Origin of the sequence: Pseudomonas sp. AF32 (assembly GCF_022342325.2) — a bacterium.
Taxonomy (GTDB): domain Bacteria; phylum Pseudomonadota; class Gammaproteobacteria; order Pseudomonadales; family Pseudomonadaceae; genus Aquipseudomonas; species Aquipseudomonas uvaldensis.
The window spans coordinates 114,677-172,347 of record NZ_RQJK02000004.1 but is presented as its reverse complement, the minus strand read 5'-3'; the positions used below and the strand labels follow the sequence as shown (position 1 = coordinate 172,347).

The 57,671-nt window shown below is 61.3% G+C and carries 46 protein-coding genes and 3 tRNA genes (2 of these 49 running past the window's edge); 31 read left to right on the top strand and 18 right to left on the bottom strand.

Annotated features, from left to right (window positions below):
• Positions 1-1,249, bottom strand: partial view of a VRR-NUC domain-containing protein gene (locus EGM97_RS05740; protein WP_238962991.1) — the 5' portion only. It extends 404 nt beyond the left edge of the window; the window shows 1,249 of its 1,653 coding nt (coding positions 1-1,249); it begins with the start codon at positions 1,247-1,249; the stop codon falls past the left edge of the window.
• Between the two features lie 216 nt (positions 1,250-1,465).
• On the opposite strand from EGM97_RS05740, the gene EGM97_RS05735 reads away from it, so the two are divergent.
• On the top strand, positions 1,466-1,690 hold the full coding sequence (locus tag EGM97_RS05735) for a YgdI/YgdR family lipoprotein (RefSeq protein WP_238962990.1): 225 nt from the start codon (positions 1,466-1,468) through the stop codon (positions 1,688-1,690).
• Between the two features lie 158 nt (positions 1,691-1,848).
• On the opposite strand, the gene EGM97_RS05730 is transcribed toward EGM97_RS05735, so the two are convergent.
• The 8 genes from EGM97_RS05730 to EGM97_RS05695 all read right to left on the bottom strand — a co-directional run bounded on the left by EGM97_RS05730 (position 1,849) and on the right by EGM97_RS05695 (position 14,758).
• Positions 1,849-3,702 carry a polyurethane esterase gene (locus EGM97_RS05730; protein WP_238962989.1) on the bottom strand — a complete coding sequence of 618 codons (1,854 nt, stop codon included), beginning with the start codon at positions 3,700-3,702 and terminating at the stop codon, positions 1,849-1,851.
• A gap of 81 nt (positions 3,703-3,783) precedes the next feature.
• A complete protein-coding gene (locus EGM97_RS05725) occupies positions 3,784-6,843 on the bottom strand; it encodes an autotransporter domain-containing protein (RefSeq protein WP_477788788.1) in 3,060 nt (1,019 codons plus the stop codon).
• Between the two features lie 78 nt (positions 6,844-6,921).
• On the bottom strand, positions 6,922-8,265 hold the full coding sequence (locus EGM97_RS05720) for a TolC family outer membrane protein (protein ID WP_238962988.1): 1,344 nt from the start codon (positions 8,263-8,265) through the stop codon (positions 6,922-6,924).
• 14 nt (positions 8,266-8,279) lie between these two features.
• Positions 8,280-9,608 (bottom strand): HlyD family type I secretion periplasmic adaptor subunit, encoded by a 1,329-nt coding sequence (locus tag EGM97_RS05715; protein ID WP_238962987.1) that lies wholly within the window; start codon positions 9,606-9,608, stop codon positions 8,280-8,282.
• A 14-nt stretch (positions 9,609-9,622) separates the two neighbouring features.
• Positions 9,623-11,398, bottom strand: coding sequence for a type I secretion system permease/ATPase (locus tag EGM97_RS05710; RefSeq protein WP_238962986.1), 1,776 nt, complete (start codon positions 11,396-11,398; stop codon positions 9,623-9,625).
• 134 nt (positions 11,399-11,532) lie between these two features.
• Positions 11,533-11,970 carry an AprI/Inh family metalloprotease inhibitor gene (locus EGM97_RS05705; RefSeq protein WP_238962985.1) on the bottom strand — a complete coding sequence of 146 codons (438 nt, stop codon included), beginning with the start codon at positions 11,968-11,970 and terminating at the stop codon, positions 11,533-11,535.
• 87 nt (positions 11,971-12,057) lie between these two features.
• Positions 12,058-13,515 carry a serralysin family metalloprotease gene (locus EGM97_RS05700; protein ID WP_238962984.1) on the bottom strand — a complete coding sequence of 486 codons (1,458 nt, stop codon included), beginning with the start codon at positions 13,513-13,515 and terminating at the stop codon, positions 12,058-12,060.
• Between the two features lie 319 nt (positions 13,516-13,834).
• The gene (locus EGM97_RS05695; RefSeq protein WP_238962983.1) at positions 13,835-14,758 is read right to left on the bottom strand and encodes a LysR family transcriptional regulator; all 924 of its coding nucleotides are present in this window, start codon (positions 14,756-14,758) and stop codon (positions 13,835-13,837) included.
• Between the two features lie 131 nt (positions 14,759-14,889).
• On the opposite strand from EGM97_RS05695, the gene EGM97_RS05690 reads away from it, so the two are divergent.
• Together EGM97_RS05690 and EGM97_RS05685 are read left to right on the top strand one after the other, a co-directional pair.
• Positions 14,890-16,353 (top strand): MFS transporter, encoded by a 1,464-nt coding sequence (locus EGM97_RS05690; RefSeq protein ID WP_477788781.1) that lies wholly within the window; start codon positions 14,890-14,892, stop codon positions 16,351-16,353.
• Positions 16,354-16,545: 192 nt separating this feature from the next.
• The gene (locus EGM97_RS05685; protein WP_053151069.1) at positions 16,546-16,824 is read left to right on the top strand and encodes a DUF1652 domain-containing protein; all 279 of its coding nucleotides are present in this window, start codon (positions 16,546-16,548) and stop codon (positions 16,822-16,824) included.
• 63 nt (positions 16,825-16,887) lie between these two features.
• Here the strand turns inward: EGM97_RS05685 and EGM97_RS05680 are convergent, their stop codons facing one another.
• Positions 16,888-19,308 (bottom strand): UvrD-helicase domain-containing protein, encoded by a 2,421-nt coding sequence (locus tag EGM97_RS05680; RefSeq protein WP_275300660.1) that lies wholly within the window; start codon positions 19,306-19,308, stop codon positions 16,888-16,890.
• A gap of 331 nt (positions 19,309-19,639) precedes the next feature.
• Between EGM97_RS05680 and EGM97_RS05675 the strand changes: the two genes are divergently transcribed.
• The 19 genes from EGM97_RS05675 (at position 19,640) to EGM97_RS05585 (ending at position 46,767) form a co-directional block, all read left to right on the top strand.
• Positions 19,640-20,656 carry a GlxA family transcriptional regulator gene (locus tag EGM97_RS05675; protein WP_238962980.1) on the top strand — a complete coding sequence of 339 codons (1,017 nt, stop codon included), beginning with the start codon at positions 19,640-19,642 and terminating at the stop codon, positions 20,654-20,656.
• 221 nt (positions 20,657-20,877) lie between these two features.
• On the top strand, positions 20,878-22,302 hold the full coding sequence (locus tag EGM97_RS05670) for a sensor histidine kinase (RefSeq protein WP_477788787.1): 1,425 nt from the start codon (positions 20,878-20,880) through the stop codon (positions 22,300-22,302).
• Between the two features lie 23 nt (positions 22,303-22,325).
• Positions 22,326-22,976, top strand: coding sequence for a response regulator transcription factor (locus tag EGM97_RS05665; RefSeq protein ID WP_238962978.1), 651 nt, complete (start codon positions 22,326-22,328; stop codon positions 22,974-22,976).
• Positions 22,977-23,076: 100 nt separating this feature from the next.
• Entirely contained in the window at positions 23,077-23,451 is a 375-nt protein-coding gene (locus tag EGM97_RS05660) for a response regulator transcription factor (protein WP_238962977.1), read from the top strand.
• Between the two features lie 228 nt (positions 23,452-23,679).
• Positions 23,680-24,882 carry an NAD(P)/FAD-dependent oxidoreductase gene (locus EGM97_RS05655; RefSeq protein WP_238962976.1) on the top strand — a complete coding sequence of 401 codons (1,203 nt, stop codon included), beginning with the start codon at positions 23,680-23,682 and terminating at the stop codon, positions 24,880-24,882.
• A gap of 222 nt (positions 24,883-25,104) precedes the next feature.
• Entirely contained in the window at positions 25,105-25,551 is a 447-nt protein-coding gene (locus EGM97_RS05650) for a DUF411 domain-containing protein (protein WP_238962975.1), read from the top strand.
• Positions 25,552-25,653: 102 nt separating this feature from the next.
• Positions 25,654-26,685: an alpha/beta fold hydrolase gene (locus tag EGM97_RS05645; protein ID WP_238962974.1), complete on the top strand. Its 1,032-nt coding sequence runs from the start codon at positions 25,654-25,656 to the stop codon at positions 26,683-26,685.
• 11 nt (positions 26,686-26,696) lie between these two features.
• Positions 26,697-27,659 carry a D-2-hydroxyacid dehydrogenase family protein gene (locus tag EGM97_RS05640; RefSeq protein ID WP_238962973.1) on the top strand — a complete coding sequence of 321 codons (963 nt, stop codon included), beginning with the start codon at positions 26,697-26,699 and terminating at the stop codon, positions 27,657-27,659.
• A 545-nt stretch (positions 27,660-28,204) separates the two neighbouring features.
• Positions 28,205-29,776 (top strand): glycogen synthase GlgA, encoded by a 1,572-nt coding sequence (gene glgA, locus EGM97_RS05635; RefSeq protein ID WP_238962972.1) that lies wholly within the window; start codon positions 28,205-28,207, stop codon positions 29,774-29,776.
• A gap of 8 nt (positions 29,777-29,784) precedes the next feature.
• Positions 29,785-31,587 (top strand): malto-oligosyltrehalose trehalohydrolase, encoded by a 1,803-nt coding sequence (gene treZ / locus EGM97_RS05630; RefSeq protein ID WP_238962971.1) that lies wholly within the window; start codon positions 29,785-29,787, stop codon positions 31,585-31,587.
• Positions 31,584-33,662, top strand: coding sequence for a 4-alpha-glucanotransferase (gene malQ, locus EGM97_RS05625; protein ID WP_238962970.1), 2,079 nt, complete (start codon positions 31,584-31,586; stop codon positions 33,660-33,662). The genes treZ and malQ overlap by 4 nt, the downstream gene beginning before the upstream one ends.
• A complete protein-coding gene (locus tag EGM97_RS05620) occupies positions 33,659-36,457 on the top strand; it encodes a malto-oligosyltrehalose synthase (protein ID WP_238962969.1) in 2,799 nt (932 codons plus the stop codon). The genes malQ and EGM97_RS05620 overlap by 4 nt, the downstream gene beginning before the upstream one ends.
• On the top strand, positions 36,454-36,801 hold the full coding sequence (locus EGM97_RS05615; protein WP_238962968.1) for a DUF2934 domain-containing protein: 348 nt from the start codon (positions 36,454-36,456) through the stop codon (positions 36,799-36,801). The genes EGM97_RS05620 and EGM97_RS05615 overlap by 4 nt, the downstream gene beginning before the upstream one ends.
• Positions 36,802-37,082: 281 nt before the next feature.
• Complete coding sequence (glgX, locus tag EGM97_RS05610) at positions 37,083-39,239, top strand: glycogen debranching protein GlgX (RefSeq protein WP_238962967.1); 2,157 nt, start codon at positions 37,083-37,085, stop codon at positions 39,237-39,239.
• Between the two features lie 260 nt (positions 39,240-39,499).
• On the top strand, positions 39,500-40,264 hold the full coding sequence (locus tag EGM97_RS05605) for a PIG-L deacetylase family protein (protein ID WP_238962966.1): 765 nt from the start codon (positions 39,500-39,502) through the stop codon (positions 40,262-40,264).
• 77 nt (positions 40,265-40,341) lie between these two features.
• Complete coding sequence (locus EGM97_RS05600) at positions 40,342-41,142, top strand: endonuclease/exonuclease/phosphatase family protein (RefSeq protein WP_238962965.1); 801 nt, start codon at positions 40,342-40,344, stop codon at positions 41,140-41,142.
• A 178-nt stretch (positions 41,143-41,320) separates the two neighbouring features.
• Positions 41,321-43,744, top strand: coding sequence for an autotransporter family protein (locus tag EGM97_RS05595; protein ID WP_238962964.1), 2,424 nt, complete (start codon positions 41,321-41,323; stop codon positions 43,742-43,744).
• A 328-nt stretch (positions 43,745-44,072) separates the two neighbouring features.
• Complete coding sequence (locus EGM97_RS05590) at positions 44,073-44,987, top strand: autotransporter domain-containing protein (RefSeq protein WP_238962963.1); 915 nt, start codon at positions 44,073-44,075, stop codon at positions 44,985-44,987.
• Positions 44,988-45,141: 154 nt separating this feature from the next.
• Entirely contained in the window at positions 45,142-46,767 is a 1,626-nt protein-coding gene (locus tag EGM97_RS05585; protein ID WP_238962962.1) for an NADP-dependent glyceraldehyde-3-phosphate dehydrogenase, read from the top strand.
• Here the strand turns inward: EGM97_RS05585 and EGM97_RS05580 are convergent.
• Positions 46,755-47,678: a DMT family transporter gene (locus tag EGM97_RS05580; RefSeq protein ID WP_238962961.1), complete on the bottom strand. Its 924-nt coding sequence runs from the start codon at positions 47,676-47,678 to the stop codon at positions 46,755-46,757. The genes EGM97_RS05585 and EGM97_RS05580 overlap by 13 nt on opposite strands.
• Positions 47,679-47,812: 134 nt before the next feature.
• Here EGM97_RS05580 and EGM97_RS05575 point away from each other — a divergent pair, with 134 nt between their 5' ends.
• Positions 47,813-48,250, top strand: a complete 438-nt coding sequence (locus EGM97_RS05575; RefSeq protein ID WP_238962960.1) for an Lrp/AsnC family transcriptional regulator — start codon at positions 47,813-47,815, stop codon at positions 48,248-48,250.
• Positions 48,251-48,319: 69 nt separating this feature from the next.
• Here the strand turns inward: EGM97_RS05575 and EGM97_RS05570 are convergent, their stop codons facing one another.
• Complete coding sequence (locus EGM97_RS05570; RefSeq protein WP_238962959.1) at positions 48,320-48,991, bottom strand: Bax inhibitor-1/YccA family protein; 672 nt, start codon at positions 48,989-48,991, stop codon at positions 48,320-48,322.
• Between the two features lie 124 nt (positions 48,992-49,115).
• Between EGM97_RS05570 and EGM97_RS05565 the strand changes: the two genes are divergently transcribed.
• The 3 genes from EGM97_RS05565 to EGM97_RS05555 all read left to right on the top strand — a co-directional run bounded on the left by EGM97_RS05565 (position 49,116) and on the right by EGM97_RS05555 (position 52,219).
• A tRNA-Ser gene (locus tag EGM97_RS05565) sits at positions 49,116-49,203 on the top strand.
• A 96-nt stretch (positions 49,204-49,299) separates the two neighbouring features.
• The gene (locus EGM97_RS05560; protein ID WP_238962958.1) at positions 49,300-50,166 is read left to right on the top strand and encodes an SPFH domain-containing protein; all 867 of its coding nucleotides are present in this window, start codon (positions 49,300-49,302) and stop codon (positions 50,164-50,166) included.
• A gap of 256 nt (positions 50,167-50,422) precedes the next feature.
• Positions 50,423-52,219 carry a DAHL domain-containing protein gene (locus tag EGM97_RS05555; RefSeq protein WP_238962957.1) on the top strand — a complete coding sequence of 599 codons (1,797 nt, stop codon included), beginning with the start codon at positions 50,423-50,425 and terminating at the stop codon, positions 52,217-52,219.
• Positions 52,220-52,317: 98 nt separating this feature from the next.
• Here the strand turns inward: EGM97_RS05555 and EGM97_RS05550 are convergent, their stop codons facing one another.
• Together EGM97_RS05550 and EGM97_RS05545 are read right to left on the bottom strand one after the other, a co-directional pair.
• A complete protein-coding gene (locus tag EGM97_RS05550) occupies positions 52,318-52,509 on the bottom strand; it encodes a hypothetical protein (RefSeq protein WP_053151000.1) in 192 nt (63 codons plus the stop codon).
• Positions 52,510-52,622: 113 nt separating this feature from the next.
• Positions 52,623-53,522, bottom strand: a complete 900-nt coding sequence (locus tag EGM97_RS05545; RefSeq protein ID WP_238962956.1) for a polysaccharide deacetylase family protein — start codon at positions 53,520-53,522, stop codon at positions 52,623-52,625.
• Between the two features lie 240 nt (positions 53,523-53,762).
• On the opposite strand from EGM97_RS05545, the gene EGM97_RS05540 reads away from it, so the two are divergent.
• The 3 genes from EGM97_RS05540 to EGM97_RS05530 all read left to right on the top strand — a co-directional run bounded on the left by EGM97_RS05540 (position 53,763) and on the right by EGM97_RS05530 (position 54,946).
• On the top strand, positions 53,763-54,017 hold the full coding sequence (locus EGM97_RS05540; RefSeq protein WP_041022040.1) for a DUF6555 family protein: 255 nt from the start codon (positions 53,763-53,765) through the stop codon (positions 54,015-54,017).
• A 152-nt stretch (positions 54,018-54,169) separates the two neighbouring features.
• Positions 54,170-54,400 carry a hypothetical protein gene (locus EGM97_RS05535; protein ID WP_238962955.1) on the top strand — a complete coding sequence of 77 codons (231 nt, stop codon included), beginning with the start codon at positions 54,170-54,172 and terminating at the stop codon, positions 54,398-54,400.
• 117 nt (positions 54,401-54,517) lie between these two features.
• Positions 54,518-54,946 (top strand): hypothetical protein, encoded by a 429-nt coding sequence (locus EGM97_RS05530; protein ID WP_238962954.1) that lies wholly within the window; start codon positions 54,518-54,520, stop codon positions 54,944-54,946.
• Positions 54,947-54,956: 10 nt separating this feature from the next.
• Here EGM97_RS05530 and EGM97_RS05525 read toward each other — a convergent pair whose 3' ends face one another.
• Both EGM97_RS05525 and EGM97_RS05520 read right to left on the bottom strand, forming a co-directional pair.
• Entirely contained in the window at positions 54,957-55,184 is a 228-nt protein-coding gene (locus tag EGM97_RS05525; RefSeq protein WP_047698619.1) for a PLD nuclease N-terminal domain-containing protein, read from the bottom strand.
• Between the two features lie 84 nt (positions 55,185-55,268).
• The gene (locus EGM97_RS05520) at positions 55,269-55,457 is read right to left on the bottom strand and encodes a hypothetical protein (protein WP_238962953.1); all 189 of its coding nucleotides are present in this window, start codon (positions 55,455-55,457) and stop codon (positions 55,269-55,271) included.
• 286 nt (positions 55,458-55,743) lie between these two features.
• On the opposite strand from EGM97_RS05520, the gene EGM97_RS05515 reads away from it, so the two are divergent.
• Positions 55,744-56,106, top strand: a complete 363-nt coding sequence (locus EGM97_RS05515) for an NUDIX hydrolase (protein ID WP_238962952.1) — start codon at positions 55,744-55,746, stop codon at positions 56,104-56,106.
• A gap of 70 nt (positions 56,107-56,176) precedes the next feature.
• Here EGM97_RS05515 and EGM97_RS05510 read toward each other — a convergent pair.
• Positions 56,177-56,263: transfer RNA gene (locus EGM97_RS05510), tRNA-Leu, on the bottom strand.
• Between the two features lie 195 nt (positions 56,264-56,458).
• A tRNA-Cys gene (locus EGM97_RS05505) sits at positions 56,459-56,532 on the bottom strand.
• A gap of 351 nt (positions 56,533-56,883) precedes the next feature.
• Here EGM97_RS05505 and EGM97_RS05500 point away from each other — a divergent pair.
• Positions 56,884-57,671, top strand: the 5' portion of a protein-coding gene (locus tag EGM97_RS05500) for an SRPBCC family protein (protein WP_238962951.1). It continues 34 nt past the right edge of the window; the window shows 788 of its 822 coding nt (coding positions 1-788); its start codon is at positions 56,884-56,886; its stop codon lies beyond the right edge, outside the window.

The following is a 57,671-nucleotide window of genomic DNA, read 5'->3' as shown; positions in this document are numbered from 1 at the left end:
GGAAATCTTCGTTGAGCAGGTCCACCGGGCCGCGCTGGAAGGGGTGGAAAAACGCACCCGGCAGCGGCGCGAAAATCGCCGGCCAGCACAGCAGCCCGAACAGCGAGTTGATCAGGCTGTTCTCGACGTAATGCACCGGAGCGGCTTCGTCGTGCAGATGGGCCTGGACGTGATACTCCACCGACAGGACCGGGTCGATGCGCTGCAGTTGCAAGTCCAGTCGCTCCACTTCCCGGGCCAGCATGCGCGGAACCGGCGGCCCACCCAACTTGCGCCGCAGGCGAGGAACGATCCTGAGCAAAGCCTGGGCCTCGGCCGCATCCTGGGGCGCCCGCACAGCCTCTTCGCTCAATGCCAGGGCCAGGTCGTACTCGCCGATGCGCTCCAGCACACGGATCATCCGCAAACGGGCGCCGGGGTAGGTGCAATCGCGATAGATGCTCAGGGCCAGGGCAAAATCGGCGATGCGCTCGCCGTACTGGCCGATCTGGAACAACAGTTTGCCCCGACGCCGCTCCAGCCACGGATTGTCCAGTTCCAGGGCATTGACCTGGGCAACGACGTCTTGCGGCGGCTCACCGGCCTCCAGGCGCTGCTGGCACTCGTACAGGAAGACGCAGGCATCGACGTCCCGCCGGTTGCGCAAGCCCCGGGACTCGGCGCTGAACGCCACGGTTTCGTAGGTAAAGATGCCCAGGTCCGCCAGTACGAATTCCGACCAGTCCTGGTAGAGGTTGCCAAAGAACATCAGCCTCAACCGGTCACAAATACCCATGATCGTCAGGCTATACAGCCGATCCCCAAGCTGCGGGCACCAGGCGTGGAAGGGCTGCGCTTGGTTGACCCGATCGCTCAAGGCCTCGAGCCATTGCGTCTTCTTCGCCTTCGGTCGCTCGATCAGATGCCCCAGGCACTGGACGATTTCAGGTTTGAGTAGCACGTCGAACAACTCGGCCAGGCTCAGGGGAACCTGTTCGGCGACCCAACCCAGTGCCAGCAGCGGTTTCACGGCGGTGGCAATGTCGCCGATTTCCGAGTAGCTCAACTTGCTGTGCCGAAAGCGCAGCCCCTTGCGCATCACCATCCGCACCAGCAGCCCCTGGGACGGACGAGGAACCGCCGCAAAATCGTCGATAAACCGCTGTTCTTCGGGGCTGAGCACATCAGCATAACGTTGCGTCAGCCAGGCGAGCACCTGCTGAAAGTTGTTCAGGTAGTAGAAGGGATCGTCGAGGGGGTTGATTGTCACGGGGGAAAAGCGCCACAGTACTGGTTATGCGTACAGATATCAGCTACGAAGCACGCAGGCAACTGCAAAGGATGAGCGGTCTCCTATATTTAAAAGGTGAAATCCTGCGGTCGGCGATGAACTTTCCTACAGCAAGCGAGACCAATGGCGGTTGATTACAGTAGTGGCGCGGTCGAATCAGTCAGGCCGCACCTTTTTCATCGAGAGGTTATGGATATGAACATCAGACTTCTGGGCCTGCCTTTGGCCGCTGCTGCGCTCCTGGCGCTGGCCGGTTGCTCCACGCCGACGGTGGTGACCCTGCAGAACGGCACCCAGTATTTGACCCAGGACACCCCCAACACCCGCACCTCCGATGGCTTCTACGAATTCGAAGACATTTCGGGCAAGAAAGTCCGGGTTCGCGCCGATGAAGTGGCGACGATCCGCAAGGAAGACTGATCCGCACCGCTACCAGGCCCTCAACCTCCAGAGGGCTGCCCCGGCGCAGTGGATACGTGATGGGGGAAATGACTTTATGGGCGGCGATCACTCACCGAAGCCATGACAACCCGGCTTCCTCCCGGTCATTGCCCCCTCTCACGCCTGCCTCGAATCAATCAGGCGAATACAAGGCCGTCGCCTGCTACCTGGGTCAATCCGACGCCCACCAGGGTCACGGAACTGTCGCCTACCTTGAGCAAGGTATCGTTGCCCACCTGTGACAAGTGCTGGCTGTAGTCGTAACCCGCACCGGCACCAGGGACGCCCAGGAACACCAGTGTGTCGCCGGCGTCATACCCGCTGATGCGGTCCTGGCCGAATGCGCCATTGAAGAGGAATGTGTCCTGGCCGCCACCGGACTGCATCACGTCGTTGCCCGAGCCGCCCACGAACGTATCGTTCCCTGCCCCGCCGACCAGCACATCGTGACCGTCCAGGCCGAACAGCCAGTCGCCTGTCGCCCGCGCCACCAGGGTATCGTTGGCCGCACCGCCCTTGACCGTTGACGCATAGGCCGTGACATGCCCCTCGCTGACCAGGCCACTGGCGGTGACGCTGTGGCTCACCTCGTCCTTGAGCAGCCCCCAGAACGCGCCGGACTCTTTGCTCACTAGCGTACCGATATCGCGGGTCATGCTGATCCCGCCATGGGCGTCACGCACGTACAGCGTTCCCGCCCCGTCATGGGCGAAACTGAAATCCTTCACCGACTGTTGCAACTGCAGGGTGTTACTGCCCTGCCCGCCCAGAATCACGTTGTAGCCGCCACCGTCGCGAAAGGTGTCGTTGCCTGCGCGTCCTTCCAGGTAATCGCTGCCCTGGCCGCCCTGGATCAGGTCATCCTTGTCGCTGCCGATGATAAAGGTGCTGCCCGTGTGGGGCTCGGCATTGCGATTGAGATCCTGCACCCATGTGTTGCTGCGTGCCGGGTCCGACAGGTTGGCGACCACGATGGTGGAGTCTTTGCCGGTGAGGTCATAGAACGCGGAATTCATTATCCGGCCCATGCCGTCGCCGTAGCCCGTGGGCAGGTGGGAAATCCAGGTGGGAATGTTGAGGATGGAAAATGGCAGGACATTCCATGCCGCCGAAGCGTAATGGTCATTGAAACTGACGATGTTATTGGTGGCCGAGTCCTGATGCGCGTCGTGCACGCCTACCGACGGCAGGCCGAATGTCGAGCCGTCCAGTGCCCGGAATACCGGGTCGTTCTCGTAACCGATGTTCAAGACTTTGTCGCTGGCGCTTTGGGTCGGCGAAGCGTAGGCGATGTAGTTGGCATCGCTGTAGAAGCCTGCCCACTTGTCGCTGCTCAAGTCCGCCAGGCTGTTGACCGCGAGCCCGCCCAGGCTGTGGCCGCTGACCAGCACGTCCGCGCCTGTCAGGCCATGGGCACGAGCGAAGGCCGCAACGTCGCCGAGCAGATTGCCGAAGGCTTCACCCACGTAGTTCCTGGCAAAATCCTTGGGACCCAGCGCGGCCATCAGGTCATGGATCACATCGCCAATGGAGTCGCTGATCAGGTTTTCCCGCGGACCACTGGTGCCACGAAAGGCAATGCCGATTTCCTTCAGGTGCCCATCGGCATCGTACTTGCCGAGGATTTCCACCTGGGCGGTGGTGTAGCCGGGCTTCTCACCGAAGAACGTTCCTCGACTGTCCACCTTGCCGGCATAACCCAGTTGTGCCGCGCTGATGGGCGTCCAGCCGGCCTTTTGCACGGCTTCCAGGGCCAGCTTCTCCGAGTCGGGATTCCACGGCACGCCGGGAATCACGCCTTGGGAGTCGGTGCCGCCCAGCAAGGCCGTCACCAGGGTCGCCGGCAGCCCGGTACCGAAACCGTTCTGCTGGTACCCGGCGGCAAAACCGTGATCGAGGTTGTGGTAGGAATACAGCATGATCGCCATCGCATCGCTGACCAGCGCCTTGGATTCCGTGGTGCCGAAGTGCTTGTAGTCGTAGATTCCCATGGTTGTTGCACTCTTTTTGTTGTTGGAATGAGTGGGGATGCCTTGCCCGACGCGCTCACGCAGCAGCGGCCGGGCAAGAATTCAGAAACGCCAGTCCAGCGTCAGGCCGACGCCATGGGTCTTGTCCCGGGAACCGAGCAGACCGTTGTAATCCAGGTTGACTTGCACATCCCTCGCCACTGCCAGCCCGGCACGGGCACCGATCACCGCCGCGTTGCGGTCCATGGACACGCTCTGTACCGCGAAGGTGTTGCCACCGGCGAACGCCAGATTCTGTTCGGAACGGATGTCGCTCAGGTTGTGCTGCCAGCCAAGGGTCCCGGACAGCTGCAACTGCTGAGTTTTCGATAACGCCAGGGTGTGATCGGCCCGCATGCCCAACGTCGACAGCACCGCGTCGCGACGATCATCCCCCGCGCGCAGCGCCGCGGAGTCGCCCTTTTCGTGAAAGCTGTCACTGTCCAGGTGCACATAGGCCAGGTTGGCAAAGGGCTCCAGCGCCACGGGCTCAAGGTCGAGGCGATAAGCCGCCTCGGTGAAGAGCTGAGCACTCCGGGCGTCGCGCTTGGTTTTCTCCCGGCCGTTCACATCGTTGAATTGCAGATCGCGCTGCACGTCGATGCGATGCCAGGCGTAGGCACCGCCGACCGTCAGGCGCAGGGCATCGATCTCGTGCCCCAGGTACGCTCCCAGGTGATAGCTGTCTGCCTTGGCCGACGAGTGGGTGCCATCCCCCATGCTCAGCGAACTGTCGCTGTACCCGGTGACGAAGCCCAATCGAGTCCGCTCGGCGATCAGACCGTCCACACCGGCCAGCAGCCCGCCAATGGAGTGGGTGGAACTGGCGTTTTCGTTGCCGCCATCGCTTTTACCCCAGGCCCCCAAGACTTTGACCCACGCATTGCTGGCGGCATCGGTCGCAGCAGCGGCGTCGTACAGCGCATCCTGGCGCAGCCGATCAACCACGGCATCGCGCAGGTAACGGCTGTCGTTGATCAACAACGTGCCGATGGCCGGGTGGATCTCGCCGGACAACTGCTGGAACGCCTGTTGTGCCGCCGCTGCGCTGGGAGACAGCAACAACGCTTCATACAAGGCGTTGCCAGCACCCAATTGTTCGGCGGCGCTCGCCACGGAGCGCTGGTTCGGCGTCAGGCCCAGGCTGCTGAAGGAGGTCGCGTTGCGCGCCACCGCCAACCGGATGCCGCTGGCGGAGTACGCCAGGTCGCCGCCCAGGAACGCATAGTCGGGCAACACTTGGCCGAAGCGCCCCTCAATGCCATCGGCCGCCTGCACGATGTCGAACTGTCTGCCCAACAGGCTTTTCACTTCGCTGGCGGTGAGCAACGTCGGACTGTTCTCCAGGGACAGGGATACCGTGGCCCCGTCGATAATGGCCTTGCCGCCGGCCACGATCAGATCGCTGGAAGTGGGAGAAACTTCGACTGCGTAGTTGGAACCGGACTGGAACGTTACATCCCCTGCCACCTGCAGGGTCCCGATGGAATTACCCGGCGCCACGCTGGCGCCGCGGTTGGCCGTCAGGCTGGCGATGCGACCGTTGCCACCGAGGACGCCGCCGTCGTTCACGGTCACGGCCGAAGCCAGCGAACCGGTGATCGCCAGCCGTCCCTCGTTGACCAGGGTGGGTCCGCTGTAGGTATTCTCACCGCTGAGCACCAGGGTGCCGATGCCCTCCTTGGTAAGGCCGCCATGTCCGGAAATGTCGTTACGCCAGACATCCAGGCCGCACTGGATCCCGCTGCACAGCCGCTGCGTGGGCTTGCCTGCGTCGATGACCGCGCCGATACCCGGCAGGTCCGCGACGAACTGACCGGAGCCATACGCGCCATCGACACGAAAGGCTTGCGGTATATCTTCTGCGGTGACCAGCATCGACGGCCCGTCGATGGCCCTGCCCAGATTGATCATCCCCCAGCCGTACAACGAATCGACACCCGGCGCGCCCATGTCCGTGGCCGTCGTGCGCAATACGCTGGCGACCTGGGCCCCGCTCATGTACGGAAAACGCTCCATCAACACCGCCACACTGCCGGCCACATGAGGCGCAGCCATGGACGTACCGCTCTTGTTGGCGTAACCAACAGTCAGGTCGTCGAGGCTGGTGCCGCCGATCACGGCGCTGTAGACCCGGGTGCCCGGTGCCGAGACGCAGAAGCTGGCGGTGTAGCCGCAGCGCGAAGAGAAGGTGCTGATGGTGTATGGATCAGGGCTGCTGGTGTCAGGGTTGATCTGCAGGGCCGCCACCGTCAGCCAGTTCGGCGCGATGTCCGGCACAAAATACGCAAGGCCTGCTATGGCATCGGGATTGTTGAGGTTGTAATCGTTGCCGGCGGCGAAGATGGTGACGATCCCGCTGCGGGCGGCGGCGATGGCCCCTTCGTAGGCTCCGCCGGCCCGAGTGCCCAGCAGCGGTTCGATCTGGTCGAACTGCACCTGCGCATCCTGCACCGTGAAGTGCGGGAACGCCGGGTCGCGACCGCCCTGGTCGAAGCGATCGGTGATGCCGATGCCCCAACTGTTGTTGATGATTCGTGCGCCGCTGGCGATCAACGCATCCCAACCGGCCTTGTACACCGCGCCATCGTTGCCCCGAATGATGCCGTCCTCGGGACCGGGGTCACCGTTGTCGGCGCTGATGATCTGCGCATCGAACGCCACCCCGTGCATTGACCCGCCGTCGCGACTGCCGGCGGCAATCCCGCCGACGTGGGTGCCATGGGAACCGAGCTTGCCATCGGAGCCCACGGTGGGGGAACCGTCATAGCGGAACGGGTCGCCTGCCTTCACTGGAATGTAGGGGTCGGTGTATTCGCGGATCCCGCTGGTGACCAGGGTCACGACCTTGTCGGTGCCGGAGAACTCCGGATGGGCCGCGTAGACTGGCTGATCGAAAATGCCCAACTTGACGCCCTTGCCGGTGTAGCCCGCCGCGTAGGCTTGCTGGGCATTGATCGCCCCCAGCCCCCACTCCGCGTCGAATTCGGCGCTGCGCCAACTGGCCGGATCGCCGGGCTTGCCGCTCTCGACGTAAGGCGCGGCCTGGGCCGTACCCAGGGTCGCCAGTGCGCAGAGTACGGCACGGTTGAGCATCGTGGGCAGGAAGCGGTGCCCCATCATCGAGGGGTGTTTCTTGTTATCGGTCTTCATCACGAACCATCCTTAGTTGCTGCACAAATCCTTGATTGCCCGGGCCGGCTATTGCCTCTGCGTCACGAAAGCCTCGTCCACCTTCGCCAGGTCCTGTTCCCCCAAGGTGCCGGCGTAGTAGTGCAATTTGGTCCAGGCCATGAGGTAGTCATAGCGGGCCTCGGCCAGGTCGCGGCGCGTGGTGTAGAGCTGTTGTTCGGCATTGAGCGCATCGAGGTTGACCCGTTCGCCGCCCAGGATGCTCTGCCGGGTGGAGACCACCAGCGCTTCGGCGGAGCTCAGGGCTTTCTGATAGGCCCGCAGCTTGTTCATCCCCGACACGCAAGCGCTGAACTGACGGCGCAGTTCGATGAGGGTTTCGCGGGTCTTGGCATCCAACTCGTATTCGGCCTGCTCCATGGTGCGGCTGGCCTGGCGGGTTGCAGCCGACACGCCGCCCCCAGCGTACAACGGCACGCTGACTTCCAGCCCGACGGTGTTGGTGTCGTAGCGCTGGTTATAGGTGTTACCGCTTTCCGACTCGTTCTGGCGCATCGTTGCGTAGGCGCTGACCTTGGGCAGGTGCCCGGCGCGGTTGCGCTCCACTTCGTAGCGGGCCACTTCCACGGCCTGGCGCTGGGAGGCCAGATTCGGGTTGTTGCCTACGGCCAGTCCGTGCCAACTGTCGAAATTGGCCGGCTGCAGCGTGAACGCCTGGAAGGTCGCGTTCAGTGGCGCCAGGTCGCCGATGTCCAGCGCCGGAACGCCGATCAGTGCGCCAAGCTCTCGCAAAGCGGCGTCCTGCTCGTCACGGGCTTCGATTTCTTCGGCAACCGCCAGCTCGTAACGCGACTCGGCCTCCAGAATGTCGGTACGCGTGCCTTCGCCCTGGCGAAACAGGTGCTCGTTTTGCCGGAACTGTTGTTCGAACGCGCGTTTCTTGGCCTGGGCGATATCGATCTGATCCTGAGCAAACAGCGCTTGGGTGTAATAGCTCAGCACCCGTACCAGAAGCTCCTGGCTCTTGCTGCGGAAATTTTCATCGGCAAACAACGCCTGCGCCACGCCCTTGCGATACGCCGCATAGGCTTCGTAGTCCAGCAGCGGCTGTTGCAACGTCAGACTTGAGCCGTAGCTGCTGTAATTGCGTTCGTCATGCTGGCTGGCGCCGTGGTCATTGAGGTACGTGACCTTGGATTTGTTACGGCCTTTGTTGTAGCTGTAGCCCAGGTGCGGCAGCAGACCCGCACGGCCGATGGCGCGGTTTTCCAGGCCCGCGTCGCGTTCCTTGATCGCCCCGAGATATACCGGATCGTTGCGCAGGGCCTGTTCATAGATCTCGAAGGGCCCCATGGCCCAAACGTTACTGCAGACGGAAACGGCCAGCACTGCCAACCAATGGAAAGACTTCATGCCACCGGACATCCTTATTCTTCGGTCAACGCAGAGCCGGCTCGGTCGAGCAGCGGTTTGAACAGGTAATTGAGCAACGAGCGCTCACCGGTGCGCACGAACATCTGCGCCGGCATGCCGGGCTTGATCACCAGGCCGTTGAGCTTTTCCAGCGCCTCGTCGCCCACGTTGCTGCGCAGCACGTAATACGGCTCACCGGTTTTCTCGTCGATCATCTGGTCGGCCGAGACCAGGCTGACTTCGCCTGAAACCCTGGGTGTACGGTTCTGGTTGAACGCCGTGAAGAGAATGTCCACCGGCAAGTGAGGACCGACCTTGTCAATCAGGTTGACCGGCAAATGCCCTTCCACTTCCAGCCGCGTGCCCTGGGGCACGATTTCCAGCAAGGTGTCGCCCTGGCGCACCACCGCTCCTTCAGTGTGCACGCCGAGATTGACGGCGATGCCGTCCGCGGTGGCGAGGATCTCGCTGTGCTGCAACTCGAACCCGGCGGATTTCAACTGCTGTTGCAGGGTTTCGCTTTTGAGCTGGGCGTCGGCCAACTGGCTGCGCACTTCCTTCTGGTACTCCTCGCCATGCTGCTGCAGCTTCAGGCGCGATTCGAGGATGCCCTGCTCGACCCGGCCGCTTTCGCCACTGTTCTGGGCCAGTTCCTGCTGAACCTGTGACAACTGCCGCTGGTATTCCAACAAGCGATTGCGCGGGATATAACCGTTGTCCGCGAGCGGTTGCAGGTTGCTCAATTGCGACCGTAACGAGTCGGCCTGGGCGCTCAAGTCGCTGCGGGCCCGGCGCATGCCCGCCAGTTGCGCCATGGCGCCATCGATGCTGGCTCGCAAGGCAGCCTGCTCACGGGCAAAGGCTTCGCGGCGGCTGCTGAACAGCTGGCGCTGGCCTTCGAGTACCAACGCCAGGCCAGGGTCGAGGTCGTCGTTCAGCTCTTTCGGAAAACTCAGCTGTGCCAGGTTGTCCCGCTCGCTTTGCCAGCGCGCCAGACTGGCTCGGGCCATGCGGTACTGGGCCTGCAGCGACTGCACATCGGCGGCGGCCTGGGTCTGGTCGAGCCGGAACAGCGCCTGGCCTTGGGTGACCGCCTCGCCTTCACGCACCAGGATCCGGCTGACCACGCCGCTGCTCATCGACTGCACGGCCTTGCGTTTGCCTGAGACGACGACGGTGCCCTGCACCGCGATACCCTGATCCAGCGGCGCCAGGCTGGCCCAGGCGAAGAAACTGCCCGCACCGACGAGCGCCAGTGCCCAGCCCATGCGCGTGAAAAAACGGGCATCGCGTTCGGGGCGTTCAAGCGGCTGCCCCACGGATGGAGAATATTCGGGGTTCATATCGCGATCCTTGCTTATACGCCGCCGGGCTGTCGGGTGGCGTGATACTGGCGACTCATGCTCAGTCCACTGGGCGCTGCCTGGGGTTTTTCCCGCGGGCCCTGGGGCTGTCCGGATAACTCCCGCAACACGTCCTGGCTCGGGCCGAACGCCTGAAGGCGGCCTTCGTTGAGCACCAACAACTTGTCGGCCTGGGCCAGCGCCGAAGAGCGATGGGTCACCAGAACGACGGTGGTGCCCTGACTCTTCATGAGCGCGATGGCGCTGGCCAGGGCGGCCTCGCCAACCGTATCGAGGTTGGAGTTGGGCTCGTCGAGCACCACCAGGTTCGGCCGGTCGTACATCGCCCGGGCCAGGGCCACTCTTTGCTTCTGGCCGCCCGACAAACCGCCACCGTCTTCGCCCAATGGCGTGTCGTAGCCTTGGGGCATGCGCAGGATCAGTTCATGCACACCGGCCTGCTGGGCGGCCGCGACGACCTTTTGCGGATCGGCCTGGCGAAAACGCGCGATATTCTCGGCGATGGTGCCGCTGAACAGCTCAATGTCCTGGGGCAGGTAACCGATGTACGGGCCGAGCTGGTCGCGGTTCCAGCGATGGACATCGGCCCCGTCCAGCCGCACCGTTCCCCCCAGCAGCGGCCATACCCCCACCAGCGCCCGGGCCAGGGTGGACTTGCCGGACCCCGAGGCACCCAGCACCCCGAGCACTTCCCCGGCGCCGAGGTTGAAGCTGACGTGATGCAGCGTCGCCTGGCGCTGTCCGGGAGGCCCTGCGCTGACCTGTTCGAAGCTCACTTGGCCCTTGGGCGGTGGCAAGGGCATCGTGTCGTCCTGTGGCGGGTAGGCGCGCAGCAGCGCATCGAGACGGCGATAAGCCAGCTTGGCACCGCTCCACTGCTTCCACACCGCGATCAACTGATCGATGGGGCTCAGCACCCGGCCCATCAGGATCGAGCCGGCGATCATCATGCCTGCCGTCATGTCGCCCTTGATCACCAGCACCGCACCCAACCCGAGCGCCAACGATTGCAGGCACAGGCGCAAGGTCTTGCTGAGGGCGCCGATCACCGCGCCGGTATCGCTGGCCTGGTTCTGCAAACCAAGGAAACGCGAGTGCACGGCAAACCAACGGTTGCGCAGCGCGTCGAGCATGCCCATGGCCTGGATGGACTCGGCATTGTGCAGGTGGCTGGTCGCCAGTTGGCTGGACCGTTGCGAGTAACCGCTGGCCTGCCCCAAGGGTTCTCGGGTCATGGCCTCGTTCAGGCATGCAAGACCGATGAGCAGCAACGTACCGACGGTGGCGAAGACGCCGAGCCAGACGTTGAACAGGTAGATCACCAACAGATAGATCGGGAACCACGGCGCATCGAAGAAGGCGAACAACGCCGGGCCGGTGACAAACTGACGCACATGGGTCAGGTCGCCCAGGGATTGGCCGGCGTTGCCTTCGCCCTGAAACAGATTGCGCTCGAACGCGGCCTTGTAGACCTGGAGGTTGAAGCGCCGCTCCAGTTGGCTGCCAATGCGGATGACGATGAAACTGCGGACCATCTCCAACAGGCCGATGAAAACGAAGAATCCCACCACCATTAGCGACAACATGGCCAACGTGGTTTCGTTTTGCGACGAGAGTCCGCGGTCATATACCTGGAGCATATAGATGGAAGGTGCCAGCATCAGGACGTTTATCAACGCGGTAAAACAACCGACACTCAACAGAATATTCTTATAATCGCCCAGCGCTTTAATCAGCGGCACCGTGGCAGCGTTCCTTGCCATGCTCATCGACTTTCCTTGCTGTTGGCCAGGCCAGTTAGTTGGCGACCTGCAACTTGCTCATCGTTCAACTTCAATCGGCGCACACCGAAACACGCACCTGTTAAACAAGTGAGTGCCTGTTGCAAATATTGAATAAGGGCTTAACGCGCGTTTTCCTGGATATCCCGCTCGAGCAGAAGTCTTGATCCGGATTCCAGCGTCATCTGATAGCGGTCCGTCTCATGTCGCCCCAGATGCGTCCGGGTATTTTGTTTGCCGATCAATGAAAGACCGTCGGGTTCGGGAAACCAGTGGACCGGCTCATCACCGAGCCAGCGGCCCAGGCAATCGGTTTGCCCGCCCAGGCTCTGGTCGGCCTTGAGCTCGATGACGCAGATGTTGGACGGCTTGTCCTGCAACGCCTGGGTGTTTGCATTTTCCTGCGGGCCTGCCAAAACGGCTCGCCAGACTCCTGCCAACTGTGAGGGTTCTGCTAACAACAGGCTACGCGCCATGGCGGCTTCTCCAAAAAAACACATCGATGTAGCGAGTAACCAGGCGATTGCCGGGGTGCTACGAGGCATGAACGCTTTAATCATTTTCCTTCATTCCAGCGCCATCTCCGGGCCCTGGCACCCGCCGTGATCTGACGAACACGACGGGTGCCGGAACTCAGGGTAGCGATATCAGGCCACGATGTCCGAGACCGCTGCCTGGCCGACAGTGCTCACCAGGAAATCAGCCACGCCATGGCCCGAGAAGTCCACCGACAGCACGCTGTTACCGCCAGACGTCGACAGCACCGCATCGCCCGCCGCACCGGTGAAAGCACTGACGAAATGCAGCCCCGCGCCTTTGGTGATCCCCGTCAGGTCGATCTTGTCCAGGCCGCTGACGAAATCGAGGATCTGGTCGGTGGCACCCGGACGCGAGTCGGAACTGGCCGCGAACACGAAGGTGTCCGAGCCCGAACCACCCCACAGTTTGTCTGCCCCGCCGGCGCCCCACAGGATGTCGTTACCCGCACCACCCTTGAGATCATTGGCCACTTCGTTGCCGATCAGCAGATCGCTGCCCGAGCCGCCAATGGCATTTTCAATGGTTGCACCCTGGGCGATGGAGACGTTGCCCACCATCCCGCCAACATCGGAAAACGAAGCGTCATTGAGGTTGATTTTCTGGTTCTGGGTGAAACCGGAGAAGTCCAGCGTATCCCGCCCGCCCGCGTCCCATACCGAGAACACCACTTTGTCTGAGGAGGAAGACGCGCTGAGGAAGTCGCGGCCGGCGTTGGAGTTGAAACCGTAGGTCGTATCACCGGTGCGGGTGCTGGTGTTGGCGCCGTAGAGTTTCTGGATGGCGGCGATGTCGTCCATCAGCGGCCCCGAGGCATAGGCCTCGACCCCGCCCTTGCTGAAGTTCTGGTCGGTATTGCTTTCGCTCCAGTAGCTCATGAGGCTGTAGCCGCGGGTATCTTCCGCGTACGTGGCGTCATTGTAGGTCGGGCTACCTTCGCCGGCGTTATAGTCGCCTGGGTGAGCCAGGCCAAGGGTATGGCCGATCTCGTGGGTCAGGGTCTGGCGACCGTAATTGTTCAGGTCCGGGTTCTTGTTCTGGGTGTAGCTGCTGTTGATCAGGTACCAGGACGTGCCGTCATACCCCGCGCCGGTCCCCGGCAGGTAAGCGAAGGCGGCCGCACCGTCCTGGCCGCTGCTGTAGTTGCCAAAGGTCATGTGGCCGTCACCGCCACTGGCCTTCTCGGTGAACGTGACATTGGCGACGTCCGCCCAGGATTGCATGGCCAGGACCGCTTGGGCTTTCTGTTGTGCGCTGAACTGGCTGAAGCCACTGATCCCATGTTTGTTCATGGTGCTGTTGGAGGCAGAGGTCAGGAAGGTATAGGTCAGTTCGATCTTGCCGCTGCCGTCCCGATCCTGATATGCCGCGCCGTCACGCAGCAATTGAGTGGCTGCCTCGTCCACCGAGTAAGAGGGCTTGCCATTGATGGTCAAGTCCCCGCCGCGGTCGTACTGATGGCTGAAATTGTTGATCTGGTTAAAGGCGTTGCTGGGAGCGGCCAGGGGTTGCGGTGCCCACAGCAGTTGATCGGCAGCATCAATAACACCGGTTTTGATTTTCGACATAAACACACTTCCTTGTTTGCAATGGAACAGTTTTTGTCAGACAGACAATCTCTGGCGAGATCGTCCAATCACTCGCCCAATTGAGGACGCAAGAAAACTGACACAATTCGAAATCAAACGTCTAGCGAATTTTTTCAAAGCCGAAAAACGCTCTATCCGGCAACTAAGCCCCATCGCTGGCTTCGCCCCGCCAATACGGGAGTTTGTCGAATTCCGTTTAAGATTGTCGGACAAAACTCTATTTAAATATTAAATATCGTTAAACAGCCCACTGCGAATCAGATCGCACTTTCGCCAACTAAGTGCCAGCGAAACGCTATTAATTAATATCTACTAACCCTGAATGTAAGACACTCGCTGCGCAGACTTCCCGCAGGCAACCTCGGAGCCAGCGATGCGCGGGGTCTGCATCCATGCGTGGATGCCAGAGCATGGCGATCGTGAACGACGGCACGGCAAACGGCAGTACAAAGCTGTGCAAGTCAGCGCGAAGCCGCTCGGTGTAGCGTTCGGGGACGGTGGCGATCAGGTCACTGGCGCGTGCCAGTCCCAGGGCCGTGGAAAAACCCGGGACGGTGATGGCGATGCTGCGCGACAGATTCAACGGCGCCAACGCCCGATCGATGGGGCCGTGATCGAGGTCACGCAAGGAAACCCCGAGATGGCTTCCCGCCGCGTAGCCGGCTGCGGTGACCTCGCCCTGGCTCAGCGGATGTCCCAAGCGCACGACGCCGACGAACCGGTCAGTGAACAACGCCTGGGTCCGCAGCTCGGGTCCGGTGTCCTGGTCGACGACAGCGGTTTCCAGATCCACGCTGCCTTCGCGCAATGCCGTGCTGTCCTTGTTTGCCTTATCCACGAAGCGCAGCCGGACGCCGGGGGCCTGCTCGGCGATGCGGGCCATCAGGTCAATTGCGAAGTTTTCCACGAACCCTTCTCGGGTGCGCAGTGTAAAGACCCGGCTCAAACGGCGAAGATCCGGAACCTGCACGGGGCGCAGCACCGCCTGGGCTTCCTGAACCAATTGCCCCACCTGCTCACGGAGCTGCAGTGCGCGTGGAGTGGGCACCAGCCCGCGCCCGGCCCGCACCAGCAGCGGGTCGCCCAGCGTGTCCCGCAATCGTGCCAATGCGCGGCTCATCGCCGAAGGGCTGAGCCGAAGCCGTTGGGCGGCACGGGCCACGCTGCCCTCCGACAGCAATACGTCGAGGGTGATCAGCAAATTGAGATCAGGCTGTGACATGGACAATCCTGCGGTGAGACATGGCGTTATATGCAGCTATAAAGTGCAACTGCTGCGTCTTCCGCCATGTTAAGGCCAAGCGTAGCGTTGGGACAGCTCCGTTTCCAGGAGCCGCAGACGGAGCCAACGCCATGCAACCAGCCAATACGGAACCATGCCCACCCATGAACGTCCCTCCACAAACGGCCAGTACCACTCGCTGGGCGCTGACCAGTCTCTCACTCGCAACGCTCCTGGCCTCGTTGGGCGCCAGCGTCGCCACAGTCGGCCTGCCGGCACTGGCCCAGGGGCTCAATGCCTCGTTCCAGGCGGTGCAATGGGTGGTGCTGGCCTATCTGCTGGCGATCACCACCTTGATCGTCAGCGTCGGGCGCCTGGGGGACCTGCTGGGACGACGGCCCCTGCTGCTGGCCGGCATTCTGTTGTTCACCCTGGCATCGGGCTTGTGCGGCCTGGCACCTTCACTTGGGTGGCTGATTGCAGGGCGCGCCCTGCAAGGCCTGGGGGCCGCCATCATGATGACGCTGACCCTCGCGCTGGTAGGCGAAACGGTGGTCAAGGAAAAGACCGGCAGCGCCATGGGCCTGCTGGGCACGCTCTCGGCGGTAGGCACGGCCCTGGGGCCTTCACTGGGGGGCACACTGCTGGGTACGTTCGGCTGGCAGGCGATCTTTTTGGTGAACGTCCCTTTTGGATTGCTGACGCTGATGCTGGCCTGGCGTTTCCTGCCTGTGCGCCTGGCGACGATGAAACCCGGGAAAATTCGCTTCGATGGGCCAGGCACGCTCTTGCTGGCGGTGGCCCTCGGTGCTTACGCGCTGGCCATGACCCAGGGCCGCGGCCACTTCGGTGGGTCCAACTTCGCCTTGTTGGCACTGGCGACCCTCTGCACAGGCCTGTTCATCCGGGTCCAGACTCGTGCCGTTTCCCCGTTGATCCCCCTGGGCCTGTTCCGGGATCGGCTGTTGGTGGCGGGCCTGACCACCCATGGGCTGGTCGCCACGGTGATGATGGCGACCCTGCTGGTGGGCCCCTTCTACCTGTCCATCGCCCTCGGGCTGCCGGCGCCCCTGGTGGGCTTGACCCTGGCCGTGGGTCCCGCCACGGCGGCATTGGCCGGTGTGCCTGCCGGACGCCTGGCGGACCGCTTCGGCGCGCCAACCCTGCGGCGCGTCGGGCTGGCGGTCATGCTGCTCGGCTGCACGACGCTGGCGATGCTGTCACCCGCATTCGGAACGCTTGGCTATGTCACGGCGATCATGGTGACGACTCTGGGTTATGCCCTGTTCCAGACCGCCAACAACACAGCGGTCATGGCGGACATCCCCACCGGCAGTCGCGGCGTCATCTCCGGCCTGCTCAACCTGTCGCGCAATCTGGGGTTCTTTACCGGTGCTTCGGTGCTCGGCGCAGTTTTCGCCGCCGCATTACCGACGAGCGGCATCAATGCCGCCGCCCCGGAAACGGTGACGAATGGCTTGAATATCACCTTCATCGCGGCATCAGCACTCATCCTCCTGGCGCAGCTCATTATCTGGCGAACCCCCGTACCAGAGCCATTGAATGAGTGCCAGGCACCCCCTCGCCAAGGATGATGGCATTGTGAGCCCTGCCGTTTAAGTCGTGATCCAAATCAAAAAAAATGAACCAATCGCCAAACGGACTGAAAAAAGCCACGTGACATTCATTTCCAGGTGCTATTTTTAGTTCTCACTGGTAGAGCCATGAGGGCTCTTCCTTCCTGATATGAGCAAAAGGAAGCGCTTGATGAAGAGGGCGGGCAACAGATGAATAGAGGATCTTCCAGCAAGGTAACGTTCCCCAACGCCTGCCAACTGATGCGCTGGCATTTTCATCCCATGGGTTTCGAGGCCAGTATGGATGCCCCGGGCAGCATGGTCGCCCGGCTGTTTGATCGCGCCAGTGGCGAAACCATGATTGCGATCGCAGGCATTCCCTGTGCGACCGTGATGAATGCCCCCGACGTGGAGCGGATCATCGAGGCGGTGGAAGCCGAGCTGGAGGCCTTTGTCCCCCCCACTGGTTTGACGCGATTTGCTTGCTGATTGAAAAGCCCACTCAGTGGGCTTTTTTGTGGGCGCTGGCGTCTCCTCGCCGAAGCAGTCCCCTCAGCCGATCCGAGCGCGGCGCAGGTCGGCGAAGAATGGCTTGCCCGTTGCGATGCGATCCGAGGCCTTGGGCGCGTTGGCGGTCTGGCCCTCCTGGCTGTCAACGTACCAATAGCAATGCTGCACCGCACGAGTGATTCCCACATAGGCCAGACGCAGGATCTCGTCCTTCTGTGCCGTGTCGTACGGCTCGGTATCCCCATCCTGCCCCAGTCCGGCCATCCGGTAGACCTGGTTCTTGTAAGGCGAGCGGGTCAGGTGCTGGCAGTCGCCGAGCAGGAATACCGCGTCGGCCTGGAGTCCCTTGGCGCTGTGGTAGGTCATCAATCTCAGGCGTCGGGCTTCATATGGCAAGCTAGAATCCACATTAAGTATTGGCTGAATATACTTTTCTATCAGTGACTTATCGCTAGTTTTTCGATACAGCATCAAGATCGTATCACCCTGGCGATAGTGCTCATCCAGCCGGAGAGCCATGCCCTCGTCGTCTCGATCCAATACGGTGACCGGGCTTGGCATCACAGGCTTGCCGCTGGCCTTGGCTTTCTTGCCGGGGATTGCGGCTGTCGTCCGGACAATGTGCTCAGCCGCATCGATGATGTGCTGATGACTACGGTAGTTATCGGTAAGCATCACCCGGGTATTCGCTGGCGACGGAAATTGTTTGGCGAATGCCATGAAGTAGCTGGGTGAACTGCCACGCCAGCCATAGATGGATTGCCAATCATCGCCCACGCACAATAAGGACGAGCGTTGCGCGGCGCACCCCACATGCAGCGCAGGGCCACGACTGCGCACTTCTCGCAGGCAGGCACGGAGCCAGGAAACGATCTGCGGCGAAACGTCCTGGAATTCGTCGATCATCACGTGTGACAAAGGCCGCAGAAGCTCATCCCCAAGGAGCTTGAAATTTTCCGGGGAGTGCTCGCTGAACAGCGCGAACATTCGATTGTAGGTCATGACGGGCGGCGACTGGTCCAGCAGATGGTCTTCAAAGGCTCGCCAGTAGCGGCTCAGCGCTTCAAAGAAATACCGATCCGGATCGTCCTGGGCGAAACACATCCGCCCCACCGCATCCGGTACATCCAGCCCAAGGTTTTCGATGAACCCGGCGGCGGCCACGAAACAATCCAACAACGGCGCCGCCGCCAATTCGCCCTTGACCTTGTAGTCGAACCCGGGTCCGGCACTGGCATCCCCGGCCAGCGTGCTCAGAAGACGCCTGGACGATTCGTAGTTTTCCAACCATATCAATGGTTTATTGCAGAAAGCTTGAAACAATGTTCGCTTGACCGCCCACTCCGCCCGGATACTCAACCGCGCGCCCGGACGGCTGAGCCGGGCATCCTCCTGCGGATCGAAGCCGAGCATTACCCAGCTATCCAGCGAGGCGATGTAGCCATGGCAATGGAATGTCGAGCCGTTGATCTCGAAGGCTTGGCGTCTGGGCTCGATACCTTTGATGGGCCAGGCACCGGCGCCAAACCAGAGGTCTTCGATGGCATCGCATAATTCTTCATCGCGCTGGGCGGCAAGTTCGGTCACGGCGACGCGTTTTTGTACATCGGGGTGGTCACGCTCCAACGCTTTCAGTTGCAAGGCATGCCGGGACAACTGACCGATCAGTTCCCGGAATCGGTTATCGCGCTGATAAAGGTGGTGATAACAGGCATTGAGTTGCTGACGTTGAGCCTCATTGATGCGCAGGTCGAAGGGATTGCCCGGCTCCTGCTCATCACCGGCTGCGGCACGATGGCTCAGGGTTTCGAACGCCTGAAGCCGCTCAAAGCCGGGCAGGCTGCGAACCATCGGCAAGATGCGCGAATGAAAGGTCCGCACCAGGTCACGGGCCTCCTTGAGGCTGACCGTACGCCCCCACAAGGCAAGGACGTCGATCAGTTTGCGGATGAAGTCCTTGCGTGACTCACGGGTGAATGTCACCACGGTCATTGAATCCAGCTCGAACCCCAGGTACTGGGACAGCACCACGATACGCAATACCAGGGTCGTGGACTTGCCCGCGCCAGCGCCGGCAACCACCGATGTCGAGGGCGTATCGCTGAATATCATTTTCCATTGGGCGGCACTGGGTTGTGCGTGGGCAGGCAGCAACCGGGCGACGTCCGCCTTGACGCGCTTCTTCAGCTCGGCCGTCAAAGGCAGGCGCCAGTCATCGAATAACAGATCATCGACTTTCGGTGCCGGATGCTCGGTGCTGCGTGAGTCACGGATCAACAAGACCTGACGTCCCGCCTCCAGTCCCTCGGCCTTGCCTTCCCGATAGCCGTAATCGAAGCCGGCGGTATGCCCGCTACGAAAGCCATCCGCCTGACCGTGCAGCCAGGACGCTCGATGCTGGGCTCGCAGCCGCGTCAGGCCCTGACCCAGTAGACGCACCGCCAGACGCTTGAGCAGCGGCATCCGGGCCAGGGGAAGCAGCTCGGGAGGAAGGTCGGGAGGAAGGTCGGGAGAGTGTTGCGCCACGCTGAAGACTCCGGTGTTCTGAACCAGGGCGACTATGGTGGCTGTATTTGCCGCCGAGTGCCACTCAAAAGCTTTCAAGTCATGGGCTTAGGCGATGAAGTGAAAGTGCCTTCGTAGCGCCACTATTGTGGACTGCCCCGCGAATCAGTTACGCCGGATTCGAAAAGTCGGCCGTTTGCCACACCCAGGTTTCGAGCAGTCGACGGACATCGAGACGATCCGTTATTGTGCCGTTTCGCTACCTCGTCCCCTGCCCTGGGCAATCATCATGAACCAGATGAACCATGACCTCGCCGTCGCCAGCGATTCGACCTGCCAGCCACGCAACCTGGTGTTCCTGGCATACCCCAGGATGGGATTGCTGGACCTGACCGGTGCCCAGACGGTTTTCTGGGCGGCCACCAAGGCCATGACCGAGCGCGGCCTGCCCGGCTACGCGATGCACACGGCTAGCCTGGACGGAGGCCTGATGCGAACCGCCGAAGGCCTCGCCGTGGAGACCTGCCCCCTGCAGCGGTTGGACGGGGTGACTATCGATACGCTGATCGTGCCCGGCGCCCCCGATATCCGCCAGGCGATGATCGACTGCGTCGACCTGGTGGCCTGGCTGCGCGCTGCGGCGACCAAGGCCAGGCGCACTGCGTCGGTGTGCAGCGGAACGTTTCTGATGGCGCAGGCCGGGCTGCTCGACGGACGGCGAGCCGCTACCCATTGGGCCATGTGCGACATGCTCAGGAACGGTTTCCCGGCGATTGAAGTCGATCTCGATGCGATTTTCATCCAACAGGACCGCATATGGACCTCGGCGGGCGTGAGCGCCGGCATCGACATGGCCCTGGCGCTGGTCGAAGCCGACTGCGGTCGCGAGGTGGCGCTGCAGGTGGCCCGGGAACTGGTTGTGTTTCTCAAGCGGCCCGGTGGACAAGCGCAGTTCAGCCAGCTCTTGCAATTGCAGACACAAGACAGCGCCGGATTCGACGAATTGCATGTGTGGATTGCCGAGCACCTGAGCGACGACTTGACCATCGAACGGTTGGCCCGCCAGGCCCGCATGAGTCCCCGTAATTTTGCCCGGGTCTACAAGCGCCGCACCGGACACACCCCGGCCAAGGCCGTCGAGATGTTCCGTCTGGAGGCCGCGCGACGGTTGCTGGAAGAATCCCTGCGCAACATCGACCAGATCGCCCGTTCATGCGGCTTCGGCGATGAGGAGCGGATGCGCCATACCTTCCAGCGCCACCTCGCGATTTCTCCACGGGATTACCGCCAGCGGTTTTCCCGCTGACGCCCGTCAACAGGACCCTATGGCAGGATTTCAGGGTTTTCTGTCCTACCTGCAAAAACGCGGCACTTTTAAGATACGAGACCGATGCCTGTCTTCCCGACTATCCGGAACCGGTCTCCAATAACAAAAGGTCTGCCAGCGTGCCCACACCCGCCACGATGTTCAGAAACATCTATGACAGCCTTCGGTATAACCCCTGCCAGATCGCGTCGCGACCGTCGATGGGGATCAGCTCCAACCCTATGGTGAACGCGTTGGGCTGGGCGGTCGGTTTGGTGGTGGCCTGCGGCATCGTCATCATCAACTCCGAGACCCGGTCCGATCTGGCCCCCACGCTGCTGTACATCACATTACTGTTGATGGCGGCCAATCTGTTCTCGATCAACCTGGTCATCACCGTCGCACTGATGTGCATGTTCCTGCTCACGGCGATGTTCCTGTACAACGGCGGCTATCACCGCTGGGATTCCACCACCGGCTTTTTCAGGTGTTTGACAGCCTTGTCGGCCATTGCCTTCCTGGCGTTGCGCAGCAAACAGGCATCCGACAGCCTGCGCCACAACGAGGCGTACCTGGTCGGAGCCCAGCGCCTGAGCCAGACCGGCAGTTTCGGTTTTCGGGGCGACCGCTCGGACCTGTCCTGGTCGGAGGAGTCGGCACGGATCTTCGAATACCCCAGCGGCAAGCCCCCCACGGTTTCAATGGTGCTGGAGCGCACTCATCCCGAAGACCTGGAACGGCTACTGGACATGTTCGGGCAGGCGGCACGTCGCGAACCTCAGATCGAGGTGGAGCTACGCCTGCTGATGCCAGACGGTCGCGTCAAGCACATCCATATGATTGCCAGCCTCCTGCCTGCCTCCCAGGGCCGTTGCCAGTACCTGGGGGCGTTGATGGACATGACCGCCAGCAAGCAGGCCGAAGCAGCACTGTTTCGTGCCCAGGCCCAACTGGCCCACGTCACCCGCCTGACATCCCTGGGAGAAATGGCCGCTTCCATTGCCCACGAAGTCAACCAGCCGCTCACCGCCATTACCAGCAGCGCACAGGCCTGTCGACGCTGGCTGGAGCGCCCGGAACCCGATATGAAGGAAGCCCTCGACTCCCTCGAGCGGATCGTTACCAGCTCGAACCGCGCCAGCGAGGTCATCGACCGCATCCGAGCCCTGTCACGAAAATGCGATCCACGGCGCCAGGCCGAGTCTCTGGACGATGTGGTCCACGAGACATTGAACCTGGTCCAGCAGCAACTGGTGCTTCATAAGGTCACTGTGAAAGTCGATCTGGCCAGCCCCGCGGCCCGTGTCAGTGCCGATCGGGTGCAATTGCAGCAGGTGATCATCAATCTGGTCATTAATGCCTGTCATGCGATGGACGGTGTTGCGGTGAGTGAGCGGGTTCTGCAGATACGCACCTGGATCGCGGATAACGAGGCCGTCCTGGACGTGACCGACCAAGGCACAGGCATTGCCGAAGACATCTTGCCGTCGCTGTTCACCCCGTTTTTCACCACGAGGCAAAACGGCCTCGGCATGGGGCTTGCCATCTGTCGTTCCATCATCGAATTCCATGACGGCAGGATCTGGGCAACCAGCGAAGTCGGTCGAGGGACTTCGTTCAGATTCGCGCTACCGCTCCTTCCCTAAACCCATGATTGTCGGACACGCCAATGACTTCCGATCACGCCACTCGCCAGGTCACTCTCCAGGAACCGATCGTCTACATCGTCGACGACGACGAGCCACTGCGCGAAGCCCTGGGCAGTCTGTTGCGGTCCATCGACCTGCACGTCGAGTCCTTCGGCTCGGTGGCGCAGTTCATGCAACATCCCCGCCCCGCCGTACCCAGTTGCCTGGTGTTGGATGTCCGCTTGCGGGGCACCAGCGGCCTGGATTTCCAGCAGGAGTTGGTAGCGGCCAACATCCACCTGCCGATCGTGTTCATGACCGGGTATGGCGACATCCCCATGACAGTCCGGGCCATGAAGGCCGGTGCGGTGGACTTTTTGAGCAAGCCCTTCCGGGAGCAGGATCTGATCGACGCGGTGTCCGCCGCTCATCAACGGGACCGAGTGCGCCGCGAGTCCGACCACGCCCGCCAGGTGCTGGAAGATCGCTACGCCGCCCTGACGCCACGGGAGAAGCAGGTCATGGCGCTGGCCGTCTCGGGCCTGATGAACAAGCAGATCGCCGGAGAAATCGGCCTGAGCGAAATCACGGTCAAGATCCACCGCGGCCAGGCCATGCGCAAAATGTGCGCGCGCTCGTTCGCCGACCTGGTCCGCATGGGCCAGGCGCTGGATATCCAGCGCCCCGGCTGAATCTTCATACCCACGTATACTAGGCGCGGGCCATGGACAGCGTATCTTGCAGTGACAACGGCGCCGTTATGGCGACCTGATATCGCTGCCGGGTATCGCAATGTCCAACACCGCAATCATTTCAGTTGTCGATGACGATGAATCCGTTCGAAAAGCACTGGACGGCCTGTTACGTTCCAGCGGGTACACGGTGCGTACTTACGCCAGTGCCCTGGACTTCCTTTCCGGCAGCGGACCCGAACACACCGATTGCGTGATATCGGACATCAAGATGCCTGGCATGAGCGGCATCGAAATGTGCAACGAGCTGGCCGCCCGGAACATCCATATCCCGATCATTATCATCAGCGGCCACCCAGGCACCCCGCCCCGGGTCAAGGCCGGCGTGACCGAGCCTGTGGCGTCATTCCCCAAGCCGTTCGGCTGCGCGGAACTGATCGCCTGCATCGAAGCCGTGCTCAAGCATCCCGATTGAAAGCGAGTCGCGCCAGGCTCTGTTCGGGCCTAAACCTTCGTATAGGTCCTTCATACCCAGACATATCCCCGCTGACCTTATGTAGAAGTGTTGGACGCCCCGCCGACGCATAACATTTCCCTGGCGAACCGAAGCTGAAGGCGTAAGCCAGGCACCTTCGGGTACTCGCGGCGCGGTCACAATGAAATGGGCTGAGCCCTTCAACGATTTTGTCTTCGGGAGCAAATCATGAAACAGCATATTCTGGTGGTGGGCGCAGGGTTCGGCGGGGTCTGGAGCGCGTTGAGCGCCGCCCGGCTTCTGGACCTGCACAAGCGCAACGATGTGCAGATCACGGTCCTGGCGCCCCAGGCCGAGCTGCGGATCCGGCCTCGTTTCTACGAACCCGATGTGCACACCATGGCGGCACCGCTTCATGGATTGTTCGATGCGGTCGGTGTGAATTTCGTCCAGGGCTCGGCCCACCGCATCGACCCCGACAGCAAAGAGGTCGGCTACCACGACGCCTCCGGCACCCAGGCCACGCTGAACTATGACCGCCTGGTCCTCGCCGCGGGCAGCAAACTGGTCCGTCCGGCCCTTGAAGGCATGCTCGAGCATGCCTTCGACGTCGACGAGATCGAACAGGCGACACGCCTCGAAGCCCACCTCAAATCCCTCAAGCGCCTGCCAGACAGCCCGGCTCGCAACACCGTGGTGGTTGCCGGCGGAGGCTTTACCGGTATCGAGACCGCAACCGAAATGCCCGCCCGCCTGCGAGCGATTCTGGGCGACGACGCAAAAATCCGGGTGATCGTGGTGGATCGCGGACCGCAGATCGGCGCCTCCCTGGGCGAAGGCATTCGTCCATCGATCATAGAAGCCTCCGGGCACCTGGGCGTGGAGTGGATCCTCAACGCCTCGGTCGAGTCAGTGGATGCCGGCGGCGTTACCCTGTCGGACGGCCAACGCATCGAGTCCAACACCGTGATCTGGACCGTGGGGTTCCACGCCAGTCCGCTGACCCAACAAGTGCCCGGCACCCGGGACCGCCAGGGTCGCCTGCATGTCGACGATAACCTGAAAGTGCTGGGCCAGAACGACATCTTCGCCACCGGTGACGTGGCCTATGCCGCTACCGACACCTTGGGCAACTACGCGGCCATGTCCTGCCAGCACGCCATCGCCCTGGGTCGCTATGCCGGCAACAACGTGGCGGCCGATCTGCTGGGCGTGGCACCGATCGCCTACAGCCAGCCCAAGTACGTCACGTGCCTGGACCTGGGGGCCTGGGGCGCGGTGTTCACGGAGGGCTGGGATCGCCAGCTCAAACTGGTGGGACAGGAAGCCAAAGACCTCAAGACCCAGATCAACACGGTATGGATCTACCCACCTGCAGCCGATCGTGCGGCAGCCCTGGCGGCGGCCGATCCGATGATTCCGGTGGCCTGACGCCCACTCCCTGCTCCGGCCAGTGCTCTGCTTTCTGAGCCGGCTTTTCCCGGACGCCCGCCAATGCCATTTGGGCGGGCGTTTTTTTTTGCTGGCAACACAGGTGTAGCCTTCAAGAGTCCCAACCTTACAATTGTGTCATCTGCCCCTCAGCGCCCTGTCAGCTCGTATTCCCTACTCTGTTATCCTCCCTTCCAAATCGCACTCCACGAGGCAGCCTCCATGACCAAATCCTTGCATCTGCTCGCCCTGAGCGCCCTGTTCATTACCACCCTGGCCCAGGCTGCCGAACCGCTCACCATTGACGTGCACCGCGACGCCAATTGCGGTTGCTGCAAGAAATGGATCTCGCACCTGCAAGAGAATGGCTTCAAGGTCAACGATCATGTCGAAGCCGACATGGGGGCGGTGAAGCAGCGCCTGGGCGTGGCACCGAACCTGCGTTCTTGCCACACCGCTGAAATCAACGGCAAGTTTGTCGAAGGTCACGTACCGGCGGACCAGGTGGTGGCGTTGAGCAAACGCGACGATCTGCTCGGCGTGGCTGCGCCTGGCATGCCCATGGGCTCGCCCGGTATGGAAATGGAGGGCATGAGCGATGCCTATCAGGTGATCGGTCAGAAAAAAGACGGGGCTCAAACCGTCGTAGCGGACTATCCGGCCCATTGACGAACGCTGCGTGGAACGTTCGGGCGGTTCGATTGCCTGTGGTTAATGTCGCCATAATCGGGTCGCCCCAGGATCGGCCGGCTGCCCCCAAGGAGATTGACCATGTCGCGTTCCACCGCCCGCTGGTTACCCAGCCTCTTGCTGACCGCCGCCCTGCCCCTGCTGGCCCACGCCGCGAACCCGCCTGAAGGCCCGGCCTACGGGCCGCAGCTCGAGGGATTCGAATACCCCTACACGCTCAAGCATTTCGCCTTCCAGTCCCAGGGCCAGTCATTGCAGATGGGCTACATGGACGTCCCGGCCCAGGGTAAGGTCAATGGCCGCAGCGTGGTGTTGATGCACGGCAAGAACTTCTGCGCCGCCACCTGGGGCGATTCGATCAAGGTCCTCAGCGAAGCCGGGTACCGAGTGATCGCCCCGGACCAGATCGGCTTTTGCACCTCCAGCAAGCCTGATCGCTACCAATACAGCTTCCACCAACTGGCCACCAATACCCAGGCCCTGCTCAAGGCCCTTGGCGTGCAGAAATCCATCATCCTGGGCCACTCCACCGGTGGCATGCTCGCCACCCGCTACGCCTTGCAGTTTCCCGACCAGGTCGAGCGCCTGGCGATGGTCAACCCCATCGGCCTGGAAGACTGGAAGGCCCTCGGCGTGCCTTACCGCACCGTGGACCAATGGTACGAACGCGAGTTGAAACTCAACGCCGACGGAATTCGCAATTACGAGCGCACCACTTACTATGGCGGCCGCTGGAAGCCCGAATTCGAACGCTGGGTAGGCATGCTCGCGGGCTTGAACAAAGGGCCCGGGCACACCCAGGTCGCCTGGAACTCGGCGCTGATCTACGACATGATCTTCACCCAGCCGGTCTACTACGAATTCAAGGACCTGAAGATGCCGACCCTGCTGCTGATCGGCACGTCCGACACCACCGCCATTGGCAGCGACATCGCCCCGCCGGCGGTGAAGGCCAGGTTGGGCCACTATGACGTACTGGGCAAACAGGTCGCCCAGCTCATCCCGCGCTCGACCCTGGTGGAATTCGACCATCTGGGACACGCGCCGCAGATGGAGGAGCCGGAACGGTTCCACCAAGCATTGCTGAGCTGGCTGAACAAACCCATTCCCTGACGAGGTGTTCCATGGCGGTGCAGATAGCGGTCATCGATGATTGGCAAAACGTGGCGCGGGACGTGGTGGACTGGTCGGTGCTGGACGGCATCGGTCAGGTGACATTCCTGCATGACTTCCCCGCCGACCGCGACACCCTCGCCAAACGCCTCGAGCCTTTCGAGGTGATCTGCGTGATGCGCGAACGTACCTCATTCGATGAAGGCCTGCTGCGTCGCCTGCCCAAGCTCAAGCTGTTGCTCACCGGAGGCATGCGCAATGCCGCCCTGGACCTCAAGGCCGCTGCCGAGCTGGGCATCCAGGTCTGCGGCACCGAAAGCTACAAGCACGCCGCCCCTGAACTGACCTGGGCGCTGATCATGGCCCTGAGTCGAAACCTGCTCCAGGAAGCCAACGCCCTGCGCGCGGGGCTGTGGCAGCAAGGCTTGGGAGGCGACCTCCACGGCAAGACCCTGGCGATCCTCGGGTTGGGCAGCATCGGCAAGCGAGTGGCGCAGTTCGGCCAGGTGTTCGGCATGCGCGTGATCGCCTGGAGCCAGAACCTCACCGCCGAGCAGGCCGCCGAAGCGGGAGTGATCTACGTAGGTAAGCAGCAACTGTTCGAGCAGGCTGACATCCTCTCGATCCACTTGGTACTTGGGGAACGCTCCCGTGGGCTGGTTGACGCCCAGGCGCTGGGCTGGATGAAGCCCGAAGCGCTGCTGGTCAACACCGCCCGTGGTCCGATTGTCGACGAAGGCGCCCTGATCGACGCCCTGCAAAACAAACGCCTGGCCGGCGCCGCCCTGGACGTTTTCGCCGAGGAACCCCTGCCCCCCGATCATCCATTCCGAACGCTCGACAATGTACTGGCCACCCCGCACGTGGGCTACGTCAGCCGACAGAATTACCGGCAGTTCTATTCCCAGATGATCGAAGACCTGCAAGCCTGGACGACCGGCAAGCCGATCCGCCTGTTGACCCCGACAATCTGACTGCAAAAATTTCCTGAGGGAGCGGGCTCGCAGCAGATCCACTTTTGGCAGGCTTCCGAAGCCATCAAAACGCCTCCATTTTTACCCGCCCCCTAATGGTGCATCACGCCATTCCAGCGCGCACATTGATGAAACGCAGCGCTCCCCCTACACCCAAAACATGACAGAAACCTGCACTTCGTCGGTGCGCATCTCTCGTCGTCGTGTAAGACATTGCCGACAAAAGACGTGATTGTCGGACAATTCGACGAAGCGCACCGTACCGCTCTAAGTTCTGGCCTAGACTGCAAATCCGGGGAAAAACCGACCGGTCATCTCGACGAAAAAAAGTCGAAACTTTTCGCAACGGCGACAGGTCAGGTTAGAGGTAGGGCAACAGTGGCTGGTGCAGTCCTTGCAACGGCCCTCCCACCTGATTCGCTTCGCCGCATTGGGCAGCGCTTTGCTCTCCTTGCGTAGCGCTTGTGCGCCTGGCCGCAGGATTCGGCCAATGAAACAACAGCTCTGGCGCTAGCCGGAAACAGATCGAGAAACAGGAGAAATTTATGATCAGTGCTGCCTTGGAACCACAACACGTTCGCTCGCAACTACCGCCGGCGAGTGACTCGCCGACGGCACCGGTGCTGTCCACCGGAGGCAAGGCACTGCTCCCCGTCGTTCGACAAAACCCCAACCGCAAGAAGATCCTGTTCGTGACCTCGGAAATCGCCGACCTGGTCAAGACGGGCGGCCTGGGCGACGTCTCGTCCGCCCTGCCCCGAGCCATGGCCGGCCTGCATGATGTCCGGGTGCTGATACCCGGATACCCGCAGGTGATGAACAGTGGCAATCCGATCCACATTATCGGCGAACTGGGCGGGCATGCGGCGCTGCCGCCTTGCAAGATCGGACGCATGGACATGGCCGATGGCCTGGTGATCTATGTGCTGATCTGCCCCGAGCTGTATGCGCGAGAAGGCTCGCCCTATGGCGCCAACAACGGCCGCGACTGGCCCGACAATCACATCCGTTTCGCTCGCCTGGGCCTCGCGGCGGCGGACATCGCGGCCAACCTCGCCCAGATTCACTGGTGCCCCGATCTGGTCCACGCCCACGACTGGCCGGCCGGACTGGCGCCTGCCTATATGCATTGGCGCGGCCAGCGCACCCCGACGTTGTTCACCATCCACAACCTGGCGTACCAGGGCGTAGTCAGCCTGGCGTCCTGCCCTGAACTGGGCATTCCTGAACATGCGCTGCAACAGGAAGGCATGGAGTTCTACGGCAAGTTGTCGTTTCTCAAGGCCGGCATGGCCTATTCCAGCCACATCACCACCGTCAGTGCCACCTATGCCCAGGAAATCACCACGCCTGCGTTCGGTTGCGGGCTCGACGGTTTCCTCGCGGCCAAGACGCAGCAGGGCCTGCTCAGCGGCATCCCCAACGGCATCGATGAAAGTTGGGATTCGGCCACCGACACCCACCTGTACCGCCAGTTCGCCATCGGCGACTGGGAAGGCAAGGCGGCGAATGCTGCCCATGTACGCGAACTCTTCGGCCTGGACGACGCCAAGGGCCCGCTGTTCGCCGTGGTGTCCCGCCTGGTGTATCAGAAAGGCCTGGACCTGACCGAAGCCGTGGCTGAGTTCATCGTCGAATCCGGAGGCCAGATCGCCATTATCGGCCGTGGCGAACCGGAGGAAGAACAGGCCATGCGTGAACTGGCCCTGCGCTTCCCGGGACGGATCGGCGTACGCATCGGCTTCAACGAAACCGACGCACGGCGCATGTTCGCGGGCAGCGATTTCCTGCTGATGCCGTCGCGCTACGAGCCCTGCGGCCTGAGCCAGATGTATGCCCAACGCTTCGGCTCGCTGCCGGTGGCGCGCAATACCGGTGGGCTGGCCGACACCATCGAGGATGGCATCACCGGCTTCCTGTTCAATGAATCCACCGTGGACAGCTACAAACAGGCATTGAGCCGGGCCTTCAAGGTCTTCTCGTTCCCCGAGCTGCTCAACGCCATGCGGTGCCGGGCGATGTCGGCGCCTTTCAACTGGTGCAAGGCGGTCGAACCTTACGCCGAACTCTATGAACAACTGGTGGCGAAATCGCTGGGCAAATCGACCAGACAATGAGGTGATCGATGCCGTCAAGGACGCCTGAAACCTGGACTCACGGCGCGATCATGCTTGATACCGAGCACACTCGTTTCGCCCTGTGGGCCCCGGATGCGTTTTACGTCAGTGTCGAACTCGACACTGGAGACTCAATACCCCTGCTGCCTCAGGCCAACGGCTGGTTCATGATCCAGACCCGTTGCGCCGCCGGCACCCGTTATCGCTTCAACATCGACGGCGAACTGGAGGTGCCTGACCCCGCCTCCCGCGCCCAGGCCGGTGACATCGATCGCCAGAGCGTGGTGGTCGATCCCCACGCGTACCAGTGGCGGCACACCAGTTGGTCCGGTCGTCCCTGGTACGAAGCGGTGATTTACGAACTGCATGTCGGCGCCCTCGGAGGGTTCGAGGGCGTCGAACAGCAACTGGCACGCCTGGCCGGGCTGGGCGTGACCGCCATCGAACTGATGCCGCTGGCGCAGTTTCCGGGCGACCGCAACTGGGGCTATGACGGCGTCCTGCCGTACGCGCCCCAGGCCTCCTATGGCACGCCGGAACAGCTCAAGCACCTGATCGACAGCGCCCATGGGCACGGGCTCGCCGTCATCCTGGACGTGGTCTACAACCACTTCGGCCCCGACGGCAATTACCTGCATCGCTATGCCAAGGGCTTCTTCCGCGAAGACAAGCACACCCCCTGGGGCGCGGCCATTGATTTCAGGCGTCGCGAAGTGCGGGATTTCTTCATCGACAATGCGCTCATGTGGGTGCTGGAATACCGTTTCGACGGCCTGCGCCTGGATGCCGTGCACGCCATCGAAGACCCGGACTTCCTCCAGGAACTGGCCGCCAGGGTCCGTCAGCAGGTCGATCCGACGCGGCATGTCTGGCTGACCGTGGAGAACGAACACAACCAGGCCAGCCTGCTGGAACAAGGCTACGACGCCCAATGGAACGACGATGGCCATAATGCCTTGCATGTCTTGCTGACCGGCGAGACCGACGCCTATTACGCAGACTATGCCGAACAACCCACGGAGAAGCTGGCGCGCTGCCTCAGCCAGGGTTTCGTCTTCCAGGGCCATATCAACCGCCACGGGGAATCTCGGGGAGAACCCAGCGGCCATCTGCCGGCCAATGCCTTCGTGCTGTTCCTGCAGAACCACGACCAGATCGGCAACCGGGCCCTGGGCGAGCGTCTGCATCAACTGGCGCATCCCCAGGCGTTGCAGGCGGCCACGGTCCTGTTGCTGCTGTCGCCGATGATCCCGTTGCTGTTCATGGGCGACGAAGTGAAAGCCGGACAACCGTTCCTGTTCTTTACCAGCCATCACGGCGAGCTGGCGGAACTGGTACGCGAAGGTCGGCGCAACGAATTCAAGGCCTTCAGCGCCTTCGCCGATCCGCAAAAGCGCGAGCGGATTCCAGATCCCAACGCAGTCGAGACCTTCGAAGCTTCACGCCCTGACCTGGAGATCCTTGAACCGGAGCAACTGGCCAACGAGGCCCTGTATCGCCAGTTGCTGAAGATCCGCCGTGAAGAAATCGTGCCGCGCCTGCCCGCTATCCAGGCCCTCGGGGCCGACGTGCTGGGCCAGGGCGCGATCAGCGCCCGCTGGCGAATGGAAGATGGCAGCGTGTTGCGCATCGACCTGAACCTCAGTGAACAGTCGGTTGAACATACCGCCGCGGAGGACGGACGCATTCTTTTCGAACATCCGCCGCAAGCCATGGGTCTGTTGCAACAGGGCGTCCTTGCGCCCTATTGCGCGCTGGTCACCCTGACTCAAGCGGTTAAGTTACCTGACATCACTGGAGAGCGCCTATGAGCGATGCACAACTGGAGATCCTCGCCGGGCGAGCGGGCCTGGCTGTGGACTGGATCGACGCCAACGGCCGGCCCCAGAAAGTTTCTCCCGCCGTCTTGCGTTCGGTCCTGACCGGCCTCGGCCATCCAGCCGGCAGTGCTCAGGAAATCGACGCCAGCCTGCTGCAATTGCAGGAAGACCAGCAAAACCATCGCCTGCCCCCGCTGATCACCGCCGACGCCGGTGTCAGCGTAGACCTGAGCCGCTATTTCGAAGGGTCGACCCCATGCGAAATCCGACTCGAGGATGGCGCGACCCTGCACCTGAAACTCGACGCCGATGCCAGGCTGCCGGGCATGGTCCCGGTTGGGTATCAGCACGTCAGCATCCAGGACCAGCACTTCACCCTCGCCGTGGCGCCGGCTCGCTGTTACAGCGTTGCCGATGCGGTGGACGATCCGACTCCCAGGGCATGGGGTTTGAGTGCACAGTTATATGCATTGCGCCGCCCCGGCGATGGCGGTTTTGGCGATACGCAGGCACTGGAAGAACTGGCCCGCATGGCCGGCGAACGCGGCGCCGACGCCCTGGCGATCAGCCCGATCCATGCGATGTTCAGCAGCGACACCGGCCGTTATAGCCCCTACTCGCCCTCCAGCCGACTGTTTCTCAACAGCCTGTACGCCGCACCCGGCACGATCCTCGGCGAACGGGCGTTACGCACGGCCATCGATGCCACGGGCCTGACCCATCAACTGCGTCATCTGGAGGAACAGCCGCTGGTCGACTGGCCTGTGGCGGCCGAAGCCAAGCAGAAGATCCTGCGCGCCCTTTATGACGGCTTCAATCAGGGTCAGCATCCGCTGCATGAAGATTTCGGCAGCTTCCGGCACAGCGGTGGCGAGGCCCTGGAGAACCACTGTCGCTTCGAAGCCTTGCAAGCCGAACGCGCCGCCCGGGGCGAGAGCCTCGACTGGCGCCAATGGCCTGATGAGTGGCGTAATCCACGCAGCCCGACGCTGGCGCGTTTCGCTGAAGAACATGCCGATGAAATCGGTTTCCATGCTTTTTGCCAGTGGTTGATTGCCCGATGCCTGGAGCGCGCCCAGAGCGCTGCCAGATCCAGCGGCATGGGCATCGGCCTGATCGCCGACCTGGCCGTGGGGGCTGATGGCGCCGGCAGCCAGGCCTGGAGCCGGCAGGACGAATTGCTGGCCTCGCTGACCGTGGGCGCACCACCGGATATCCTGAACCGTTCCGGCCAGGGCTGGGGAATCTCCGCATTCTCGCCGGAAGGCCTGGTGCGCAACGGTTTTCGCGCCTTCATTGAAATGCTGCGAGCCAACTTCGCCCACGCCGGCGGCTTGCGCATCGATCACGTCATGGGGCTGCAGCGCCTGTGGGTGATCCCCAATGGTGCGCCGCCCACCGATGGTGCCTACCTTTATTACCCGGTGGACGACTTGCTGCGCCTGCTGGCCCTCGAATCCCATCGCCACCAGGCCATCGTACTGGGCGAAGACCTCGGTACCGTGCCCGACGGCCTGCGGGAAAAACTCAGCGCACGCTCGATCCTCGGCATGCGCGTGCTGTTGTTCGAACAGGACAACACCCGCTTCAAGCCTATCCTCGATTGGCCGGACAACGCGCTGGCGACCACCAGCACCCATGACCTGCCAACGCTGAACGGTTGGTGGCATGGCCACGACATCGACTGGAATGCCCGATTGGACCTGATCGACTCTCACACGGAAATGGATTGGCGCAGACACCGTGAGCGTGAACGCGAAGGCTTGCGCCAGGTATTGAACCAGGATCCGCAGAATTTCCGCGAGGAACATCGCGAAACCGACCAGGTGCTGGATGCCAGCGTCCGCTTCCTGGGCCATACCCGTGCACCGCTGGTGCTGTTGCCGCTCGAAGATGCCCTGGGTATCGAAGAACAGGCCAACCTGCCGGGCACTATCGACACCCACCCCAATTGGCGCAGGCGCCTGCCTTGCGAAAGCCAGGCGCTGCTGGATGGCCCGGACGCCGCCCGGCGTCTGGAAATTCTCGCCTGCGCGAGGCTTCAGGCGAACGAGCGTGACCGATGAAACAGACGCCGATCCAACCCTTGCAGGCCACCTTGCGCCTGCAGTTCCATAAAGGTTTTACCCTGGACGATGCGATCGCCCAAGTGCCGTACTTCGCCTCGCTGGGCATCACCCATGTCTATGCATCGCCGTTGCTCAAGGCGCGAGCCGGATCGATGCACGGCTATGACGTGGTCGATCCGACCCAGGTCAATCCCGAGCTGGGCGGTGAAGCAGCGCTCAAGCGTCTCGTCGCAGAGCTGCGCGAGCATCGGATGGGCCTGATCCTCGACATCGTCTCCAATCACATGGCCGTTGGCGGCAATGACAACCCCTGGTGGCTGGACTTGCTGGAATGGGGGCGCCTGAGTCCCTATGGTCAGTTCTTCGATATCCAGTGGCATTCTCCCGACCCGTTGATGGAGGGCCAGTTGCTGCTGCCGTTCCTGGGCAGCGACTACGGCGTGGCGTTGCAGGAAGGTACGCTGCAACTGCGCTTCGACCCGAGTCGCGGCAGCTTTTACGCCGAACATTACGAGCACCACTTTCCCATCTGTCCGATGCAGTATGGCGAACTGCTCAAGCCCGCGGAAAACCTGCCAGCCGAACAGGCCGAAGCGCTCAAGGCCCTGGCCGAGCGCTTCACTACCCTGAACTACCAGACCGATGCCCATACCCTCGCCCGCCCGCTGCAGGCCGAACTGGGCGAGCTGGCAACCCGCCCCGACATCCTGGCCGCTATCGAAGACAATTTGCAGAGCTATGACGCCACACAGCCCCAGGGCTTCGAAAAGCTGCATGAACTGCTCGAGCGCCAAAGCTATCGACTGGCCAGTTGGCGCACGGCGGCGGACGACATCAATTGGCGGCGTTTTTTCGATGTCAATGAACTGGGTGGGCTGCGGGTCGAGCGAACCGCCGTGTTCGAAGCGACCCACGCGAAGATTTTCGAACTGATCGCCGAGGGCCTGGTGGACGGGTTGCGTATCGATCACATCGATGGCCTGGCCGATCCTCGCGGCTACTGCCGCAAGCTGCGCAGGCGCGTCGATGCCTTGTCGCCCTCGCGGCACCTGCCCATCTTTGTCGAGAAAATCCTTGGCGATGGCGAAACCCTGCGCCAGGACTGGAAGGTCGACGGCAGCACCGGCTATGAGTTCATGAACCAGGTTTCACTGTTGCAGCATGACCCGAGCGGTGCCGATGCCCTTGCCGAGTTCTGGAGCCGGAACAGCGAGCGGCCGGCGCACTTTATCGAAGAGGCCCGCCTGGCCCGTCAGCAGATTCTCAACGGCTCTCTGGCCAGTGATTTCGAAAGCGTCGCCCAAGCCCTGCTCCAGGTGGCCCGCGACGATGTAATGACCCGGGACCTGACCCTGGGCGCGATCAGGCGGGCCTTGCAAGAGCTGATCGTGCATTTCCCGGTATACCGCACCTACATCAGTGCCCTCGGTCGCAGCGCCGAAGACGATGGGTTTTTCCAGAAAGCGCTGGAAGGCGCCCGGCAAAACCTCAGCGAGGCCGACTGGCCCGTGCTCGATTGCCTGGCCACCTGGCTCGGCGGCATGGCGTGGCGACAACGCCCACGTGGCAGCCAGCGCAAACGCCTGCGTCATGCCTGTGTCCGTTTCCAGCAACTGACCTCACCCGCCGCCGCCAAAGCCGTGGAAGATACGGCGCTCTACCGCTCGGCGGTGCTGCTGTCGCGTAACGACGTGGGCTACAACACCGAGCGTTTCAGTGCCCCGCCGCAGGAATTCCACGACGCCTGCCTGGCGCGACTCGAACATTTCCCCGACAACCTGATCACCACCGCTACCCACGACCACAAGCGTGGCGAAGATACCCGGGCCCGGCTGGCGGTACTCAGCGAACGCGCCGACTGGTACACCTCGTGCGTGGAGCAATGGCGCATCCTTGCTCCGTCGCTGCACAGCGACCCCTCGGCGCCTTCGACCGGCGATGAACTGATCCTGTATCAGGCGCTGCTCGGCAGTTGGCCGCTGGACCTCGATCTCCAGGACCAGCAGGCGCTCGCCGGCTACAACGAGCGTTTATGGCAATGGCAGCGCAAGGCCCTGCGCGAAGCCAAGTTGCAGAGCAGTTGGGCGTCCGTCAACGACGCCTATGAGCAGGCGACCCAGATGTTCCTCGAACGGTTGCTGCTCGGTGATGAAGGGCTGCCGCTACGCAGCGCCATCGCCGATGCGGTGCAGGCCATTGCCCCGGCGGGCGCCCTCAACAGTTTGGCGCAAACCTTGCTGCGCATGACGGTACCTGGCGTACCCGATCTGTATCAGGGCAATGAATTCTGGGACTTCAGCCTGGTAGACCCGGACAACCGTCGCCCCGTGGACTTCGATGCGCGCCGCAAGGCGTTACAGGCCGACAGTGCGCCAGCCACGCTGGTACGCGACTGGCGCGACGGCCGGATCAAGCAGGCCCTGATCGCCAGGACATTGACCTTACGGGCGCTGTACCCACAAGTGTTCCAGCAGGGGCGCTACCAACCGCTGCAGGTACACGGCGAGCATGCCGACCGGATCCTGGCCTTCATGCGCGAATACGGGCAACAGCGAGCGATCGTGGTGGTACCGATCCATGCGGCCCGGCTGCTGGAAAACAGTGCCGAGCCACAGGTGGCTGCGTCGGTTTGGAGCGATACCCGCGTGTCGTTACCGTTCGCTGCCGAGGATGGAAAACTGAAGGGACTTTTTGCAAGCGCAGCAGTCACACCCCAAGGGGAGCTGATGGTCAGCGCCGCGCTGGGGGATTTCCCGGTCAACATCTTTATCCAATCAGGAGCACCGCGATGAGCACCGACGATAAACGCATCCGTGAGTTTGCCTATCAGATCTGGGAATCCGAGGGTAAGCCCACAGGACAGGAAAAACGCCACTGGGAGATGGCCCGCAAGCTCGCCGAGGCCGAAGCATTGGCCCCAAGCAAGCCACCCAAGGCCGCCAAGCCCGCGGTGGCCAAAGCAGATGGCGCCAAACCTGCAGCGGCCAAGAGCGCTGCCGCCAAGGCCGTTGCGAAAAGCACCGCGCCCAAGGCCAAGCCGGCAGCCAAACCCTCTGCAAGCACAGCCGTGGTGCCCTCGGCAACCAAGTCGGCAGAAAAGAAACCACGAGCGGCGCGCAAGCCTCCAGCGGTCTGATCATCGACCTGTAGCCATGCATCTACGGGCGTTGTACGTCGTGCTTGTGGCGAGAGGAGCCGTCCCCGCCGGGTGTGCAGCAGTCGTTGCATGAGGACCGCTGTGCGCCTTCAGGGCGCCTCTCCTAGGCTTGTGCATTCCGAGCCGGTTTTCAACGCCGCATGAACGAGTATCAAGGCTTTTCAAGCAGAGCCTGACAGGGCCGGGCACCGCGGCCTCTATGAATTCATCGCATTCAGAGTCAACAGCCTTGTATCCGGCTGTCTATTGCAGGAGCAAACATGACCCGTCCAAAGAAAAACACGCCGCCGCCCGTTATCGAGGCTTCGCGGATTCGTGAAGGGCTGCCTTTTCCCCTCGGCGCGACCTGGGATGGCCTGGGGGTCAACTTCGCGCTGTTTTCAGCCAATGCCACGAAGGTCGAACTGTGTATCTTCGATGACACCGGCGAGGTTGAGCTCGAGCGCATCGAGCTGCCGGAGTATACCGACGAGATCTACCACGGTTACCTGCCAGACGCTCATCCAGGGTTGATCTACGGCTACCGGGTCTACGGTCCGTACGATCCCGAAAACGGCCATCGCTTCAACCCCAACAAGTTGCTGATCGATCCCTACGCCAAGCAACTGGTGGGCGAACTCAAGTGGTCCGAAGCCCTGTTCGGTTACACCATCGGCCACCCCGACGGCGACCTGAGCTTCGATGAACGGGACAGCGCCCCGTTCGTGCCCAAATGCAAGGTCATCGACCCGGCCCACACCTGGGGGCACGACCATCGCGTCAGCGTGCCGTGGGACAAGACCATCCTGTACGAAACCCACGTGCGCGGCTTCAGCATGCGCCATCCCTCGGTGCCCGAGCACTTGCGCGGCACATTCGCCGGGCTGATGGTGGACGATGTGATCGACCACATCCGTAAACTGGGTGTCTCGTCCGTGGAGCTATTGCCCATCCACGCGTTCGTCAACGACCAACACCTGCTACACAAAGGCATGACCAATTACTGGGGCTACAACAGCATCGCGTTCTTCGCCCCGGACCCGCGCTACCTGGCCAGCGGCAAGATCGCCGAGTTCAAGGAAATGGTCGCCCACATGCATGAGGCCAACCTCGAGGTCATCCTCGACGTGGTCTACAACCACACCGCAGAAGGCAACGAGCAAGGCCCGACCCTGTCCATGCGTGGCATCGACAACGCCTCCTATTACCGGCTGATGCCCGACGACAAGCGCTATTACATCAACGACTCGGGCACCGGCAACACCCTGGACTTGAGCCACCCCTGCGTGTTGCAAATGGTCACTGACTCCCTGCGCTACTGGGCCACGGAAATGCACGTGGATGGCTTCCGCTTCGATCTGGCGACCATCCTGGGGCGTTATCACGACGGCTTCGACGAGCGTCACAGCTTCCTCGTCGCCTGCCGCCAGGACCCGGTGCTGCGTCAGGTGAAACTGATCGCCGAGCCTTGGGACTGCGGCCCCGGTGGCTACCAGGTGGGCCGTTTCCCGCCGGGCTGGGTCGAGTGGAACGACAAATTCCGCGACACGGTTCGAGCCTTCTGGAAAGGCGACGATGGCCAACTCGCCGACTTCGCCAGCCGCATGACGGCCTCGGGAGAGATGTTCAACCAGCGCGGGCGGCGCCCCTACGCTTCGGTGAACTTCGTCACCGCCCATGATGGGTTTACGCTGCACGACCTGGTGTCGTACAACGACAAGCACAACGAGGCCAACGACGAAAACAACCAGGACGGCAGCAACAATAACCTGTCCTGGAACCATGGCGTCGAAGGCCCGACGGATGATCCGCAAATCAACGCATTGCGCCATCGCCAGATGCGCAACTTCTTCGCGACACTGCTGTTGGCCCAGGGTACGCCGATGATCGTCGCCGGTGACGAGTTCGCCCGGACCCAGCATGGCAACAATAACGCCTATTGCCAGGACAGCGAGATCGGTTGGGTCAATTGGGACCTGAGCGAGGACGGCGCCGCGCTGCTGCAGTTCGTCAAGCGCCTGATCAAGCTGCGCCTGGCCTATCCGATCCTGCGGCGTGGACGCTTCCTGGTGGGTAATTACAACGAGGATATCGGCGTCAAGGACGTCACCTGGCTGGCACCGGATGGCAGTGAAATGACCGTCGAGCATTGGCAGGACAGCCATGGTCGCTGCCTGGGCATGCTGATGGACGGCCGTGCCCAGGAAACCGGTATCCGCCGCAAGGGCGGTGACGCGACACTGCTGCTGGTGGTCAACGCACACCATGACATTGTCAACTTCCGTCTGCCGGAGGTGCCCGAAGGCAGTTTCTGGACCTGTATGGTGGACACCAACCAGCCAACCATTCGAGGCGAGGAGCGTTTCGACTTCGATGCCGAGTACTCCGTGACAGGACGCTCGCTGCTGCTGTTCGAATTGCAACGGGAGGAGCAATAGCAGCGCTGACGATAAGAAAAGTTACAGAGGCCAAGCACACCGCAAGGACGCGGTGTTGTGGGCTCATGCAGTCCAGTTCCGACGAAAAACTGCAGTTCAGATACACAAGTGACGCGACGAATCGACCGTCATGGTCAATACTTCACATGCGGTCGATTCCAGGATCGGAGTACCGCGGATCGCAGCCTGGCCGTTAGCGGCATCATCGCGCAGTGAGTTCGATGCATGGCTGAAAGATTGAACATAACAAGGATGTCCTCATGAAACATGCCTCTCGCTTGCAAGGCCGGCAACACCCGCAGATATGGAACAGCGCGCCCCAACTGGCCGACATTCCCATCATCAGTACCCAGACACTGGTCCCCGCAGGTGCCCGCGCCGTCATCCTCGCGCCCCATCCCGGCGATGAGATCGGAGCCTGCGGCGGACTGCTTCAACTTCTGAGCAATCTTGACCAGCCTCTGTTGCTGATCTCGGTCACCGACGGTGAGTTCAGCCATCCGGGGTCCCCCTTGTGGACTGATGAGCGTCTGCGCATCTACCGCCCCCATCCCCAGGAAAGCGTGGACGCCCTGCATCGCCTGGGCATCTCGGTCCAGGGCCTGCAGTGGGTACGAGGCGGCTTCACGGAAAAGACCCTGTGCGACCATGAGGCGCAGTTGACTGCCTTCATCGGTCATTACCTGAGGCCGGGCGACGTGGTGTTCAGCACCTGGCGCCAGGACGGCGACAGCGACCACGACACCGTCGGCCGCGCCGGGGCGCTGGCGGCTGAAAGCGTCGGGGCGACGTTCAACGAGCTGCCTGTATGGGCCTGGCACTGGCCCGTTCGCGAACAGGGCAGGATTCCCTGGCACCGGGCACGCAAGCTGCGACTGGACGTCTGGACCACCGCCCGCAAGCGCCACGCCATGCATGCCTACGCCAGCCAGCTCAACGGCGAACCGGCCACCGGTATTTCTCCGCTGGTGCCTCGGGTCATTCTGGATCGCATGGGGTTGCCCTATGAAATTGTCTTCATCTGAAACCACCACCTAAAAATCCGGAACTGCCGCAGCCGCCATCAGTCGCATGAACAGGCACCTCTGATTCAGGAGTGAACGTGACTCGAGATCCCGACTGGCGGGCTGTCGAATCGGTGCCGTTGGACACGCCGGTGGCGGTCCATCGGCTACGGGTTCTTACCGTCAATACCCACAAGGGTTTCACCGCCCTCAACCGTCGCTTCATCCTGCCTGAGTTGCGCGAAGCAGTGCGCAGCACTGGCGCAGACCTGGTATTCCTGCAGGAGGTACTGGGCGAACATGACCGCCATGCGTCGCGCTATGACAACTGGCCCCAGACCTCCCAGTATGAGTTCCTCGCCGACAGCATGTGGAACGACTTCGCCTACGGCCGCAACGCGGTGTACCCCGATGGTCATCATGGCAATGCATTGCTGTCCAAATACCCGATCCGCCAGTTCCGTAACCTGGACGTCTCCATCACCGGCCCGGAACGACGTGGGTTGCTGCATTGCGTGCTGGACGTGCCGGGCCATGCCGAGGTGCACGGAATCTGCGTGCACTTGAGCCTGCTGGAAAGCCACCGGCAACTCCAGCTCAAGCTCCTCTGCCAGTTGCTCGAATCGTTGCCCGAGCATGCCCCGGTGATTGTCGCGGGGGACTTCAATGACTGGCAGCTTCGCGGCAATACCGCCCTCGCCCGTCGTCAGTACCTGCATGAAGCTTTCGAACACCACCATGGGCGTCCGGCCAGAACCTATCCGGCCCGTTTCCCACTGCTGCGCCTGGACCGCATCTACTTGCGCAACGCCACCAGCCATGCCCCACAAATCCTGGGCAACAAGCCCTGGACGCATTTGAGCGATCACTTGCCGCTTTCGGTGGAAGTGCATCTGTAGTTTCGGACGTTATTCGGATTCATCGCGCTTGACCTGTAAGTTCTGACAGTAGCGACGGCAGTTGATCGTTGCTAGGGTGCCAATCCATACAGCGCGCGTTGCCAGGCCAGAGTGCCAGCTGTTGTGCAGCCAATGCTGATACCGGCATTCCAGGAATGCCGATGCAGAGGGATAGCACATGAGCCTGCGCGATCATGGATTCAATCGGCTGTTCTACATCCTGGGGATCTCGACGCCGTTCCTGTTCCCCGTTCCGAGTGCCCTGGCTGCCTGCACACTGACGCCAACGGCAGGTGACGACAGCTACGTCTGCGACAGTGGGACCAGCCCCGGCCTGACCGATCTTTCAGGCAACAACCGCCTGACGATGCCCGCCAGCGGCAGTGGCCTTATCCAGGGCGACGTGACCTTTGACGACGGCGAGGATCACATCGAGATCCACGCCAACAGTGTGATCGACGGCGACGTGAGCCAAGGCTCGGGCACCGACGACTTCCTCATGACAGGCGGTCGGATCCTGTCCCTGTCCCAGGGCGATGGCCTCGACACGTTCTCGATGACTGGCGGCACCATCGTCGATGCCTTCGAAGACGGCGACATTGCCCGCATGAGTGGCGGCACCATAGGCCGGGTCGACATGAAACTCGACGATAACCTTTTCGATATGTCGGGCGGCCAGATCATCGGCAATCTGGTGACCGGCTTCGGCCAGGACACCATCATCCTCTCTGCGGGACGCATTGGCGGCAATGTCAGCGTCAGCGGTGGCAACGACAGCATCACCGTGAGCGGCGGCGAAATTATCGGCCAGGTCCGGGCCAGTGCCGGTGATGACCGGCTGGAGTGGAGCGGCGGGCTGATCCACTCGGCCATCCTGATGGGGGATGGCAGCGATACGGCGCTGCTGCGTCGACTTGAGGAAACAGGACTCGCGGTCACGCCCAATCTGGACGGTGGCCTGGGGCAGGATGTGCTGACGTTCGAAAACACAACCTCCGCCACGGGCGCACGCTACCTCAACTGGGAGGACGTCAATCTCACCCAGGGCTCACGCCTGGACCTGGGGGACACTCTAGTATTGGGCGACAGCATCACGGGCCTGGGAAAACTCAACATCGATGCCAGCAGTGTGCTGACTTCCACCGAGGGCAGTCTCGCGCCATTTACCGCCGGCCAACGGGTGACCCTCAACAACGCCGGGACGGTGGACCTCACCCAGGGCAATACCCGCACCGGCGATACGCTGACCGTCCAAGGCAACTATGTGGGCAATAATGGACAACTGCGCCTGCAGACAAGGGTCGGCGCGGACGACTCACCCAGCGACAAACTGGTGGTCAATGGCGGGACACTCACTGGCAATACCGCCATCGCTGTTGTGAACCTTGGAGGCGCGGGCGCATTGACCACCCGGAACGGCATCGAACTGGTACAGGCCCAAGGCGGGGCAGTCAGCGACAGTGGAGCGTTTTCGCTGGCGAACTCGGTGTCGGCCGGTGCGTTCGACTATCGCCTGTTCAAGGGTGGCGTGACCGGTGACGGCGACAGCTGGTACCTGCGCTCGACCGTGGTTGCAGGACCAGTACCCGCGCCCAGCCCCGGCTTGCCTGCCTTGCCCATACCCGCGCCTGGGGCAGCGCCGATTCCTTTGTATCGCCCGGAGGTCCCCACCTGGTCGGTCTTGCCTCCGGCGGCAGCGCAACTGACCCTGATGGCCCTGGGTACTTTCCATGATCGCCAGGGGGACCAGCGCCTGCTCACCGAAACCGGCGCGTTCGGCGCGGGTTGGGGGCGCGTCTATGGCAAGGATCTGGATCAGACCTGGGCCGGTACGGTCTCCCCTCGGTTCGATGGGTCGATCAAAGGCTTCCAGGTGGGCAACGACCTCTACAGCGCACCGCTGTCCGGTGGACAGACCCACCGCATCGGCTTCTTCGTCGGCCATACCGAACTGAACGGTAACGTCGATGGCTTCAATCAAGGGTTCAAGGAGCGGCGTGCCGGCAAGATCGAACTCGACGGCGACAGCTATGGGCTTTACTGGACCCTCACCGCTCCCACCGGTGGCTACGTCGATGCAGTCGTGATGGGCACGCGACTCAACGGCGACAACCGCTCCGAACGCGGCCTGAAGATCGACAATCGCGGACATGCACTGACCCTGTCGGCAGAGGCCGGCTATCCCTTCGCGGTGACCACCGACTGGGTGCTCGAACCCCAGGTCCAGCTCATCCACCAGAAAGTGTCCCTCGACACTCAGGATGACGGGATTTCCAGGGTGGAGTTCGATTCGGACAGCGCCTGGACGGGCCGTCTCGGGGCTCGGCTCAAGGGTCGCTATCAAGTCAGCGGCCTGCCAGTGGAACCGTATCTGCGTGCCAACCTGTGGCACACGTTCTCCGGCTCCGACTCGGTCACGTTCGACAACGCCGAACGGATCGAGACCCAGCAGCGCGCCTCCACCGGCGACCTGGGCGTTGGCGTCATCGTCGGCCTCGCGCCCTCGGTCAGCGTCTACGCCAATGCGGACTACAGCAATAACCTCGATAGCAATCAGCAACGCGGCGTGGCGGGAAACCTGGGTCTGCGGGTCAGCTGGTGAGGAGAAAATGCGTTCGCGCGGTAATTTTTTGACGCCCAACTAACGTCTATTATCACGATATAAATCAGCCAGTTACAAAGATTGATTTCACATTGCCACTCGTCGTCCAGTTTCTTGACGCGACGGCTTCGGTCTTCTTGACTACACCGTACTACCCCCGGAAACACAGTCAGGGGCAGGCCTCTGGAACCCGCAACAAGTATCAAGGCTTTTCGTACAGAGCCTGGGGCGGGACGCCCGAGACTTGCCTCAATCCATTCGGTCGCCCCTCATTCGGGGTAGGAGAGACGCCAGGCGAGAAATGCATGCAATTGCAAGGCAGACCCCCATGAAAACCTCCCACCGCCCACAAGAGATCGCCACCGCTTTCTACACCGTATCGACGTCGCTGCTGCTGTGTTCATCCATGGAAGCACTGGCCTGGCCTGCCGAGCAATCAGCACCCACCTGGTATGACCGAACAAGCCCCGGCAGCCCGAATACCGCGCTTATCAACACCGATCCCGCTTCCAACAAGAGCCCTGCGCTGTTCACTCTGCGTAACGACAGCGGTCATACCCAACGCATGGGGCTGATCAGCGAACAGCACTCGCTCATAGGCAACGCCGCAGGTACATGGGTGACACCCGCCATGGCCAGACAGGGCAAAGATACTTTGAACCTGCAAGGGACGAACCTGGGTGCCTACTGGAGCCTGACCGGCCCCGCCGGCTGGCATGTCGACCTGAGCGCCAGCGGCGGCCGGGTCAGCGGTTACAGCCGCAACGAACAAGGCCAGCGCCAGGCCACCGAAGGCGACGCCGTCACGCTGTCGGTCGAAGGCGGCTTTCCCATCGGCATCAGCGAGAACTGGGTGGTCGAACCCCAGGCGCAACTGATCAATCGACGCATCACCCTCGATACTGCGCACACCGCAGATAATAGCGGCAATGAGCTGAGCACCTGGAGTGGCCGCGTCGGCGCACGCCTCAAGGGTCGTTATCAAGTCAACGGCCTGGGCGTGGAGCCCTACGTGCGGACCAACCTGTGGCACACCGTCCAGAGCGCAGACACCTTGACCCTGGATAAAGTCGACAAGATCAGCAGCAGCCGCAAGTCCTCGACCGTCGAAGTCGGTCTTGGCCTGGTCGCCCGGGTCACACCGGTGGTGAGCCTGTATGTCAGCGCCGACTACAGCAGCGACGTCGATGACAACGACCTCAATGGCGTCATCACCAGCCTGGGTGTGCGGATGCGTTGGTAAAACGACGTGCCGGGGCCGGCGGAGGTACAGCGCCGCCAGCCCCTGCGCCACAATTGCACCCTGCCCCCTTAAAAACTCCCTCCAATAAGGCGTATAACCCTGTATTGATCATTTGCCATCAGCCCATGGCTCATTTCACTCAGGGAGTAACGACATGGACACAGCCAACCTTCTCGCCAACCTGTTTCCCGGTGCCGTAGACATTCCCCAGGCCTACCGCCTCGAAGGGCGGATCGAGCAACGCGAATACCTGGTCGATGGCGTGCTGAAAACCTGGCAAGGGCCGCTGGCCGTGGTGCGCAGCCCCGTGTATCTGGCCGGCGAACAAGGTGACGAGCAGGTGATACTCGGCAGCACTCCGCTGCTGGATGCCGAAACCGCCCTCACCGCTCTGGACGCGGCTGTCCGCGCTTATGATCGCGGCCAGGGCCAGTGGCCGACGATGCGCGTTGCCGAACGAATCCGTCACGTGGAGAGCTTCCTGGCACGCATGCGCGAGCAACGCGAAACAGTGGTGAAGTTGCTGATGTGGGAGATCGGCAAAAACCTCAAGGACTCGCAGAAGGAATTCGATCGTACCTGTGACTACATTGTCGACACCATAAATGCCCTCAAGGAACTGGACCGCCGCTCCAGCCGCTTCGAACTGGAACAGGACACCCTTGGCCAGATCCGTCGCGTCCCTCTGGGCGTGGCGTTGTGCATGGGGCCTTACAATTACCCGCTGAACGAGACCTTCACCACATTGATCCCTGCCCTGATCATGGGCAACACAGTGGTGTTCAAGCCGGCTAAGCTCGGTGTATTGCTCGTGCGCCCGCTGCTGGAAGCTTTCCGCGACAGTTTCCCGGCGGGGGTGATCAACGTGATCTACGGCAGCGGCCGGGAAACCGTCAGTGCATTGATGGCCAGCGGCAAGATCGACATCTTTGCCTTCATCGGGACCAACAAGGCGGCCAGCGACCTGAAGAAACTGCACCCGCGTCCGCACCGTTTGCGTGCCGCGCTGGGCCTGGACGCGAAGAACCCCGGCCTGGTCCTGCCGGAAGTCGACCTGGACAATGCTGTCAGCGAGGCACTGACCGGCTCGCTGTCGTTCAACGGCCAGCGCTGCACTGCATTGAAGATCCTGTTCGTCCACGAGGACATCGCGCCGGCCTTCATCGAAAAATTCAATGCCAGGCTCGCCGCCTTGAAACCGGGCATGCCGTGGGAAGATGGCGTGGCGTTGACGCCACTGCCGGAGACAGGCAAGGTCGATTACCTGCACTCGCTCGTGGCTGACGCCGTGGCCAAAGGCGCCGCCGTCATGAACGCCCACGGCGGCGAGTCCCGCAGCTCATTCTTCTACCCGGCGGTGCTCTACCCGGTGAACACTACGATGCGGGTCTACCACGAGGAGCAATTCGGCCCGGTGGTCCCAATCGTGCCATACCGCGACCTCGATACCGTGGTCGACTATGTGCTTGAGTCCGACTTCGGCCAGCAACTGAGCATCTTCGGCACCAACCCGGCCCAAGTCGGCAGGCTGGTGGACACCTTCGCCAATCAGGTCGGGCGTATCAACATCAACGCCCAGTGCCAGCGTGGCCCGGACACCTTCCCGTTCAACGGTCGGAAGAATTCGGCCGAAGGCACGCTGTCCGTTCACGACGCGCTGCGCACCTTCTCGATCCGTACCCTGGTGGCGACCAAATTCCAGGAGAACAACAAGGCACTGATCAGCGACATCATCCGGGAGCGTGATTCGAACTTCCTCACCACCGACTACATCTTTTGATCCGCATCAACGGTGCGTGACTGCAGGGCCGGGCGGTGAATCCTGGAGCCCCAGCCCTGCTGCATGCCGGCGGCCGCCAGCAGGATCGCTGCCACGCCCAGCCATTGCAGCGGTTCAAGGCGATGGCCGAAGGCGAACCAATCCACGAAGATCGCCGCAATGGGGTAGATGAAAGACAGCGCGCCGGTGATGGCCGTCGGCAGTCGCTGGATCGCGCTGTACAACAACACGTACATCACGCCAGTGTGAACCATGCCAAGGGTCACCAGGCTGGCCCAAGCCTCGAGCTGTTGCGGTATGGCCGAGAGGTTAGCCCAGGGTGCCAGCAGCAATACGCCGGTACTGACCTGGATCAGCGCGATCAGATGCGGTGGCGTACCGCTCAGGCGCTTGATGATCAGCGCGGCGATGGCATACAGCAACGCCGCACCGAGCGCCAGGGCGATACCTGCCAGATAATCGTCACCGCCCTGCCCTTGCTCACCGTGGGCGCTGACGATTGCCAGCATTCCAAGAAACGACACTGCCAGCCAGAACAGCTTTTGCGCGGTAATCTTTTCTCCCAAAAACAGCGCGGCCAGGCCCACCAGCATGAATGGCTGTACGTTATACACCGCCGTGCCGATGGCAATCGAAGCGCGGGAGTAGGACGCGAACAACAACACCCAATTGCCAACGATTGCCACGCCGCTGAGCACCGCCAGCAGGAAAGTCGTGCGGCTCAGGATGTCCCGGCGCAGGAATCCAAAACCGGCGCAAATCATCAACAAGGTGGCGGCGCCGAACACGCAACGCCAGAACACCACATCCAGCACCGGCAGGCCGGACACCAGCACGAACCAGCCGATGGTTCCGGAAATCAACATGGCGGCGGTCATTTCCAGCGAACCGCGACGTAAGGTCTTGTCCATCTTCAGGCTCCTTCAGCAAGTGAGGCACAGTATGCCGGGCCATCCGCAGGCTTCTCCATAGCGTGAAAAAGGCTAAACTGCCTTTCGACCTTTTTTATCAAGGCAAGATCGAACATTCACCTAACGGAGCCTGTATGACCGACGACATCGACCAGATCCTCATCGCTGCCTTGATGGAAGACTCCCGCCTCTCCCTCAAGGCCCTGGCGAACCTGAGCGGCCTATCTTCCCCCAGCGTCGCCGAGCGCCTTCGCCGACTCGAAGAGCGTGGTGTACTCAGGGGATACACCGTTGAGGTTGACCCGAAAAGCTTCGGCTACCAGCTCCAGGCGATTGTGCGCATCCGCCCGCTGCCGGGGCAGTTGCAAGAGGTGGAGCGGCAAATCCAGGCCATCGCCGAATTCACCGAGTGCGACAAGGTGACCGGCGATGACTGCTTCATCGCCCGACTCCACGTCCGCTCCATGGAGCAACTCGATACCGTCCTGGATAAGCTCAACGTGCTGGCCGAAACCAATACGGCCATCGTCAAGAAGACGCCGGTCAAGCGACGCTTGCCGCCGATGAACTGAGCGCAATCGCAGATTTCGTGGACGAAAAAAAGCCCGCCGAAAAGGCGGGCTTCCAGTGTGACAGGGCGATCAGTCGTCGCGGCCCATCAGGCCAAACAACTGCAGCAGGCTGACGAACAGGTTGTAGATCGACACATACAGGCTGATGGTCGCCATGATGTAGTTACGCTCGCCGCCGTGGATGATGGCGCTGGTCTGGTACAGGATGCAGACCGACGAGAACAGCACGAAACCGGCGCTGATTGCCAGCTGCAAGCCGCTGATCTGGAAGAAGAAGCTGGCCAGCGTCGCGCCCAGCAATACAAAGAAGCCAGCGGTGATGAAACCGCTCAGGAAACTCATGTCCTTGCGGGAAACCAGCACGTAGGCCGACAGCCCACCGAACACCAGTGCGGTCATGGCGAACGCCGCGCTGACCAGCTCGGCTCCACCCTGCATCTGCAGATAGCGGTTGAGGATCGGGCCGAGCAAAAAGCCCATGAAGCCGGTCAGCGCAAACGCCGACACCAGGCCCCAACCCGAATCACGAAGTTTGTTGGTCAGGAAGAAAAGGCCGTAGAAGCCGATCAGCACCACGAAGATGTTCGGGTAGCCGACACGCATCTGTTGGGCGACATAGGCCATCACACCGCTGAAAGCCAGCGTCAACGCCAGCAGGCCATAAGTGTTGCGCAGGACACGGCTAACCTCTAGCTGCTCGGCCTGCACGCTGTTGTTCACTGCGTAATCCTGTTCGCGCATGGCGACACTCCTCCGGTTTTGAAACATTCAGTGGCAAGGATCATAACAGACGCTCTGTAACAAGCTACGTAGAGAGTTTGACAGTGTGTTTCATTCGGGTATTATGGCGCCCGCAATGCAATACGGAGGTGTGGCCGAGTGGTTTAAGGCAACGGTCTTGAAAACCGTCGACTGTAACAGGTCCATGAGTTCGAATCCCATCGCCTCCGCCATATTCATACGTTAGAGCCCTGATTATTCAGGGCTTTTTCGTGTCTGACGTTTGGAAAAAGATCGCAGCCTTCGGCAACCCTACAAGGAAAGAAAAAGTGACCAGCAAGACCATCAGCTCCCTCGTTGCGGCCATCCTGGGTTTCATCCTGTTATTCGTAGTCTTCGGCAGTTGGTACACGGTCGACGAAACCGAGCGCGGTGTATTGCTGCGCAACGGTGCGCTGGTCGGGGTGGTAGAGCCCGGACTGTCATTCAAGATGCCCATGATCGAATCCGTCCGCCTGATCAGCATCCAGAGCCAGGTCACCTCCTATGACGACCTCCAGGCCTATAGCAAGGATCAGCAATCCGCCGAGCTCAAGGTCTCGGTCTCCTGGCATATCGCGCCTTCCGATGTTGCGAAGGTCTACACCCAGTTCAAGGACCTCGAAGGCATCCGGGACCGGATGATCAGCCGGCAGGTGCCTACGCAGGTGGAAAACGTCTTCGGCAAGTTCAACGCCGTCGCCGCCGTGCAGAACCGCGTCCAGCTCGTCAACGACATTTCCACCGCTATCAAATCGACCATTACCGGCCCCGTGATCATCGACAGCGTACAGGTCGAAAACATCGACTTCAGTGACGCCTACGAGAAGGCCATCGAAGCGCGCATGGCGGCTGAAGTCCAGGTCAAGACCCGCGAGCAACAACTCGCCACCGAACAGGTCCAGGCTCAGATCCGCGTCACCCAGGCCCAGGCGGAAGCCGATTCGCAAGTCGCCCAGGCCAAGGCAGACGCCCTGGCCACCGAACTTCGCGGCAAGGCCGAAGCCGAAGCCATCAAGGCCCGGGCCCAGGCCCTGGCCAGCAACCAGAACCTGGTGGAGCTGACCAAGGCCGAACGCTGGAACGGTGTGCTGCCGACCACCGTCCTGCCCAGCGGTGCGCTGCCCTTCATCGACACCCGGGCCGACAACCGATGACCCCGGCGGCGCGGCCTGCCCTGGCCGCGCCCCCCCCTCGCAACACGGCTGTCCGCTTCGTTAGCGCTACACTGGCTTGAGTGACGATCCGAATCCAGCGTCAGCAGGGAGCTCAACGTGTACCCAGGCCAAGACCGACCAACGCGACAATTACCCCATCAATACCGCCTCGCCCCATCGCATCAAGCCCCCGAGAACCTGCCTGCCTCAGGTACCTGCCGCCTTTTCCGACCACAGCCCTGAACAGGAGTCCCCTGTGACGACACTGATCCAGAAATACAAGTGGCCTGCCCTGCTGGCTGTCGCGCTGCTGATTTTCTCGGCCTTGATGTTCTTCCTGATCAAGTCCTACACCTACGACACAACGACTTATTTCGAGTCCCGTGATTTCGTCCGGCAGCTCAAACAATCCGACGCCAACTGGAACGTCAAGATCCTGAGAAAGAAAATCGGGGTCAACAACGATCTGTCGTTAAGCCCCCCACCTGACCTGGACCATAGATGGCAGCAGCTGGAGCAACTCAACAGCACCGGTCCGCTGGCAACGCTCTGGGCCTCCAGGCGCCAGGGCTATGTCGAGGCGGTGAAGAACAAGACCGCGCTGGTAGATGAGTTCGAGCAACACAACACAAGCTTGCGCGCTGCCCTGGACGCGCTGCCGACAGCAGAAGACGAGATTCAGAACCTGCTGGGCGAAATGAACGGCCCAACCGCATCGAAACGCTCGACTGCCGCCAATATCGTCCTCGATCTAACACTGACGACCTTGGAATATGCGCTCTATGTCACGGCGGACAAAGCTCAGGAATTACAAGGCCAGCTAACCGAACTGGACAACTACATCCATCAGTTGCCCGCCGCACAGCAGTCGCCCTTCATCACACTTACACAGCATGTCAGGACCATTATCCAGGAACAGCCCATCGTCAACGATCTGCTCGAGCGTATCAGTGTCATTCCCGTCGCCCAGGGACTCGATAACATCAATGAGCTATTGAACGAGACACAACGCCGGACCGCCGCAACGGACCGGCAATACCATATTTACCTCGCCGTATGCGCCAGCCTGATGGCGTTGCTGATGATCTACCTTGCCGTGCGACTGGTTCGCAGCTACGCCGTCATCAACCAGATCAACCATCAGTTGCAATTGTCCAACGACCGGCTGGAGGAGCGCGTGGCAGAACGCACCCGCGAGCTGATGGAAGCCGAACGTGAACTGGTGGAGGCCGCTCGAATGGCCGGCATGGCGGAGATCGCCACGAATGTCTTGCACAACGTCGGGAACGTCCTCAACAGCGTGAATATTTCAGCGGAGCTGGTGACTCGCAAGCTCAAGAACAGCAGGACGCAGGGACTGGGAAAAGCGGTCAGGATGATGAATGAACACGCCGAGGATCTTGGCCAGTTCATCACGCATGACGAGAAAGGCAAGTTGCTGCCCCGCTACTTCAACGAGTTGGTCGAGTCCATAGCCGCCGAGCAGACACTGCTCATCGAGGAACTGGCGCAACTGACCAAAAGCGTCGATCACATCAAGGAAATCGTCACCACCCAGCAGACCTATGCCGGGGCTGCGAGACTGATCGAACCGCTCAACGTCGGCGAGCTGTTCGAAGACGCGTTGCGCATGAACTCGGGAGCGCTGAGCCGGCACCATGTGTCCGTCATCAAGGATTACCAGGACGCCCCGACGATCATGGGCGACAAACACCGTTTGTTGCTGATCCTGATCAACCTGATCAGCAACGCCAAGTTCGCCATGTCCAAGGTCAGCGACCATCCACGGGAGATAACCCTGGGGATACGAATCGTCGAAAACACCACGCTATGTCTGAGCGTCAAGGATCGCGGTGAAGGGATTGCGCCTGAAAACCTGGCCCGCATTTTCAACCACGGCTTCACTACCCGTAAGGATGGTCATGGGTTCGGTCTGCACAGCTGCGCGCTGGCCGCCGTTGAAATGAACGGGCGTTTGCTTGTCCATAGCGATGGACCGGGGCAAGGTGCCTTGTTCACATTGGAGATCCCGCTGGAGTTGGTGGAAGCCTGAGCCTCGGGGGTGGATGACAAAGGTCAGCCAGCCTCGACATCCGGGGTGACTGGCGATTGTCATCGCGGACAAACCAGGCTCCCACAGGGACCAGCGGGTTATTTATCGTTCACAGTCCGAACGCGGCGGCTTTTCCTGGCCGGCAACGCGGCGGCATATGCCAGCGCCTCTTCACGCGAAGCGAAGGAACCCAACCGATCAGCCTGAGTACACACTCTCCAGGGTCCACTGTTCACGCTGAGAACGTCATAGCCGTTGATGTGCATTTTCGTCAGCATCGCGGTACTCATCGTTACCTCCTTGGGTAAACCAGGGTTACGTCCACAGCCTACCTTACACTCAGTTCGCGCCGGAATGCTGACCGGGCGTCGCGACATCACTTGATGCCGAAGCGCCACACAGGTCAGTGCGCGTTCGAGTCCCATATCCAGTTCCACAGGCCCGGCAAGCGCACAGGTTGACCCGCTTCCCTTACGGTACGGGCCATGGCCGCTCGTTCAAGCGCTTGGCGATCGTCATAAAAGGGCTTGGCATCGGTCCTCACGCCAGTGGCGCGGGCGCTGTCGAGGAGGATTTGCAGATACTCACGAGCATGTCGAGCGGTATAGCGATTCAGGTCGTGGAACGTCACCACCACCGGGATCACCCCGTCCACCACCGGCATCTGGCCGGCGGCGATGCGCTCGCGTACCTCAGAAAGCTGGCGCACCATATTGATTCGCCGCCGCGGGCTGGCGGTGAATCCCCAGACCTTGCCGTCGTTGGCACTCAAGTCAGTGAGCAACACGTGCATGCCATGTCGCTGATAGGCCGCGAAGGTACGCCTGTCGTAACTCCAGAACGGCGGTCGTACCAGCGTCGGAGCGGCGCCGGCAATCGCAGCGATATCGGCCCCACCGTTGACGAGGGATTGCTCCAGCTCGTCGGGATCCAGGAACCGGTGATTGGTATGCCAATGGGTGGCCGTATGGAAGCCCAGTACGTGGCCCTCACGCTGCTCGCGGTGCATGACCGAGCGCCCGATGTCGCTGTCGCCGGCACGCGGAGCACGGGTCTGTACGAAAAACACTGCCTTGATTCCAGGCTGCACCGGGTTATGTGCCAGGGCGTCCAACACATCCAGGCTCGGGTTCCAGAAAGACGATGCACTGGGTCCGTCATCGAACGTCAGCAGGAAACGGATCGGGGGTTGCGCACGCAGGCGTTGTTCGGTTTGGGGCGTCAACTCGATGGGCGCTCCGATGCACCCCGACAAACCGCAAGCAAGAACCGCAATGACCAACGCCCAAGCGATATTCCTCATGTTTTACCTACTTATTAATACTGCATAGCCTCGCCTTTGATCCCTGGCCCAGGGTGCCGAAGCCCACCTTGGAGAAGGTTAACCGTGTTTGGTTCCACACAGCGAACGCTATCGATGCGCTTCGCTTGCCGTCACTCAATCGCGCTGTCTAGCCCGCCTTTTTCCGACCGCCTGGAAATCCGATGGAATTTTCCGGACGCCTCCGCATCCATCCGTATAGAACTAAATTAGGGAGGATTTATGGGCGGGCCATCGCTTTACATCATCGACTACATGCTCCATGGCGAACCGAAGTCATTCATCATTCGCGCCGAAGTGATGAATAACTCCGAGGCTTGGCATTGGGCCAGTTGCGACGCGGGTGTCGGGCGCATCCCCAAATTCGGGAGAGAAAAGGTCAAACGGGTCACCAAACCCCTTGCGGAGAAATACGGCATCACGGACGTGCGCTGGCGTGCGAGCGTCGCGCCGAGCTGGATCAAGGAATCCGGCTGACCCCACGAACCGGTCTCCGGCGCACCGGCTGTCCAGTCGTGCGCCGGAACCTGCGGCACAACGCCAATAACTCAACTACGCTTAATCGACAGTACGACCCGCCTACCGCGGGCTTCGTGCTGCCTGAACAACTCTGAAAACGGAGGTGCGACATGTCAGAGAAAGAGTCCATCACCACCCTGCTCACCTTGCTGGACTCGCGTCAGGCCCGATTGACGGCCGCTTGCAAGGAAATCGCCGACTGGGTCGACCACCACGGCGGCCATCCTACCGCCGTGCGCATCCGGGACCGGCTCAACGACATCGAAAAGGATGCTCCGTCGATCCAGCACGCTTTGTCATCGCTCAAGCCTGTCGAACCACCCTTGCCCAAATTCCGCTAGTGTTACGCGTCAGACGCGCGCTCTCCTGAGTTCTGTCGATTGAAACCGATGGAACGCGGCGGTTTTTTGCCCCTCGATATTGAAAAGGTGCAAAAAAACGCAAAAAGGAGATTCATCATGAACGCCAAAGTCCTGCTGCTGTGGGTGGCCTGCTCGAGTCCCACCGTCGTGATGGCGCAAGGTTGCGATGTCATCACCCGATCACAAAGCCAATCGGTGTCGGAAATCGAAACCCGTAGCTGCTATGAATACAAAGGCGTCCCCGCCGAAGCCATCGGTTGGTCGTGCAGCAACGAAAGCAAGGGAACCCTGAGCACGAAGAAAATGCCCGTCGAACGCTGCGCTGCAGGCTATGTGGCGACATGCGAGGCCAGGCTCACCCAGGAAGCCCTGGCCAATCCGCGTTCGACCAGCAAGGACGCCACGGGCGGCTCCGCCAACATCCCCGACAACGCCCGAGTCACCTGGTACTACTACGGTGCCGAGCACGTGCAGCAAGCGCAAAAAGACTGCGAAACCAACGGTGGACGCTGGCAGAACCGCTGATACGCCTGCACTAACCTTTGCTGTGCTCCGGCGACGACGGCCCTTCCTTGATGCCCCGCGGCCCGGCCACGCCCCAGATGATCAAGCCCAATACCGGTAGAATGATCAGCAAAAGGGCCCAACCGGCCTTGGTGCCGGCCGATTTGTCGCTGCGAAAGACACTGACGATCGCCCACAGATCCACGAGCAGCAAAAGCACCGCAACGGCAATCCAGAAATAGCTGGCTAACTCAGACATGGCCCAATCCTCGTGTGGAGTCTATGGATTAGGCATGGGCACTCCGGGACCGTTCAAAGAATCTGCCCTTGCTGGCCTGGGCCATTAGGTAGAGCGCTCGTTCAGATAACCGACCCATTGCTCATAGGCTTCATGCTGACGCCTGACAGCCTCTTCCCAGGCCGTCCCGGTCATCTGGTGCGCGCAAATGAGCGACATCATTTCCGATGTCGCCGCCTCGAGCTCCACTAGAAGCTCATGGGATTTGATCTTGAAGTCTTCAACAGTGGTCATCTGGCCTCTCTCCCCACTGCCCAGGGTGACTATCCACACAACATGGATACCGTTTTTCCCATCTGATTCATTTTAGGCGATGGCCGGTCAGCCGATGTATGTGACACCAGAGACTCAGACGAAATGCGCAACCACAGCCTCATGGATTGAAATCAATGTCAGTCTTTCCCGCCTGGCCGCGGTCGTACGGATAAGGAGCCGGAAGATCGTTGGGCTTGCCAACGAGACCCGCGCCTTATGTTTCAGTTATATTCCATTTTTATGACAACCATTGCCGGACGAGCCCATGAAAATTCGAGCGACCGTCATCTGCCAGGAAAACCGCCAGATCCTGTTGGTCCGCAAACCCAACAGCCGCTGGGCACTACCGGGCGGAGCCGTCGAGCGTGGTGAAACCCACGCCGGCGCCGCAGTCAGGGAGCTTGAAGAAGAAACCGGCCTCGGGGCCGAGAATGTGCTTTATCTGATGCGTATCAACGATGGCGACACTGAACATCATGTCTTCGAGATTTCGGTCAGCGATAGCAGTGCGGCCAGGCCGCAAAATGAAATCAGCGATTGTTTCTGGTGCCCGCTGGATACCCTGGCACACGTGCAGATGAAGAAAGGAACACGTGAGATTCTGGAGGCGTTTCGGCGGCGGTTGTAACGTTCCCCACCAACAAATCGGCAAACAAAAAGGGTTGCATGAGAAACCTCATGCAACCCTTTGTTTTATATGGTGCCCGAAGCCGGAATCGAACCGGCACGCCCTTACGAGCGGGGGATTTTAAGTCCCATGCGTCTACCAGTTTCGCCATTCGGGCGGTAGCGCGGTCAGGCTTCGTGGCGTTGTCGGATGGTGGATCTGACAGGGTCGAAGCCGGTGCAACAGAAGGGACGAAATATATACATCCCTCCCCAACGAAGCAAGGTCGCTCATGCCTTTCGAGACAAAAACCTTCATTGCTGCGTAAATAAAAAAGCTCTGTAAATCAAAGATCTACAGAGCTTTTTAAAAGTGGAGGCCGAAGTCGGAATCGAACCGGCGTAGGTGGATTTGCAATCCACTGCATAACCATTTTGCTATTCGGCCTCAGTACGCTTGATGTAAATGAAACCATCAACCGTGTACAAACCTGATCAGGAGCATTTAGCCTGCTTAAAAGCGCTAACTCCTTGAAAACATTGAGTTTTTTTGCACCTCAATGCGTTCGATGGGCGCAATTATGTACTCATTTGCCAAAGCTGACAACCCCTTGATTTCAAAAAAAAATCGCTCGGCGCGTCGACCTCCTTTCCCCCGGTTCGCTGGCACGGCAGGCGCTGTCATGGCCGACAGAACCGGGCGACACCGCCTCATCGGAAACCGTGAACGTCGATGGAACGACCGCCGTTCCACTGGTTCATTCCTTATGTCGCCTCCGGTTCTATAAGGAAAATCATCATGACCGAACGTCCACCACTGGTTGCAAGCCGGGCTGCAGTACCGAGCCCGGCGCGACCCAATCTCGACACACCTGAACGCGCAGTGTCGCTGCTGGCCGGTACGTTACTGATTGCCAACGGCCTGCGCCAGGGCGGACTCAAGGGTTGGCCGCAAGTATTGTTGGGGGCTTGTGCGGCCTGGCGTGCTTATTCGGGCACCTGCCGGGTGAAGCAGGCGCTGACCCATACGCCGTTCGAGCAGGCCTTCGAGCAGGATCGGGGCTGGGATGGGAGTAAGGTGATCTCGCGCAGCGTCACCATCGGCAAGCCCAGGGAAGAAGTCTTCACGTTCTGCCGCAACCCCGCCAACCTGGGTGCGCTGGTGCCCTGGGTGGATGAGATCGAGCAGACCGGCGAAAGCACCTACCGCTGGACGGCTCATGGTCCGAAGGACAGAACCCTGCATTGTGTACTCGAACAGCAAGAGCCCAAGGAGGGTCGCAAACTGCACTGGATTGCCGGACCTGATACGCGCTTCAAACACGATATCCAGATGCATTTCAGCGACGCGCCAACCGGCCGGGGCACGCAGGTCAAAGTCATCGTTGCCTGCAAGACATCCTTCGGGGCAGCCGGGTATGCCCTGGCCGCCGCCATCTCCAAGTTCTCGGACAAAGCCCTGCTGAACCTGCTTCGCGGCATCAAGCAGCAATTGGAAACGGGTGAAGTCACCACCAACAGGATGCGTCCCCAGGGCACGGAAGATTTCCTGTTCATCCACCCGGCAGCCACCTCGTCCACTGCCTC

Bases quoted from the DNA above. Each gene is read 5' to 3' on its own strand.
- EGM97_RS05735 (WP_238962990.1), top strand. From the start codon at position 1,466: ATGAACATCAGACTTCTGGGCCTGCCTTTGGCCGCTGCTGCGCTCCTG.
- EGM97_RS05730 (WP_238962989.1), bottom strand. From the start codon at position 3,702: ATGGGAATCTACGACTACAAGCACTTCGGCACCACGGAATCCAAGGCG.
- EGM97_RS05725 (WP_477788788.1), bottom strand. From the start codon at position 6,843: ATGATGGGGCACCGCTTCCTGCCCACGATGCTCAACCGTGCCGTACTC.
- EGM97_RS05720 (WP_238962988.1), bottom strand. From the start codon at position 8,265: ATGAAGTCTTTCCATTGGTTGGCAGTGCTGGCCGTTTCCGTCTGCAGT.
- EGM97_RS05715 (WP_238962987.1), bottom strand. From the start codon at position 9,608: ATGAACCCCGAATATTCTCCATCCGTGGGGCAGCCGCTTGAACGCCCC.
- EGM97_RS05710 (WP_238962986.1), bottom strand. From the start codon at position 11,398: ATGAGCATGGCAAGGAACGCTGCCACGGTGCCGCTGATTAAAGCGCTG.
- EGM97_RS05705 (WP_238962985.1), bottom strand. From the start codon at position 11,970: ATGATTAAAGCGTTCATGCCTCGTAGCACCCCGGCAATCGCCTGGTTA.
- EGM97_RS05700 (WP_238962984.1), bottom strand. From the start codon at position 13,515: ATGTCGAAAATCAAAACCGGTGTTATTGATGCTGCCGATCAACTGCTG.
- EGM97_RS05695 (WP_238962983.1), bottom strand. From the start codon at position 14,758: ATGTCACAGCCTGATCTCAATTTGCTGATCACCCTCGACGTATTGCTG.
- EGM97_RS05690 (WP_477788781.1), top strand. From the start codon at position 14,890: ATGCAACCAGCCAATACGGAACCATGCCCACCCATGAACGTCCCTCCA.
- EGM97_RS05685 (WP_053151069.1), top strand. From the start codon at position 16,546: ATGAATAGAGGATCTTCCAGCAAGGTAACGTTCCCCAACGCCTGCCAA.
- EGM97_RS05680 (WP_275300660.1), bottom strand. From the start codon at position 19,308: ATGCCGCTGCTCAAGCGTCTGGCGGTGCGTCTACTGGGTCAGGGCCTG.
- EGM97_RS05675 (WP_238962980.1), top strand. From the start codon at position 19,640: ATGAACCAGATGAACCATGACCTCGCCGTCGCCAGCGATTCGACCTGC.
- EGM97_RS05670 (WP_477788787.1), top strand. From the start codon at position 20,878: ATGGGGATCAGCTCCAACCCTATGGTGAACGCGTTGGGCTGGGCGGTC.
- EGM97_RS05665 (WP_238962978.1), top strand. From the start codon at position 22,326: ATGACTTCCGATCACGCCACTCGCCAGGTCACTCTCCAGGAACCGATC.
- EGM97_RS05660 (WP_238962977.1), top strand. From the start codon at position 23,077: ATGTCCAACACCGCAATCATTTCAGTTGTCGATGACGATGAATCCGTT.
- EGM97_RS05655 (WP_238962976.1), top strand. From the start codon at position 23,680: ATGAAACAGCATATTCTGGTGGTGGGCGCAGGGTTCGGCGGGGTCTGG.
- EGM97_RS05650 (WP_238962975.1), top strand. From the start codon at position 25,105: ATGACCAAATCCTTGCATCTGCTCGCCCTGAGCGCCCTGTTCATTACC.
- EGM97_RS05645 (WP_238962974.1), top strand. From the start codon at position 25,654: ATGTCGCGTTCCACCGCCCGCTGGTTACCCAGCCTCTTGCTGACCGCC.
- EGM97_RS05640 (WP_238962973.1), top strand. From the start codon at position 26,697: ATGGCGGTGCAGATAGCGGTCATCGATGATTGGCAAAACGTGGCGCGG.
- glgA (WP_238962972.1), top strand. From the start codon at position 28,205: ATGATCAGTGCTGCCTTGGAACCACAACACGTTCGCTCGCAACTACCG.
- treZ (WP_238962971.1), top strand. From the start codon at position 29,785: ATGCCGTCAAGGACGCCTGAAACCTGGACTCACGGCGCGATCATGCTT.
- malQ (WP_238962970.1), top strand. From the start codon at position 31,584: ATGAGCGATGCACAACTGGAGATCCTCGCCGGGCGAGCGGGCCTGGCT.
- EGM97_RS05620 (WP_238962969.1), top strand. From the start codon at position 33,659: ATGAAACAGACGCCGATCCAACCCTTGCAGGCCACCTTGCGCCTGCAG.
- EGM97_RS05615 (WP_238962968.1), top strand. From the start codon at position 36,454: ATGAGCACCGACGATAAACGCATCCGTGAGTTTGCCTATCAGATCTGG.
- glgX (WP_238962967.1), top strand. From the start codon at position 37,083: ATGACCCGTCCAAAGAAAAACACGCCGCCGCCCGTTATCGAGGCTTCG.
- EGM97_RS05605 (WP_238962966.1), top strand. From the start codon at position 39,500: ATGAAACATGCCTCTCGCTTGCAAGGCCGGCAACACCCGCAGATATGG.
- EGM97_RS05595 (WP_238962964.1), top strand. From the start codon at position 41,321: ATGAGCCTGCGCGATCATGGATTCAATCGGCTGTTCTACATCCTGGGG.
- EGM97_RS05590 (WP_238962963.1), top strand. From the start codon at position 44,073: ATGAAAACCTCCCACCGCCCACAAGAGATCGCCACCGCTTTCTACACC.
- EGM97_RS05585 (WP_238962962.1), top strand. From the start codon at position 45,142: ATGGACACAGCCAACCTTCTCGCCAACCTGTTTCCCGGTGCCGTAGAC.
- EGM97_RS05580 (WP_238962961.1), bottom strand. From the start codon at position 47,678: ATGGACAAGACCTTACGTCGCGGTTCGCTGGAAATGACCGCCGCCATG.
- EGM97_RS05575 (WP_238962960.1), top strand. From the start codon at position 47,813: ATGACCGACGACATCGACCAGATCCTCATCGCTGCCTTGATGGAAGAC.
- EGM97_RS05570 (WP_238962959.1), bottom strand. From the start codon at position 48,991: ATGCGCGAACAGGATTACGCAGTGAACAACAGCGTGCAGGCCGAGCAG.
- EGM97_RS05550 (WP_053151000.1), bottom strand. From the start codon at position 52,509: ATGAGTACCGCGATGCTGACGAAAATGCACATCAACGGCTATGACGTT.
- EGM97_RS05545 (WP_238962956.1), bottom strand. From the start codon at position 53,522: ATGAGGAATATCGCTTGGGCGTTGGTCATTGCGGTTCTTGCTTGCGGT.
- EGM97_RS05540 (WP_041022040.1), top strand. From the start codon at position 53,763: ATGGGCGGGCCATCGCTTTACATCATCGACTACATGCTCCATGGCGAA.
- EGM97_RS05535 (WP_238962955.1), top strand. From the start codon at position 54,170: ATGTCAGAGAAAGAGTCCATCACCACCCTGCTCACCTTGCTGGACTCG.
- EGM97_RS05530 (WP_238962954.1), top strand. From the start codon at position 54,518: ATGAACGCCAAAGTCCTGCTGCTGTGGGTGGCCTGCTCGAGTCCCACC.
- EGM97_RS05525 (WP_047698619.1), bottom strand. From the start codon at position 55,184: ATGTCTGAGTTAGCCAGCTATTTCTGGATTGCCGTTGCGGTGCTTTTG.
- EGM97_RS05520 (WP_238962953.1), bottom strand. From the start codon at position 55,457: ATGACCACTGTTGAAGACTTCAAGATCAAATCCCATGAGCTTCTAGTG.
- EGM97_RS05515 (WP_238962952.1), top strand. From the start codon at position 55,744: ATGAAAATTCGAGCGACCGTCATCTGCCAGGAAAACCGCCAGATCCTG.